This window comes from Sphingobium sp. Leaf26 (assembly GCF_001421665.1).
Taxonomy (GTDB): domain Bacteria; phylum Pseudomonadota; class Alphaproteobacteria; order Sphingomonadales; family Sphingomonadaceae; genus Sphingobium.
This window is the reverse complement of the sequence record NZ_LMKV01000028.1, coordinates 223,520-281,047: the sequence shown is the minus strand read 5'-3', so window position 1 is coordinate 281,047 and position 57,528 is coordinate 223,520. Positions and strand designations below refer to the sequence as shown.

The window sequence follows — 57,528 nt, the reverse complement described above, 5'->3', positions numbered from 1 at the left end:
CGCGGATGTACGGCCGCCATGTCGCAAACGTTGATCCAGCTTGCTGGGCCGATGGCTGGCTCGCTGCCGGGACCGGCGCGGCGAACGCCAGAAGGGCCACGGCCCATCTCAGCGGCGCCACAGCAACCGTGCCTTCCCGATGAGATCGTTGCCTTCGGTCACCCCGAAATAGCGGCCGTCGAACGAGTCCGGGCTGTCCATCAGCAGCAACAGTTGCCGCCCCCGCAGCATGCGACAGCCATGCCATGAGGGCATGGCTCGCCTCGCGCCATCGGCCAGCCGTCGCCTCGCCGCCGGCCGGCCGTTGACGAAGACCTGGTCGCCAAGCGCACAGATTTCATCGCCCGCCTCGGCTACGACGCGCTTAACGAGCGGGACATTGCCAGGGAGATAACGCCGGGCGGCGGCGAGCGCCCGGACAGGTTCGGGCAAGCGTGCCACCACCATGTCGCCGGGAGCCACGGTCGCATGCGGATTGATCCAGTAGAGCCCGACCGGGGCACTGGCGCTGACGTTCCAGACAAGGCGCGGCGTTGGCGGAAGCATGGCCGAGCCAAGGACCATGCCGAGCCCCAGTCCAACGGCGAAGAAGCGCCGGCTGCGGCGACGCTGCACCTCCTTGCGCAGGCGAAGCGCCTCACCCCAGGCGAGAAGCGACGCATCGCGCCCACTTTCGCGACGGCCGCTCACTTCGACAGCCCACGCGCACTATGCTCGCGCGACCAGGCATCGAGATCATCGATATGATATTGGACGAAGCGGCTGTGGCGGCGGAAGATCGGTCCCGTGCCGCCGCGCCGCATGCGCCGCAGCAGCAGGGCGGAAATCTTCAGATAGGCTGCCGCCTGCTCGGTGTTGAGGAAGGGCGAGCCGCGCTTGGCGCGGGTCGCCCGGGCGATCTGGTCGTCGTCGTCCATGATGAGCCATCCTTCGAATAGAGCGACCCGAGACAATGCGGTCGCGACATCGAGGATGGCTGGCGGGATACCGGGGCGGGAGTGTCGGAACCGCGAGGCGCGTTTTCGACACAGCAGGGCCGGGCCCCGCGCCGGTTTCGGCGCGGGGCTCGTGCTCCTCAGCGGGACCAGATGAGCTTGTGCTCGCCATTGTCGCCCTGGGTCAGCGTCGCGTAGATCGGTGCGGGAAGCGAGGGATCGTCGAGCTTGAGGCTGAGATATTCGGCGCCGGTCTCGCGAGCGGCCTTGGTCCAGCCCGCGCCGAACTCGACGCCACCGGCGCTGACACGATGGTCCGGGGCCTTGTCGTGCTCCCGGTCGACGGGCCGGATGGTGGCCTTGACGCGAAGCGTGAGGGTGCGGATTTCCCCGTTGTAGACGCCGTCCTCGTTGCGAGTGAAGCTGCCGATCTGTGCCATGATATATCTCCTTCTCGATTGCCCGAATGCCGCCCGATGCGGCCTCGATGGCGGTCGATCGGGCGGTGTCGTGCCGCCGTGCACCGGGACGGCCGCAGCGCCAGCGAAGGACGGCGAGAGCGCCTGTTTCTTGGTCCGCGAGGAGCCCGTCAGGGCGGGGAAGAAAGAGGCGCGAAGCCGTTGCATGGACAAGGCGCGCACGCCGCCAGACCAGCCTTCAAGAGAGGCCAGGGTCGGCATGAGCGATCCAAAAGTGGAGACGTTTGTTCGCACGATATGGCTACGGAGCCCTGGGCAAGGACAGGCTACGAGGAGGCCGCAACGCTCGGGTGCGCGCACAAACGCCCCCCCGCGTCCTAGCGCTCGGCAAGCTCCCGGCGCAACGGGAGGACCGTGGCGCAGGCGGGGCTGCCATCCTCGCCGGTTCCACAGACAGTGGTGACGATAATTCCGCCTCGACCCGCGCGATCCAGCAGCACAGGGTCGATATCATGAATGTCGACCTTCATCCGGCGGATCCAGGGGGAGGCATGATCACCGGCCGCTTGGCCCACGCGAACATAGACGAACCGGCGGATGGGGCCCTCGGGCCGAACCTGGTCGCCGAAGAATTTCGGACCGGGCCCGACGCGGACGGCGAAATCGAAAGCAAGCGGTTCGCCGTCGCGGGAGCGCTGCGGATCGAGTGGCTTGCCGTCCCTGGATTGCAGGCTGTGGAGTACGTGCGCTACGGGCTGATCGATGACGATCCGCATTTTGATGTCGGTCGTGTCCGTGCGCTTCATCGACGCTCCCGCATTTCTCCGCCCAGGTTCCATGACCAGTTTGCCCATCATAATGCGCCATGCTTGTCTGTTCCAGCACCCATCCAGGCACGACAAAGCCGCGCGGCCGAGCCCATAGGGCGAGGCCGCGCGGCGCAATTTTCCCAGCAGGCCAAAGCCGGGCGGGATGGCTCCCGCCCGCGCCGACTTACGCCGCTTGGGGCAGCGGCTGCCTCTCTTCCTCCTCCCGTTCCGCATTGCATTTGCCACTGGCCGTCTGGCGCATAGCGATGACCTCGGCATGGGCGGCCACGGTGCCGACGCCGCCCCTTTCGGTGTACGCAGAGGGCGGGAACTGCATCCAGCGGGGCACCCAGCGCTCGACCTTGTCCCTGCCTTCGGCGCCGCCGAGATGGTCAGCGATGATCCGCTTCAAGGTCTTCGTCTTCTCGCCCGCATTGGCATTGGCGACCGTTTCGCCCGCCACTTCGGCCGTCATCCGGCCTAGGACTTCACGGTCGCGCAGCAATGCGAAGAGCGCTTCATCGGCCTGCCACCAGTCTGCCATGGCGACCCCGACCTCCTCCCCGACCGCCTCGACGGCAGCCGAGCCTGCCGCCAAGGTCTCGCCGATGACGACGGCGATGGCTCGCATCACGGCCTCGTCAGGCAAGGCGACAAGACGCAGGAACAGCCCGGCCACGCCATGGTCGTCGCCATGGCCGCCGGTAACGGTAGGCTCTTCGGCGGCGAAGCCGAGCGTATCGAGCACCGTCCGACGTTCCGCGTCGAAGACCGCTTCGCCCCGGCATGTCTCGATGCTCTCACGCACGTCGTCGTTGCGGGTCGCGTGCGGCTCGACAAGCACGGTCCATAAGGGCGAGCCGACGATGGCGTGTGCGAGCATGAGACGCAGGGCGAGCGCGGGCTGGCCGATGAGCGCGCCCCGCACGGCCGCATGGCGATGCAGGTCCACATAGGTCTGGAGCGTGGACGTAAGCTCCGGGCGCTGCGCCTTGGGCCGCGAGGCGGTGTCTCCGCGCTCGATCCGGCGCGCCTCGGCGCGCGTGACATAGCCTTCGTGAAATATGACCTCGCCTGTGCCGCGCACATCGATATAGACGCGCCCGCCCTTGCGCTTCGCGGCCTTTTCGAATTCCCATGACTGGAAGTGCTCGGCAGGCGGGACCACGACGACATCGCTCCAGCCTTGTTCGAGATAGGCGGCACGCGCCGTCTCGATCGCTGCATTCTGCGCCGTCCAGAAGGCGTCAGGATCAGCGAAATAGCGGTCCTCGCCGAACAGGTCGGCGACCGTCGCGCCCCCGAAACCATCGATGTCGAAGAGGGCGAAGCGGGCCGGGATCGACTGGCCGCCAAAGAGCCACAGCTTCAACTGATGGCCTGTGGGGACATAGGCGTCGGCGTCGTCGAACAGGGCCAGCCATGCCTTTTGCTGGCTCTTGCTCGCCAGCGTAAGGTGACGAACCGTGGCCCGGTCGATCCGCTCGGCACGATAGAGATCGCGGATACGCGGCAGCAGGTTGCCTAGCGCGAGGACGCGCCGGATGGATAGTTCGGGAAGGCCGAAAGTCATGGCGATCTCCTCGACCCCGCGTCCCTCCCTCACCAGCCGGGTGAAGCTCTCCCATTGGCGCACTTCATCGGCGTCAAGCCGGGCCATGTTCTCGATCATCGAGGCCTCGATGGCGGCGGCATCATCGCCTTCCTCCATGATGCCGCAGGGCAAGAGCAGCGCCTCGGGATCGATGTCGCCCGCCTCCCGGCGTTCGTCGGCGACAATGCGGCAGGCATGGAAGCGGCGGCTTCCCGCGACTATGCCGAAGCGCCCTTCGGCATCGGGGGGACGGACCAGCAACGTCTGGATGACGCCGCGCGCGCGGACGGTCGGCAGGATGTCCGACACATCCGGGGCCTTGCGGCCAAAGCGCATGTTTGTCTTGTCGACATAGAGCCTGTCGAGCGGAATATGATCGAGTTTCATGGGTCATTTGCCTTTCTTCAAAAGGTGCCGGTCGCGCTGGTTGCGATGTTCGTGGCTTGACCGGCACTTACATGGCAGCGTGGCGCGCCGCCTCGCGTCATCCGCCGTCAGGACGGTGGAATGTCGGGGTCCGCAGGTGCGTCGGGGGAAGCCGGACCGTGTCGGCGGAGCATCGTCTGCGCCCAGAGAATCGAGCCGGAACGGCGCGACCATGCGGCCCAGACGGAAAGCGGGTGAGCCGTCTCGAAGGCCAGATCGCGCTCGATGCCCATGCCATAAGGCAGCCGGACAGCGCCGATTTCCGAGAAGCTGAACGTGCCCATTTCCGGGCATCCAAAGCCAAGATCGGCAAGACCGAACAGGGTGTCGCCATCCTCGGCAAGCTCGGTCGCCAGCCATGTGGCCGCGCCCAGCGGATTGAAGAGCTTGAGGAGGGGCACGAAGTCCGGTTCGGCAAGGCCGCTGCGCATGGCGATGCCATGGCGGATCGCATTCGCGCGCAGTGTCTCGCGCAGGTCATCGGGAAGCAGGATCATGCTGCGATCCTTTCTTCGGCTCGGGCATTCTCAGCCTCGCGATGGCGGGCAAGCAGCCAGTCGGCGGCCTTCGAAGCCGCGCTGGCGGCACGGAAGATTGCGCGGTTATCCTCGCGCAGCACATCGAGCCATGCGCCGAGGTAATCGGCATGACGGACTGTCGGGACGATGCCGAGCGCCGCGCAGAGGAAGGCAGAGCCCATCTCCGCGACCAGTTCCTCGCGGGCATAGTCCTTGCTGCCGAAGGAATTGGCAAGATCGCGGCCCAGCCGCTTGGCGTGGCCAGTCGCGTGGCAAAGTTCGTGAAATGCCGTCCGGTGCCAGTTCACCGGCTCGAAGAAGGCGGCCTGCGGCGGCACGGCGACGAAGTCGGCACCGGGTGCATAGAAGGCTTTGTCCCCGCCCACGCGAAACTCGACGCCCGAGGCGGCGATCACCTCCTTGGCAACCGGCTCGATCTCGCATTCGGGTAGCGGCACCGGATCGCCGCCAAGCTCAGCCGATAGGCCATCACATTGGGCGATGTTGAAGACGGTGAAGCGCTTGAGGAAGGGAACGGCACGAGTCTCGTCGCCGTCGCGTGTGGCCCGCTCGGCCTCGCCCTTGGGTGTGAAGCGATCGGCATAGACCACGGTCACGCCGCGCTCGCCCTTTCGCACGCACCCTCCTGCCTCTCGGGCTTGGCGGAAGGTCAACCAGCCTTGCGATGACCAGCCGCTTTCGATGACGGCGCACCACAGAATCAGGATGTTGACGCCCGAATAAGGCCGGGCCGTCACCGCGTTGCGCGGCAGGCCGGGGCCAATGCCCTGCCCCTTTCCCCATGGCTGCACCCACGGGAAGCGCCCCGCCTCCAGTTCGGCGAAGATGCGCAGGGTGACCTCGTCATAGAGGCTGGGACGCTCGCCACTGACTTCCTCACACCCCATCCGGGCAGCACTGCGGCTTGATGATCTCGACATGACCTGTCCTTCCCGCCACCCTAAAAAGGCACAAAGCCTCCCCGCAAAGGCGGGGGTGGGCGGCGAAACGCGATCAAGAGGCCCGGCTCCAGCGGACAAGGACACCGCAAGGGCGAAACGGATGTGGAGCACCCCGCAGGAGCGCAGCGAGCGGGGTTGTCCCTGGCCGCGACGGGCCTAGCCGGGAGCGCCGGCCACACCCGCCACGCCGGGAGAGGCAAACAGGAAACGCCGCCGCGCGCACAGCGCGGCGACCGCCCTTGCGCAAGCGATCGTTACCGACAGGACGAGACCCATAGGGGCTCGGGGGTGAGTGTAGCGACCCCTAGAGCGCGGTCGCGGCTATGCCGCGGTGCGCCAAGCACTTCCTTCAGTGCGAATGAGTAAACGTCGACATGGCGGCATCCAGACCATCGGAGACAATCCAGCGTGCTCGCCTCAGGTGTGATGCCCAGCAGCCTCTTGCGCCAGGGTCATTCGGATTGAGGCCCATCAGAATTTCAGACATCTCTATCCACGTCTGTCCAGCAGCATCAGCATCAAGGAGCGCAGCGTACAGGGCCAAGTGCATCTGATCGTACGGGACCGCGACAGGGTCGTTCGGCGCTTCCGGCGATAAATTAAATGAGCTTGGCATACGGCCAACAAGTCCTTTGAATGATCTGTGGAGTATACTCCGTGGATCATCGCTCTACAATCGCGACGATGCCGACCCATGTCGAGCCGAGCGCATTTGGCGCGAAATCTGAGATCGCTTCGGTCTGCCTGCGGGTTGTCTCAGGAGGCCCTAGCGGATGCCGCAGGCATTGACCGAACCTACGTAAGTGCGTTGGAGCGCCAGAAGTACAGCGTCAGCATCGATAGGCTGGACCGGCTTGCGGCTTCCCTGGGGGTCAAGCCTTACACTCTTCTTATGGATGAATTGCCCGACACGGTTGCCGACGAACAAGAGTAGGCCTGCCGCCAAAATTCGTCCGCCCCACTCGCAAGCCAGCGACCGCCAGCCTCGATCAGCCGACGCGCCTGCGACTTAAGATGCTAACCATTGCCGGGCAAGTCACTCTCACTCAGACCACAACGGCAACCTCGCGCAGGCATGGGCCCACAGCTAGAAACCCGCAGAAACCTGTAGCGTTCGGGCGGCGATGATGATTCACCATAGGAGCTGACATAGCGGTCCACGACGTTTTGGAACAACGCCTCTTTCGACGTGAAAGCCGCATAGAAGCTGGCCGACGATAGCCCTACCATGTTGGACCTAAGCTCAACCTACGGTGTCGACTCAAAACGTTGGACCAGAACAGCGTCATGGCCGCCTATTTCAGTCTTCATTAAGCCGCCGGTCGTCCGCCCGGTGTTGTCGATTTGAAGGATGGGTTTCAAGGTCACGCCAGCAGGACCGGCGACTGCGGACCGGATACCCACGCCAACACTTGGCACATGCGGTCGTATCCGCGCGTCAGAGCGAGTTGTTTCGCGCGATAGTGCCAAGTATGTTAGAGCTTGGCTTGGGCGTCCGTCGAAATGTCCGGCGGTCCAACTCATGTAGGCCGAATTTCGGTTTGTAACCAAAGCCCCATTCAAAATTGTCGATCAGCGACCAGTGGATATAGCCTTGAACCGGAACGCCGTGCGCAATCAGCTTGTGCAGTTCTGCAAGCGCCGCAGGGATGAGACGCTGGCGGACTTTGTCGTCCGGCGTATTCACGCCATGCTCGGTCACGATGATGGGCACATTAGCAACCGAATGGGCATATTGCGCAGCGCCCGCCAATGATGCCGGATAGACTTCGGCTCCAGCTGCATTTCGATCACCACCTACGGGCGGATCGATACGGCCCTTCGCATCCCACAACGTCCGCTCGTAATTTTGGACTCCTACGAAATCATCCTGTCGTGCCGCGCGCAACCACGGCGCGTAAAGACGTTCGCGGACGCCGTCACGCAGGCTGTTGCGACCCACGGCCTGATCGTCGACCATCGCCAGGCTGACACCGACGGGCAGATCGCTGCGCACGGATTTGATGGCGGCCCGCCCCAGAGCATGGGCTCTGAGCAGTTGCGCCTGCACTGCCGCCGGATCGGGATACCAGATATTATTGCCTGCCAGGAACAGCGGCACGCCATGAGCTTTGGCGATCGCCTCGCAGACCGCCTTGTCTGCGGGGAGCAGCCACTTGGCGATGTCCTGGGGTAACACGCTTGCCAGTTGGCCCGCCAGGTTTGGCTCGTTCAGGGTGGTGGCAAAGCCGATTCCCTCAGCGAGATGTCTCGCAGCAGTTAGGCAATAGCGCGCGAACAGGTCCGGCGCGTCGGCTTGGCTCCACCCTCCGCGCAACGCAAACCAGGCCGGTGTGGTAAAATGGTTGAAGGTTACGAACGGCTTTATTCCTCGCGAGCGACACCCTTCGATCATCCGCTTGTAATGGTCCAGCATGGCGATCGAAAACTCGCCAATCCGTGGTTCGATTCGTGCCCATTCCAGACTGAACCGGTATGTATTCAGCCCCATTGCCTTAACCAGATCCAGATCGACCGGCCATAGCTCAAAGCTGTTGGCCGCGTCACCGGCAGGTTCGGCATAATGGGTGTCAGGCGCGGCTTCGACCAGCCACAAATCCGAATTGAGATTATTACCCTCTACCTGATAGGCTGCGGTAGCAGCCCCCCACAGGAAGCCTGTGGGAAAGGTCCGACGCGGCGCGACTTTGCCTAGCGAAGGATTTGATACCAGCGCACTGCCTGCGATGGCCAGGCCCGCCGCAAATTGCCGTCGATCCATCATTGCACGTTCCTATTTTCGTTTGATGTTATGAGGGTTGCATGAAGTTTGAGGCATGTCCGTCATCAAGGCCGAGCATCCGGCGGTTCGTTGCCGTATCCGCCACTGATCCGGCGAAATCATCAAAGGCATGATCGGTCTTGCGGATCATGTGCGCGGCAATGAAAGGGGCGCCTTCGGCAGCGCCTTGCGCGGGATGTTTAAGCGCGCACTCCCATTCCAGCACGGCCCAGCCGTCATAGCCATATTGCGTGAATTTCGAGAAGATCGCCTTGAAGTCGATCTGTCCATCGCCGAGTGAACGGAAGCGCCCCGGCCGATCGACCCAGTCGGCATAGCCACCATAGATGCCCGCCCGGCCATTGGGGCGAAACTCCGCATCCTTGACGTGGAAGCATTTTATGCGCGTGTGGTAGATGTCGATGAAGGCGAGGTAGTCGAGTTGTTGCAGCAGAAAATGGCTGGGATCATAAAGAATTTTGGCGCGAGAATGATGATCGACCGCATCCAGGAAACGGTCGAACGTCAGGCCGTCATGCAAATCCTCGCCAGGATGTAGTTCATAGGCGACATCGACGCCATTTTCGTCGAAAATATCCAGCAACGGCCGCCAGCGCCGGGCCAGTTCCGCAAACCCCTCCGCAACCAGGCCAGCCGGTCGTTGTGGCCATGGATAGACGGTCTGCCATAACAGCGCCCCTGAAAAGGTGGCATGGGCGGTTAAGCCAAGGCGACGGCTGGCGCGCGCGGCCAGCTTTAGCTGTTCCATGGCCCATAGCGTGCGCGCCGTCGGATTGCCCCGGGCATGGGGGGCGGCAAAGCCATCGAACGGGGCATCATAAGCCGGATGCACGGCAACCAGTTGCCCCTGAAGATGCGTGGAGAGTTCCGTAATCTCGACACCGGCCTGCCTGCACAGCCCGATCACTTCGTCGCAGTAATCCTGACTTTCTGCCGCGCGAGCTAGATCGAACAAACGGCCGTCCCAACTGGGTATCTGGATGCCCTTATACCCCAGCCCTGCCGCCCAACGGACCATTGATTCCAGAGTGTTGAACGGTGCAGCGTCGCCAGCAAATTGCGCCAGGAAAATTGCGGGGCCTTTCATTGTGTTTCTCCAACCAGATCAACCCAGCTACTGTCCCGCGCGCTGCTATCATGCGCGGCCTGAATGAAGCGCATGCCAGCTATGCCGTTTTCCAGGCTGGCATAGGCAGGTTGGGCGGGCACGCGGCCCGCAACCGCTTCGGCAAAATCATGATAGATATTGGCAAAAGCCTCCAGATAGCCTTCGGGGTGGCCAGCGGGCAATCTGACCGCCGTCAGAGCGGACGGGTCCAGCCACGCGCCATCGGTCCCGGCCCGCCATATCTCCTCTGGACCGCATCGTCGCGCAACCCGTAGCCTGTCGGGCTGCTCCTGACGCCAGTGCAGCCCGGCCTCCTCACACCATAGCGATATCTCAAGCCCATTGGCATCGCCGGTGCAAATCTGGCTGGCGATCAATGTGCCGCGTCCGCCGCCCGCCAGATGGAACATCGCCGCACCGTCATCGTCCAGCAAGCGACCAGGCACAGCAGCGCGGATGTCCGCAGCGATACGCGTCATCCTCTCGCCGGTGATGAATTCAACCAGGTTGAAGGCGTGGCTGCCGATATCGCCGAACGCCCCGGCTAGGCCGGATCGGGCGGGATCAACCCGCCATTGCGCCTGCTTGCCTGTCGCGTCCTGCGCCGTGGCCAGCCATCCCTGCGTGTAACGGACCGCAACGCGCCGGACTTGACCAAGCCCGCCTTGCGCGATCATCGCTCGCGCCTGCCGCACCATCGCATAGCCGGTATAGGTGTGAGTGACGCCGAGCAGGCCGCCCGACCGCCGAGCGACGTCCTGCAAATTGAGCGCGGCAGCCATAGTGTCGGTCAATGGTTTGTCGACGAGCACAGGAAAGCCGGCCTCCAGCGCTGCGATGGCAGCGGGCGCATGGACGTGATTGGGGGTCACGATCGCGATGAACTGGGCGCGCACCTGTGGAGGCAGAGCGCGTTCGCGTGCAATCAGTTCGGCAAAACTGCCATAGCTGCGATCTGGGGCAATCCCCACCATCTCGCCGGATCGACGCGCCCGGCTGGCATCGCTGCTCAATGCACCGGCCACCAGGCGGCAATTGCCCGCGATAGCGGCGGCGGTGCGGTGGACCGGTCCGATGAACGCCCCTTCGCCACCGCCGATCATCGCATAACGAACCGGATCTACCATGATGCAAGAACCTTGGGGAAGAGCGAGGAAGAAACAGGCGCAGTCACCGTGCAGACCTTAGGCCCGTGCCTTGTAGGCGAAACGCCGGAACCGGACCGATCCGCCCCCGGTTGCGAATAGGGCGGGTCGCAGGCTCAGCAAGTCGTCCGTCGTGTTGGCGTTATAGCCCGATACTTCGTTGCGGACTCCGTGGCGGATCCATGCCTTTCCGTCCGTACCGTAGTAGAATGTCACGATCTGATGATCGTTAACAATCCTGAGGAAAAGGCGGCGCAGGGGTGGCGCGGGTTCCGCCCAATAGCTTGGCTTACCACCCCGATAAGTGACCATTTTCTGCCCATCGATGCCCATGCCTAGGAACAGTCGATCATTGAAGAACAGCAGAAGGCCGCCTGTCGCTGCGCCGACCAGTTCCACTTCGACGCTGACGTCGTAGGCCCGATCGCCCACCTGCTGGATGAGAGGAGAGCTGTCCTGCGGACCGGTCCCCTTCCCCGCCAGGGTCAGCGCGCCGCCGCCTAAGGACACGCGCCCGGCTTCGGCGGGGGCGCTGCCATGCAGGCTCCATCTTGTGCCCAGACCGGACTTGGCAAAATCGTCCGATCGTGCAAAACCATGAGTGCCGGCGCGCCCTGCGGGCTTTGGCAGCGGCCTGGATAGGTCGCCGCCTGTTGCCTTGAACCATCCCTCGGCCGTCCATTCGATCGGTTCCAGCAACGTCTGGCGACCCAGCGAGCGATACCCATTTTCAAACCCGTGATACATCATGTGCCAGCGCCCATCGGTCCCTTCGACGCAGGTCGCATGGCCCCGTGACCACCACATTTCCGCGTCGCTGCGCGTGCGCTGGATCGGATTATGCGGGCAATGTTCCCAGGGACCATGGATTGAGCGCGATCGCGACGCGATGATCATATGCCCGGTGGCAGGGCCGCCGGTCCCGCCGACTGCGCTGACCAGATAGAAATAATCACCGCGCCGAAACAGTTTCGGACCTTCGAGCGCATAGGCTTCGGTGATCCAGTCGTCCGGGTAGCGCCAGCCATCATAGACGGTTTCGACCGGACCATCGGTGCGAACGCCATCTGCAGACAGGCGCACCCGCTTGCCAGCGCTCAGGAACAGATAGCGATGTCCGTCCTCGCCCACCACATGGCCCGGATCGATCAATCCGCCGATACCCAGGTCGATGGGGTCGCTCCATGGGCCGTCGATCGACGCGGCGTGGATGACATATATGTTGGCAAAGCTTGCCAGCCCGGTGGACCAGGGTGCCCGCATGAACGGAATGTAGATGAAGTAGCGGTCGCCATGCTTGACCAGGTCTGGCGCGAACACTGTGCCCAGCGGTTCCCGCAGCGCCGGTCCTACAGGCGTCCAGTTCACCAGATCGCGCGAATGCCAGATCAACAAGCCCGGCGAGGCTTCGAACGAGGAATGGGTCATGTAATAATCATCCCCATCCTTCAGCACGGACGGATCGGGATAGTCCCCCGCAATAACCGGATTGCGATAAAAGCCGTTGCCCAGATCCGCCTTTCGCTGGCCTTCGATCCCCCCGGTCCATTTCGGCGCATCTGCGTGGCATGCTGCATTTGCCTCAGTTGCAGTTGCCAAGGCGAGGGCATTGGGCGGCAGGACTGCGGGTATCGCTGCGACCCCAGCAGCGAACTTCATGGCATCCCGGCGCGTTTTCATAATGCTCTCCTTCGACTGGCATTTTCTATCTTGAGCGGTTCAGGCTTGGGTGTCGCGGGCGTCCTGTGCGATCAATTCGGCGGCCCGCCACCCGATGACCATCGCTGGACCATTGGTGTTGCCCGCGGGCGGGACGGGCATGACCGAACAATCCACGACCCGCAAACCTTCTATGCCATGCACACGCAACCGACTGTCGACGACGCTGTCCCGCGCTGGCCCCATCCGGCACGTGCCGGTCGCATGAACGCCAGGGCTTGTCAGCCATTCGAGGGCCGCACCAATCTGATCGTCCGTTTCAACAGACGCGCCCGGCACCACTTCATCGCCGACAAAGCGTTTGAGCGCCGGCTGGGCCATATACCGCCGGACCAGGCGCACCATGTCGATCATGAAGGCCTTGTCATCAGGATCGCCCCACCAGTTGGCGTCGATGTCCACCATGTCAGCGACATCGCTCGACCGGATCGATACGCTGCCCCGGCTTTTGGGACGCAAGGCGATGGCGTTCACGGTGATGCCCGGCTTGTCTTCGAGCGCACCACGGCCCGGATCGGCCTTCATTTCTTCGGAAGATCGCATGGAAAATGGGCCGATGCCAAATTGCACATCGGGCCATTCGGGTGACGAGTGCATCGACAACAGCGCGGTCACCTCGGGCGATGTATAAGCCATCAGCCCCTTGCGCGTCAGATAATAGCGAACGACATGGGTCATCAAACGCCATCCGGAAAATTCGCGGTTGGCGCCGGGATCATTGTGCAGGCGGTAGGATATCGAAAACATCGCGTGATCGGCTAGATTCTGGCCAACCGCGGGAAGGTTGTGCAGCACCGGCACACCGGCCCGGTTGAGAATGTCCGCAGGACCCACGCCTGACAGCTGCAACAATTTGGGGGTCTGGATGGCGCCAGCGCTCAGGATCACTTCGCGACGTGCACCGAAAGTCTGGCCGCCGCTGTCGGTGCGGACATGCACGCCGGTCGCGCGCTTGCCCATGATCTCCACTTTTTCCACGACCGTATCGGTCAGCACGACCAGATTGGGCCGCCGCATTGCTGGCTTCAGGAACGCCTGATAGCTCGACGCGCGGCGTCCCCGGCGGTTCACTGTCGCCTGGGTGTAGCCAATCCCGGCTGTGCCCGGCGTGTTGATGTCCTCCAGCCGGGGCAGGCCCATTTCGACCCCCGCCTCGATTGTCGCGGCGATGGCCGGCGAGCGATAGGGTAGCTGCGTGATCTGCAGCGGACCGCTTCTGCCGCGCGACGGGTGACTGCCTGTGTTGCGGTAGCTCTCCATCGCCCGATAGCAGCGTTCGATTTCGCTCCAGCGCCATTCGCCATGTCCCGCCTGCGCCCAGCCATCAAAGTCGGCGGGCATGCCGCGCAGATACCATGTGCCGTTGGTCGAGCTGGAGCCGCCGAGGCCACGGCCATAGGGCCATATCTCGCCTTCCGGCCGCCCGGCCTGCGCCTTGACCGGGAAATGCCAGAAATGCGTTGGATTACCGAACATCTTCATGAAGGCGCGCGGCATGTTTACCAGTTCGGTTTCATTGCGACCGCCTGCCTCGATCAGCAGGACCCGGCTCTTGCCGTCCGCGCTTAGCCGGTCGGCCAGCACGCAACCCGACGAGCCTGCGCCAACGATGATATAGTCATATTCGGTATCGGCAGAGGTCATGAAAAGGCTCTTTTCAAGCGACAGTGGCGTCATGTCGGCGCCCCATGGAGAAGTGAACGAGCGCGGCAAAAATCAGGGCGATGGCGCCCATCGTCAGGATCGCGGGCGCAAGACCGCCAACCGACCTAGCAATGGCGGACAGGATGGGAGGACACAGGAAGGCGCCAGCGAAGAAGGATGTCGCCCATATTCCCATGCCCCGACCACGCTGGTCGAACGGCAGGCGTGCCTGGCCCCAGGCGAGCAATGCGGGAATGACCATGCCGCCGCCCAACTGCTGGACGGTGGCGCCTGCCACTGCGCCATGATAGCTGGTCGTCAGGCCGATCACGATCATCCCCGCGCCGATCAGCGCACCGGCAATGCCCAGCAACGCGCCGATGCTACGACCATGCAAGTGCCGATACAGGAAGGCGCCAGCGATGTAGGCAAGGCTGGTGGCAGCCTGGATCAGCCCGACTTGGGTGGATGACCCTGCGCCGCGATCCGCCAGGATGGTCGCGATGTTCAACGGCTCGACATAATAAATGATCGACGCGATCAGCGTGACCGACCCGATTGAAAAGGCCGCAGCCCAGGGAAAGCCCGCTGGTTTACCAGGCCGCTCGCCGCTATCGTCGGATACCGGTTCATCGATGAACGCAATGGCCATCAACAGCAGCGGGACGGCCAGCGCATAGATGGCAAAGGGTCCACGCCAACTGATATCGGCCAATATGCCCCCCGCGGCGATCAGCACCGTGCCGGCGATCGATGTCGCCGCTCCGGTCCAGGCGACCCAGCGATAGCGCTGATCGCCGAAATAATCGCCGATCAAAGCGCTGGAGATCGTGATCGCAAAGGCGTCGGCCAGACCCAGCACCGCCCGGCTGGCGACGATCAGGATCAGATCGTCCACCACCAGCGGTGTCAGACCCGCGACGACATATAGCGCAATGCCGCCGATAAAGGCTGGACGCCGACCAAAGCGGTCGGCGATCCATCCTGCCGCCGGCGCGAACAGCGCGGCACATAATGAGGGGATCGTGACAATCATCGGCACCAGCAGGCCCGCGTGCGGCCATCCACCGAAATGCGCAAATAGCTTGGGAATGGCGGGGAAAAGAGCGACGATCGCCATGACAGGCAGGACCTGCGCAAAGACAAGCGTTACACCCTTTGCCGTAGGGTGTCGCACCGGTCTGGCCTGCTGGAACGTCGCTCCCACGATCATACCCCTATGCCGCCACGGTCGGCGCCAGTGTCAGCGTTTTGCTGTCCTCCGCCACTAGCGGGAAGGGAAGATAGGATATGCGCAGCACTTCCTTGAGCGATAACTGGTGATCGCCCGCAGCAAGCGGTTGCGGATGTTTCACTATGATCGTCGCCTTGCTGCCAAATGGCCAGCGTCGGTCATAGGCCTGTTCCATGTCCGAAAGCGTGATGGGGCCTTTGCCTTCATCAAACCATATGGCGTCACGCGGGACGGCCTGGCCATCGACGCTGACCACCAAGTCTTCGATCATAGACAGGCCAAGGCCGCGATAATAGCCCAGCATGACATCGAAAGAAAAGCCGTCCGCCGCGTTGCGCAGGCTGCCGTCTACCAAAATATATTTGTCGAACATCGCGTCGATTGCCTTTCAAAATGCGGGAAACGGCCAGCGTTTGAGGATAGCGTCTGGGCCTTAGCCGACCGGCTAAGCTGCATCCCGCGCCTCGGCCTTGGCGATCAACCGATCGAACATGATGTGCTGACGTCGCACCTGTTCGCGGCTGTCGACCGGCTGCACATCCTGGACCCAGCGATTGCCTTCATATTCGCTCGACAGATAACCGTCCCAGCCGCCCGCGACGAGTTCGTTGATGACCTCCTCATAAGCATGGGTCGGATCGGTGCAGTCCGCATCCATTTCATAGAATTTCGCCTGGATATGGCGAAAATAGGGTATGTAATCACGAATACGCCTGGGGTTGGCATAGGGGTGATGACGCAGCGTTTCGACCATGGCCACTTCCGCCTTGTTGCCCCTCATCTTCACGGCGACTTCGTAGATGACATATTCCGCCATGATCTTCTGTTCATGCTGATCCAGAATGAACTGGACGACTTCAGGCCGAGCGCCCTGCCGGATGAAGCGGTCGCAGAAGACCGGCGGATAATGTTTCATGAAAATGCCCATGTCGGGCAGCAGGCCAAGATGCCGGGTGCCCAGCCGGTCTGCGACCTCTACCGTGCGCAGGATCCAGGCATGGTCCATATGCCAAGGGGCATGGACCTCCACGCCCATATGCACGTCCAGTTCTTCGGCGTAGGGAACGCATCGCTCCAATATGTCCGGTCGCACGAACACCAGCACCCGCATATTGCGAATGCCCAGTTTGTTGCAGAGCAGGAGATCCCGTCGGATCGACGCGACCTGCTCGTCATCGGTCATCAACCGGTCCTTGCGGGCCTTGGTGTCGAGAAACATGTCATAGCAGGTCAGTTCCGTGCCATGCCGCGCCATCATGTCATGCCATGCGGCTATGTCATGGTCCGATATATTCGGGAATGTCGGCATATTCTGTTCGGGCAGGATCTCGATCCCCTGAGCGCCGATGGACGCGGCAAAGGCGACGCAGTCGTCCACCGTCATTTGCCCGAGGAACATTTCCTCCTGAAAACTATAGAGGCTGACGCCGCGTTTGATCTTGGATGTCATCGGTAGTCAGCCTCCAGCAAGCGCACGAAAAACAGGGAATGTGATGTTTGTCCCGGCGGTCCAGCGACAGTCAGGATCGCCGGACCCGATTAGAACTCAAATCCAAAATTGACGCCGATCTGGCGGACGGAATTGAAGTTGGTCAGGAAACCCGTGCCCAATCGGCCGTTATTGGCCTCGCCCGGATCTACGCTCAGCGACGATGGCACGAACTTGTCGGAACAGTTCCGGCAAAAGAGCGACGCGCGCCAGCCGTTCAGGCTTTGCAGCCCGATGCTCGCACCCAGCGTCTCATACCCACCCAGCCGCGTGCCCGGCGCCTGGTTGATCGTGAACCATTGCGACGACCGATGCAGGATATTGCCTTCGACAAAGGCGTTGAGCGATGTGTTCAACGCCCACTCATATTGCACCTGCGCCGTGGCCACCAGTTTGGACGAAGCGGGGGTGCGCAAACCGCCGGCATTGAACTGACGGCCGGTCGCCACGTTGCAGGAGGCATCGGGCTGACCGCTATAGCATTCGGTGCCAGGGAAATCCTGGAACTTGGAGTCCAGCAAGGTCGCTGCCACATTGAACGTCAGGCCACGCTGCGGCCGGGCGTTGATCGACATCTCGAGGCCCTGGCTTTTGGCCGACGCGGCGTTCTGGACGACCGTCGATCCCAATTCCGGGTTGAAGGACGAAACCTGAAGATTTTTGAACTTCGACCGGAACGCCGTCAGGTTGAACACCAGTTTGCGATCCAGCAGGCTCGACTTCAGGCCAACTTCAATATTATTGTTGATCTCCGGCTGGACGACCGGCGACACGCCCAGACGCGGAACATTCTGCGAGAAACCCGGCCCCTTATACCCGCGCCCGAACGTGCCGTAGAGCATGATGTCGCGCGTGAAATTATATTGCGCACCAAGACGATAGCTGAAATTGGTGTTGGACACCTGGTCGGACGTCACGAGTGGAACGCCTAGCGTCACGAAATACTGGCCCTGATGTTGTGCCAGGTCACCGCTGAGCCTGTCGTGCGTGACACGGCCACCCGCGATGAGCTTCAGATTGTCGACCACCTCATAGGTAAACTGCCCGAATCCAGCGTAGCTTTTGCTGTCCAGATCGAACCTTCCGTCCTGCCCGATGAAAGCGGTGTTGCTGCGCCGACACTGGCCAGGACCGGTGCCAATATTCGTTGCACCGACGCAAAAGGGGAAGTTGGGCAGAGCAGCCGTAGGCAGGAAGTTGAAGCCATAAAGTGCACTGTCGTTCTTCGTATGGCCGCTGTAGAAAAACAGGCCGACCTGTCCGGTCAATCGATTGGCCGCGGGAAGCGCGACCCGCAATTCGTTCGTGAACTGATTATAGTCCGTCGCCGACCTATTGATGTCGACGCCGTTCACATTGGTATAATCGGTATCGAAATTCTGACGACGGCTCGCGGCCTTCCATGCTGCGATATTGCTGATTTCGACACCGGACGGAAGTTCATAGGAAAACTTCGCCTGGATGCCGCCACGCTTCACGTCGCGATAAAAGTCGCCCCCACCGCCGATCAGCAAAGTGTCCAGGCCCGGTTCGATGCCGATGGCGCGAAGCGAACCCAACGCCTGCGCATTGGGTGCCAGGCTGGCATAGGGGCGATCGAAATAGGTCGCGATGCCATGTTCTTCATTATAGTCGCCGATGATGTAGAGCGAGGCCGCGTCGCTGAATTCGATCAAATATTTCGCGCGCACGCCATATTGGGTCTGGCCGAAATCGCCCCTGCCGCTGCCGACGAACTTCACCACCGGATCCTGCGACGAATAGACGGCGTTGATGCGCAATGCCGATTTTTCGCCGATCGGCACGTTGATCGTGCCCTGCCCGATAAAGCCCGACCCATTGTTCGGCGTGGTCGGACGATGCACGCCTTCCAGCTGCAGATCGCCGCCGAACTCGCCCAGCTCCGGACGCCGCGTCACGATATTGAGCAGACCCGCCGACGCGTTCTTCCCGAACAACAGGCCTTGCGGTCCGCTCAATACTTCGACCTGCGCAACATCGTAAAATGTCCCCACTGCGCCGCCCAGGATCGAACTGACCAGATTGACCTCGTCCTGCGCGATGGCGACGCTTGATTCCAGCCCCTGCTGAAATGCCAGGGTCCCGACGCCGCGCACCGTGAAATTATTCTCGCCACTGACCTGAAGGCTGGGCGCCGCCTGGCTCAACTGGCTAAGATTGCTGATCCCGCGCGCTTCAAGCCCTTCGGCGGTTACTGCTGTGACGCTAACCGGCACGTCCTGCAACCGTTCGGCGCGCCGCTGGGCAGTCACCACGATGTCGGTCGAGCCGTCCATGGTGGCATCCAACTTAGCGGGCGGATTGGTCGCATCAGCCTGAGCGAGAGCCGGCGCGGCTGCTCCAAGAAACAGCATGAATATCAGCTTGCGCATTTTGCATCCCTCCTGAGGGGCTGGACCATCTGCACCCTATGACGATGCGGCAGTCAGCCTTTTTATTGGCGCTGACTCATGGTCGTTCGTTGCCGACCCTTCGTAGCCTGCAAACAATGCCATCGCGGGTGGCATCTGAAAAATTGTTTGTTTCAATGCTTTTCTACCGATATTTGACATGCTTCTGGATGGAGATCGCAATGCGTCTGAAAGGCCTGGATCTAAATTTGCTCGTAGCGCTGGACATTCTTTTGGAAGAACAGAATGTTACGCGCGCGGCTAACCGAATGCATGTCGGTCAGTCGGCGATGAGCGCAGCACTCGCGCGCCTGCGTCAGCATTTCGAAGATGAGCTTTTGATTGTGACAGGACGCCGGATGATGCCGACTGCACTAGCGGACTCGATGCGTCAGCCGTTGCGGGAAGCAATTCTAAGCATCACTGGGGTCGTCGAGATCGAGCGATCATTCATCGCCTCCACCTCTACACGCCGCTTTACGATCGAAATGCCTGACCATCTCGTGCCAGTCATCCTGCCCGCGTTGACACGGCGCCTCTCTTACCATGCGCCCCACCTGATGCTGGAAGTGCGTCCCCCTGTGGGTGATCCCTCGCCATTGTTGCACAAAGGCGAACTCGACCTTGTCCTGACCCCCAGTATCTATTCCGACCCGGAATACATCATAGAGCCGCTCGTTGCCAACGACTTGGTCTTGGTAGGCTGGCGGGGCAATCCTGCCCTGCAAGTCCAGCCGACGCTAGAAACAATATTGTCTCTGCCCCAGGCGATCGTGAAATTCGACCGTGTCAGGCTGGCGAGCATATTGTCCGACCAGCAGCTGTCCATTTATGGAGGCACGGGCCGCATTGCTCTGGTTGCACCAAATTTCAGTTGCATACCCCCATCCCTGATCGAGACAAATCTCATCGCGATCCTCAATAGCCGCCTCGTCAAGACTGCAGCGCGGAACCTACCTTTAGCAGTCTGGGACGTTCCCGTGTCGATGCCCACTATGATGGATGTCATGATGTTTCATCAAATGCGTAAACAGGATAGCGGTTTGGCTTGGCTGCGTGCTCAACTGCGTGAAACCGTCGCAGACATTGACGATCGGGATTAACATCAAAACCAAGTGCTAGCGGTCGGCCTATCAGGCTACCGTCGTGTCGGCCTCGTCATTTTTGTCCGCGGGTCAGAAAGCGTGACAACGGGGAAGCAACAAATGCCATCCCTCCTGTTTCCGGTCGGACGGTAATTTCAGTGCCCGAGCTTGCCTCCACTGGGGGTCACGAGCAGGAACGAGCGGCCGGGCCGCGATGCGGCTTTACAGGTTCGTACGAGAGCCAAAAGCGAGAATTGCGCCTTGCAAGCCACCACCAGTGAGCCATTCGGCACGTTTCGCATGAGACTGCCAACAGTCACATGCACCCGCATCAGACGGATTGAGACCCATGAGAGTTCGCGCGCCGTCTGCCCAGCCCCGTCCTCCATCTAACCAGTCGAGAATGGCGGCATAGAGCGCCAGTTGCGATCGATCGTAATCGGTTGGGCTGTGGCTCTGCGGTGCGAGAGCCATTAGCGGCTGCCCATCGATCATCGAACGCACACTCCAATCCCATCCCATGCGAGCAATTATTCATTATAGTGAATAACGAGCGCGCCGCAATTCCCCGACGGTTGAGCGATGGATATGCGCAGGGTCATCGGGGAGAACTTTACTCGTCTAAGGAAGCAGCAGGGTCTCACGCAGGAAGCTGTGGCTGAAAAGTCCGGGTTTTCTCAAAGCTATATCGGATGGCTCGAACGTGGGCAGCGAAATCCAACAGCCATCTCCATCTGGATGCTGGCGCAATCCGTGAACGCGATGCCGGCGGATCTTGTCCAGCCGATAGAGCCGAATTAGACGCGGTTTGAACCTTATCGCGTCAGACACCGCGCGTGAATTAGATCGCATTCAGCACGGCGCCAGGCCCTTGGCGCAGCAAACGCTTCCCAGCCTCGATCAGCCGACGGGCCTGCGACTTGCGATGCTCACCATCGCCGGGCCAGTCACCCTCGCCCAGAACCAAAATGGCAATCTCGCGCAGGCTCGCCCCTGAAGCTTGGGCATCGCAGGCAAGAAGGGACTGATGGTGTCGCATCAGCCGTAACGACACTTCCTCTCGCCGCGCGGGATGGCAGATGCGGCGAATTGCGCGCATCTGCCCGTCCATCCGGGTGTCCGCAGCCATTTCGAAAAGAAGGACGAAGCGGTCTCCTTCGCCAAGGCCACCCAGAATGTCGAGGCGTGCGATCTCTCCCCCGGCGGCGAAGGCCAGATGTTCGACATCCTGACCTTGGATTCGGAGGGCATGGCGTGACCTTAGGTCGAACCAGAGGGGGGCGGCAATTGCAGTCGGCGGCACGACGCGGGCCCGAAGCACGCACGGGTCCGCGGCCGCCGACCAGATCGGCAGGACCTTGGCGCAATCCGACGCCGGATCTTCAGCGAAAGTGCAGCCCCCAGTCTGCAGTGAAGCTGGCGGAAATGACGGCTCCCGTCGGCTGGTCTGCAAGGTCCAGGACCGCGCTACGATAGGCGGGGTCGCGCCGCCTGATTTCCCAGGCAAGCCCGGCACGCCCGCTTCGCGCAAGCGTGCTGAGCCTGTCGAGGCGGGCGCGGCCGGGCACGGTCATCACCCCATCTCACCCATCTGGCCACGTACGAAGAGGTTCGCGGCTTCGACCTGGTCCGACCGCAGGGCGTCGACCGCAGGCAGGTGGCGGGGCACCTCGTCGCTTAGAAGGATGGATGGGCACTGGCCCTCGACATTTCCAAGATTCGGGCGATGCTGCGCATAGCCGACCAAGGCGGCAAGGTCCGGAGAAAAGCCCCGGGCGACAGAGGGCGGGTAGACCAGCCACTGGAGTTCGAAGGGCTTGAGCCATCCGAGGCAGTAGCTGACGATGATCCCGCGGCGCGGAGCGGTGCTTGCGTTGCCGCCCCCGCCATGCAGCGTCGATCCGAGGAACATGAGTGCGTCACCCAAGCCGACATGCGGGACGACGGATTCCTCTTCCGGGAACAATGCGACATCCTGGTCGAGATGGCTGCCGGGCCAGAGCCGGGTGCCTCCGTTCTGACGCGTGAATGGCGTCAGGGGCCACATGACGTTGACGAGATATTCGACACTGCCCTTTGGGCCTTGCCACATGTCCTGGTCGCGATGCGGGAGTTGCGGCAGGGCGCCGGGCGTGATTTCGATCGCCTGGGTAAGATTAAGGGCGATACGCTCGCACCACGGCAGCAGCATTGCTTCGACGATAGCCAGGATCGCCGGATGCATGACGAGGCGCTCGGCCAGGGCCGAGCGGCCAAGCAGCGCGCCGAACCGCCGGGTGCGCTCGCCGTAGAACGGGCCCTGGCATAGAGGGGTCCTGGCAAAGGCGTCGGCAAGGTCCTTTTCGAGCGCCTGCAGATCGGTGGGGGGTAAGGCCCTTGGCAGGAGGGACCAGCCATCCCGATAGAGAGCGGCGGCAAAGCGATCGGCGCTGCTCATGCCACCACCGCCATGTCCGCATCGACATAGGTCTGTGTCCAGGACAGGCGGCGCGGCGTATCCGGATCGATGTGAACGAGAAAGGCACCGACCAGTCCGCCCTGCATGCGAACGGCAGGGCCGAGCGGCTCGGCTCTCCAACCCATGGCGAGCAGTTCCTTGCGGAACGGCTCGGGAAGAACACCGGTATAGCGCTTGATTCCGCGCTGGAGAGCGAGGTCGACGGCGGCGGAGAAGAGTTGGTTGCGCAACGCGCGTCGGCGCGCAGCGCCATGGCGGCGCGGCAGGCACAACCGCGTGCTTTCCCAGGTGCAGCCATCCTCGGGCACGCCGAGCGGGCATAGATCGGGAAAAATTGTGCGGAGCATGTGGGGGCGCTCCGTCGGCAGCAGACGCAGCGAGGCGGCATGGCTACCCTCCGCGTCTGCCACGATGACGTAGAGGGCATCGTCGGTGTCGAACTGGTCCATCTCGAAACGGCCGTCGAGAACCGGGATGTCCCAGCCGAAGAAATCAACGAACAGCGCCTTGCGGTCCACGAACATCGATTGGACGAGGGCATGGCGGGGACGGGAAGACTGATGGTCTAGAATGTGGATCATGCGAGCGCCTCCAATGGTTGGCAGGCGCAAGGAAGCAGGCTGGCGGCGGCGCAGATAGACCGAGCAATTGCTCGGGTTGACAGGTGATCCGGACAATGCGGTCCGGACCTCGCGGGAAAGGCGCCCATGATCTTACCGGCAAGCCTGAAGGCGCCTTTCCCGAAAACGCCCGTGTGAGCGGCGGCCGAGAGATCCTCTCCCCGACGTCAGGCAATCAGGCCTTGTGGAAGGTCACGGTGCGCATTCCCTGCAATGGTACAAACCATGTGAGCGCTGCTCCGCCTTGCGGGCGGGCGGCCCATTTGCGGACAGGGCCGCCATGGGAAATTGCATGCTTGAACTGGCCGCTGGCTTTACCGCGCCAATGCCGCAGGCTGCTGCATGGTACGATGCCAGTCCATGCGCTATGCCGAGCGGGCGCGCATCAGGTCGACGAGCGCCATGCCAAGGTCGCGAGCGTCGCGCGGACCGCAGTCACTGAATGAGTCGGCGGCCCGCCCGCGTCAGGCCAGTTCCTGCACGATCTGCTCTGCCAGGGCGATGGCATCCGGGAAGGACAAAGGCCATTCCGGCAACGGGCTGACTGCCGCGCCGACCACTTCTTCCGGGCGATAGCGTGAAGCGCCGATGTCCGCCCTCACCGCGTCGATATGTTCCTGGCTGGCGCGGCCTTCGAGCATGGCCAGGATCTGCTCGCCCCAGGCCTGGTCCTCCGGTCTGGGCTGCCAGTTGTCCATCACGACCGGATGCCCGTAGCCCGCCAGGACCGCGGCGATGAAGGTCGCGCAGGTCAAGCCCTTCCCGACGGGACCCCGCACGAAACGGCCATCTGGGGTGAATGCCGTGCCGCCAGCATCAAGGCCGTACGGTATCTGCGGATTACCAAGGAGGAGCTGGGACAGATGCGCGGCAAAGACGACCCGGCTGTCATCGGGCAAGCCCAGGTCCGCCCAGCGCAGGTCGGCCCCGAACCGAGCGCGTATCGTGGCATCCCATTGGTCTGCCTGGTCGTCGCGCAAGCTATGATGGAACGCGAGGTGGAGCACGCGAACGCTGCCGTCATCGCGACGATAGAGGAAACCGGCATGCCGGCCCATATCCGTCCCGTGGATGACGACGCCGGCATCCTGAACATCGGCAAATGGCCGTCCTTTTGGCTCCAGCATCTAGCCGAGCAGCCCCTTCAGCAACGCGGCCGCATCCAATCCCCGCGCTTCGAAGGCATCGCGAACGCGCAGGACGAAGGGTTGCCATCGGCTGAGCTTGATGCGGACAGGAAAGGATGAGCGTGCGACCGCGAGCAGCAGATGGCGGCTGGCGGTCGATGCAGGCATGCTGTCGAAAAAGGCGTCGAGGCGTGAATAGGCTTCGAGCGCGATGAGGCTGTTGATGCCCTGGATCGTGGGGACGAGCCGCGCACGCCCATTGGCATCGTCGGAGGCAATCGCATCGAACATCCAGCGGCTGTCGACTGCTGCCGAACCAGGCATCGCGGTGACCAGATGGAACCGATATCCGACTTTCCGACCATGGCCGCCCGCCACTGTCCGGGGCGGCGCGCGCAACTCACGGTCGTCGCGGATATTCAGGACCGGAACGCCGCCACTTAGCCAGTCGAACTCACTATTGTCGAGGTACGACAGGTCCCAGAGCGTCATGAAGCTGGTCTGAGATGAACCAGCGGAAGGCTCGTCCAGCCTCCTTGTTGAAGCTCGAGAGTATTCCAATAGCATCGTCGGTGCCCTTGACTGGATGTTCCTCGAAGAAGTCGCTGTCGATCGTAAATGTCAAGTCGCTGCCCTCCGAAGGGCGGGAGAAAGTCGTCCGGATCTGTGCCTTGCCCACGTCATCGAGCGAAAGCGCCGTCAGCGATGTAGATTCGAGCAACGCCTCGCCCTTGATCTCGTCCTCGCCGAACAGGCCCAGCGCAGACCTGCGAAAAAGATCCTTCCACAGGTAATCGCCCAGCCCCAGCTTCTCACGAGAAACGACGTCGATGTAGCGCAAGCCGATCCGCGTGAATATGGGCACCGCATAGCTGTCGGCAAGGGCGGTGAAGGCGGCCTCGACGTGCTGCACGAATTCCGACCATTGCTTATAATCGGCCGTCGAGATCGCTATGAACTCGCTTCCCAGCGCGATTGTGAAGCGTCGATCTTCCGTTGAGAAGAGATATTGAATCCGCTTGGCCGGCGTCAGCTCATTGGGCACGTTCATCGAAAAGCTGACGACCTCCCGCGTCTCGACAAACGGGTAGCTTGCCCCGAGCTTCTGCTGGAAGGTCGCCGGAATGCCCTCGTCAATCGCGAGAATCCGAGGGAACATGCACTGGCATACCACCTCGACGAGCGGATTGTTCGCGTAGATCACACGCTCGACTTCGGGGAATTTCATCTGCTCGGCTCCTGGACCGGACCTAGCAACAGCGGATCGTGCCGTCCAGTCCGGCCATCCGCCGTGGTTGGCCGTCTTGGCGCGGCGCCACCAAGTGTGCGAACCGTTCTTTTTTCAGGAAAGATGCCCAGAGCGCCCCGTCATCAGCCATGCATGAACCGAGCCGAGGCAAAAATGGGTTTTCGCTCCGTCACCCTTGGCAGGACAGCGGCTCCGCATTGGCCTTGGGGTCCGACCGACCCGCCGGAATACGGGCGGGGCGGCGCCATCCCGCGCCGCCCCGCTCATTTAGTAGTTCAGCGATACTGTCACACCATATGTCCGGGGGGGGGCAAGAAGGGCCACCGTCGGATTGAAGAGCGACTGGCCGACATAATAGGTGATGCGTTCGCTCTTCTCGACGTTCCTGATCCATCCCGTCACGCGATATTTGCTGGAGCGGTCGACCCAGGCAAGCGACAGGTCCGTGCGGGTATAGCTTTTCTGGATGGAGCCCGGCGCGTCGAAGAAATAGGCGTGCTGCCGGGAATAGAATTGCGTTCGCACTTCGGGCGTAAGGCTTCCAAGGTCGCCCAGATCGATCTTGTGCTGGATGCCGCCGGTGATCGTCCATTTCGGCGAGAAAGGCAGGCGGTTTCCGGAATAGTCCACCCCGTCGTTGGTGAATTCCTTGAACTTGGCGTCGAGGTAGCTGATGCTGGCATCGATGGTCGTCCCGCCCGGCAGGTACAGGCCGGTTTCGAACTCGGCGCCACTGATCCGCACTTTTTTTGCAGGTCGGGTGACACTGAGCTGCAGCGGCACCGTCGTACCAGGCGCCGCCGGATTATCGACGTTGATCGTACCGAAGAACTGAAACTGGTAGTTGGAATAATCATAGTGGAAAGCCGTGAGGTTGAGCTTCAATCGGCGGCCGAAGAAGCTGTTCCTGATGCCAGCCTCATATGCCGTGACGCTCTCGGCCGGGAAGGTGCTTGAAAACGTCCCCGGGTTGAAGCCCCCCGCCTTCGAGCCGGTGCTCACCGATCCGAACAGAAGTGAATTGCGGCTCAGATCCGCGTCCACCCCGACCTTCCATGTCACCTTCTTGAAGGTCAGATCATTATTGCCGTCGACAGGGATTTCGTTTCCATTGCTTTGGATCACCTGCGTGAACCCGCGGCTGCTTTGCTTGTCGCGCGTGTAGCGGAGGCCCCCGGTCACACGCACCGTGTCGATGATCGGATATGTAGCCTGGGCGAAGCCCGCGATGGATTTCGTCTGCAGGTTCTTTCGCTCACGCGAGAAGGCCCGCACGCCCTGGACCGCAGCGGGTCCGACCAAAGGCAAATTCGTCAGGGAGTCGCGATAGTCTTGCACCTTGTCGTCGAGATAGAAGGCCCCGACGAGCCATTTCAGGCGGGATTCTTCCGTCGAAGCGATGCGCAATTCGTGAGATTGTGCCTTGTTGAAATCGTCGAGCACCTTGATCCCGACATGCACATAGTCGCCGCCGGTGATCGCGAGGGGAATATTCGATGAGCCCAGGCTTTGGCTGCGCTGCGTCACATGCCGGTAGCCAGGAATGTAGGTCAGGGTTCCGAACGGCAGATCGACATTCAGCTCTGCTCGCACACCGAAGTTCGTCACATTGTTGAAATTCTGGTCCATGTGGGTGTCGCGTGGCGCGCCGGCCCATGGATCCCAAGACGTGTTGGCGCAATAGTTCGGGATGATGACGCCAGCCGGCGTAGCCAGGGCCGGGCCAGCATTTTGCGAGCCGGGCGGGCAAGAGGAGAACCCAGCCCCATTATTTTGCTGCTTGGTGAAGTCGCCGCCAATGAACAGGCGCACGCCGCCCCCGTCATACAAGGCACCGAGGCGCGCCGTCGTCGTATCCTGGTCGTTGAAGCCATCATCTGTATAGCCGCTATGGTAGATGCGTTCGACCGTACCGCGCACCGCCAGTTGCTGGCTCAGCGGCACGTTGAGCATCGCGGCAATGTTGACGCTGTCATAATTTCCGAAACTGCCAGTGATGGACGCGTCCATGGCCCGAGGATCAGGCTTCTTGGTGATGATATTGACAGCGCCGCCCGTAGAATTGCGACCGTAAAGCGTGCCTTGGGGGCCGCGCAATATCTCGATACGGTCTATGTCATAGAGCCCGCCGGGCTGGGAGATCGAATGGGTGATTGGAACGCCGTCGACATTATAGGAAATCGGTGCCTCGCCAACGATCTGGATATTATTGCTGGTGATGCCGCGGATCGACACGTTCATCGAGTTGTTCTGATTGTTCTGAAACTGGGTCGATGGCGCCAGACCCTGTAGATCGGCGACGTTGGCTGTGCCGGTCGACGTAAGATTCCTGCCTGTTATCGCGCTGATTGCAAGCGGCGTATTTTGCAGGGTTTCCGACCTGCGCTGGGCCGTCACGATGATTTCGGGGACACCCACGTCGCTTCTGCTGGGGGTACTTCCCTGAGCCGCCTGATCCTGAGCCCATGCCGGACTGTGCAGCAACGCTCCCATGATGGCAACCGATGCAAATTTTGCCCCTCTCATCCTTCTCTCCCTTAGTTTGCCCATCGTCTTCGACGGAAATGCGGCATCTGGGCCACCTCTCGCACCCGGGTCTCCGGTCTGCTTAGATACGAGTACATATTTTTGATCACTATTACAACCGTCGATAGTCACCATGGGCAATTTCTACCGGCGTGCGACCGACCTGAAGCACAAGCTCGGCTGTGTGCGAATGCACTATATCATGCGGTTGCCAACGGCCCTGCCGCTGTGCCGACCGTTAGCGGAGCGGATCCATGTCCGCCACCAGTGTCAGATATGCAGCCCGAGACGCTGTTGTCCTTGAAGAGGGTGTGAGCGAGAGGAGCGCACATATGGGTTCAATCCGTCCAGCCCGTTCTGCAAGCCTGCCGCCTCGGTGGCTTCTCGGTCTGGTACACCTGCATGGCCCAGGCTCCGTCGCCCTTTCCTGCCGGGAGGCCCCAGTCGCCGTCGCCTCGCGCGCCCTGCTACCTGTCCCGCAGCTGCTACCGAACGGACCGGACAATCCGACGCCCCCCCCCCCGCGGGTCAAACCCCGGTGCCGGAGGAGCCATCTTCCCTTGCCGATGCGCGGCGTACGGGGAGATCATGGCTCTTTGCCATGGCGCAGCTTGCGCGTGACATGGCGAAGGGCGTTCTCCAGATCATCGACATATGTGAACACGACAGGCACGACCAGGAGGCTGAGCGCTGTCGATGTCAACAGACCCCCGATCACCACCACCGCCATCGGTTGCCGGAAACTGGGATCCGAACCTATGCCCAGGGCGGTCGGAAGCATCCCGGCACCCATGGCTATGGTCGTCATCAAGATCGGACGCGCCCGCTTATGGCAGGCGTCCACGATGGCTTCATAGCGTGACATCCCGTGGGTCCGGCGCGCCATGATCGCATATTCGACCAGAAGGATGGAGTTCTTCGTGACAATGCCCATGAGCATCAACAACCCGATAACGGCCGGGAGAGAGAAAGCCATGTGGCAGGCCAGGAGAGCCAGAAGTGCACCGCCCAGCGAAAGCGGGAGCGCAGAAAGGATGGTGGCAGGCTGGACGAAGTCGTGAAAGAGAAGCACGAGCACCGCATAGATGCAGAAAATGCCGACGCCGATTGCGACGGTGAAGCTCTCAAACATTTCGCTGGTCCGCTGGAGTTCGCCTTGCTCCACGAGCCGCACACCTGGCGGAAGCAGCCGCAGCGTCGGCAAGGACCTGGCCTCGCGCATGACCTCGCTCACTGCGCGACCGTTGAGTTCGATCGATAATGTTACATTGCGGCTGCGATCGATCCGATCGATCTGGGCGGGGCCACTGCCGAAGGCGATGTCGCCCAGCGATGCAAGCGCGACCTGTCCCTTTGCTCCCGGCACCCGCAAATTCCCGATCGCATCAAGGTTCGTACGGACAGACGGTGCCATCCGGACACGAATGTCGATCTGGCGTTCGGGAAGGTTCATCTTGGGCAACGAGGCAGAATAATCGCCATAGGTCGCGATGCGCATCACATCGCCGATCGCCTGGCTGGTGATGCCCAAGGATGCTGCCCGTGCATAGTCTGGCCGGATCTGGATCTCCGGTCGCTGGAGCGCGGCACTTGACGTGACATTGCCGATCCCCCGAATGACAGAGCGAATTTCGCGCTCGAGCGATGCGGCCGTGCGGCCCAGCAGCGCTCCATCGTCCGAAGCCAGGACGATATCGAGCTTCTGCCCGCTGCCACTGCCCCCCACGCCGACGCGAACGCCTGGCAGGGCGCGCAATGCCTCCCGCAGCTTGGCCTCGACCGCCGATTGTTTGAGAGGGCGCTCGTCACGCGCCACGAGGTCGACCGTGAGCGACGCGCTGGCAAGGTCCGGTGCAGACGTGGCGCCGCTCATGCTGGCTTGCGTGGCACTGCCGACGGCTGCGAGGACGTGCCGGACTTCAGGAAGACGAGCTATGATCATCTCGGCATCGCGGGAGGCAGCGGCTGTTTCCTCGAGCGTGCTGCCTGGAGGCAGTGTCAGATTGACGATGGTTTGCGCATCATCCTGCGCAGGTATGAAGCCCGACGGCAGCAGGGGGATGAGCGCACATGACCCAACGAGAAAAAGCGCTGCCAGCGTAGCGGTGGTGCGACGACGGGCCAAGGCCTTGGCGACCCACTCCAGATAGCGCTTCATCACCGCACCATCTTCTTCACCTTCGACACCAGGCCTTAGAAAGTAAGCCGCCATCATCGGCGTGAGCAAGCGGGCAACCAGTAGTGACACGAGGACCGCGACGGAGGCGGTGATGCCGAACTCACGAAACAGTTTTCCCGGAATGCCCCCCATGAACGCAGTTGGCAGGAACACGGCCACGAGTGTGAACGTCGTCGCGATCACCGCCAGGCCGATCTCGTCGGCCGCCTCCATCGCCGCCTCATAGGGCGTCTTCCCCATGCGTAGATGACGCTCGATATTCTCGATTTCGACAATGGCGTCGTCGACAAGTATCCCTATGACCAGGGCGATCGACAGGAGGGAGACCACGTTGAGCGAAAAGCCGCACAGATAGATCACTCCAAAGGTCGGGACGATCGACAGAGGCAGGGCCGTTGCAGAGATGATGGTGGCGCGCGCATCGCGCAGGAACCACCAGACGACGATGACCGCCAGGATGGCACCCTCGAAAAGCAGGTGCAGCGAGCTCTCATAATTTTCCTCGATCGGACGAACGGTATCGCTGATTTCCTCGATACGGATTTGCGGATGAGCGCTTTTGAAAGTGTCGATGGCCTGACGCACGCGTGAAGCGACGGCCACATCGCCGAAGCCGAGTGACCGGGTGACCGTAAAAGCCATGATGGGCTTGCCGTCTCTGAAGGCAAGCGTGCTGCGCTGCGCATGACCATCCCGGATCACGGCGACCTGCTCGAGCCTGATCATCCGACCATCCGCCGTAGGGATGCTGATTTGCGACAGCGCGCGCGGGACATGCAGGGCAGCCTGGGTCCTGAACGACTGCCGCTGCCTGCCTATATCAGCCTGCCCACCGGATTCATCCGATTGCATCGCCTTGAGCTTCGCGCTGACATCCGACACGCTTACGCCCAGCCCAGCCATGAGCGCAGGATCCAGATCGATCTCGACCTCGCGGGTCACACCGCCGATCCGCTTGACGCCAGCCACCCCCCTGACGGATTGCAGCGCCTTGGTAATGTCGTTGTCAACAAACCAGGACAGCGCCTCCTCCCCCATGCGACCACCCGAGACCAGATAGGTGAGGGTTGCCGAGCCATTGGCGGTAACCCTCGATACGGTGGGCGTTTGCACGGCTGACGGCAGGGATTGCCGCGCACTGTCTACCGCGTTCCTGACCTCCTGGACCGCTTCGTTGGGGTCCTTGTCGATCTTGAACAGCACTTGGATCGAAACATTCCCTTCGGTGATCGTCGTCGAAACATGGTCGAGATACCGCAGGGAGGTCAGCTTATCTTCGATCTTGCGCGCCACCTCCGTTTCCAGCTGCTCCGGCGCAGCGCCTTCGAGCGAGGCCGTGATCGTCACGGTCGGCTGGTCCATGTCGGGGAACTGTTGCACCTCAAGCTGGCTGAAGCCGAAAATGCCGAAGATCGACAGGAGGACAAACAGGAGGATCGCGGGGACCGGATGCCGGATCGAGAGTGCGGAAATATTCATCGCCCCGCGTTCCCGATGGCGGTCGTGCGCACATGCACACCGTCGCTCAGGAAGGCGGCACCGCTCTCCACGACAAGGACTCTGCCGCTGATGCCGGTGACGGCAACGCGGCCGTCCCGCCTTGCTCCAGGGATGACTTCGCGTTGGCGGACACGCCCGTGCTTCTCGACCGAAAAGACAAAAGCCCGCCCATCGCGCAGGACGAGCGCACAATCTGGCACAGTCATTACGCGCACCAGACCGGTCATCAGCGTCCCGCTCGCGAAGACACCCGATCGCACGCTCGCGTTTGGCGGCAGGGCAACAAACACCAGGCCGCGGCTGGTGTCGCCGTCCACGGTCGGAGCAAGCAGGCGGACGCGCCCATCTACCGTGCCACCCCCAGCCAGGCTGATATGGGCTGGCGCGCCCGGCTGAAGCTGGAGCAGCTGACGCGCATCGAGCTCCGCCTGCCATTCGAGACGCCCCTTCCGGATGATGCGGAACAGTTCGTCACCGGCATTGACGACTTTGCCAAGCAACGCTGTTCGAGACGCGATGATCCCGGCGTCCGGGGCGACGATGCTCGTCTGCGACAATTCGATTTTCGCAGCTTCGAGTTGGGCCTTGGCTGACGCGAGCGTGGCTTGAGCCGTCAGACGGGCAACCTCATATTTTTCGATCTGCTGGCTGGAAAGTGCCCCCCCTGCGCCGATTAGCGAGGCACGGCGAACATCGGAGGCGGCTTGCCCCAGATTGGCGCGTGCTTCTGCTACTTGCGCTTTCAGGCGGGCGACATTGGCCTCCACGCTTTGTGACGCCAGCCGGGCCAGCACGTCGCCGCGCTGGACGCTGGCGCCCACGTCGCGCTCGACCGCGGCAATCCGATAGGGACCCGTTTCCGCGCTTACGACGGCTTCCTGCCAAGGCTTGATCGCACCGCTCGCCGAGACGGTCGATGGCCAGTCGGCCTGCTGCGGAAAAACCGTCCGGACGGTCAGGCTGCTGGCCGCCTGCTTTTCAGAGGTGCCGTTCGAGCCATGGCAGGCAGAAAGAGCCGCCAGGCAGCCGAACGCGGACAGCTTGCAGGCATGGCCCAAGGAACGGTAGATCATGGTGCAGGAGATCTCGATGCGGGAAGGGAGCTTTCGGGGCCGGCGTTCTCGCTCCAGCCCCCGCCGGCCGCTTTGTAGAGTGCAATCCAGTAACGGACGCTCATGGTCCGCAGAGACGCGAGGCTGATCTGGGCGTCGAGCGCGTTGCGGCGGGCCGTCTCGCGATCAAGCATGTTCGTGCTTCCCGCCTCGAACTGGCGGATGGCGGCTTGGAAATTGGCGGCATAGCCTGCCGCTGCCCGCGCGGCGTCTTGCTCTCGGTCCCGCGCAACTGCCAGCCGGACCAATGCCTGCTCCACGTCCAGCACCGCTTCGCGAACAGTCTGGCGGTAGGTCGCGAGCTGCAGGTCGAAGGCCGCATGCGCGCTGCGGAGATTGGCCCGCCGACGACCGGCGTCGAACAAGGGAAGAGACAGCGAGGGCCCGAATGACCATTGTCGAATAGCGTCGCTCGCCGACACGGAGCCGGATAGCGAAAGACTGGGATACAAGTCGGCGACCGCGACGCCGATCCCGGCACTCGCGGCAGCCAGTTCGCGTTCCTGGGAGACGATGTCGGGACGTCGACGCAAAAGGTCGGCTGGAACCTTGGCCAAGTCCATGAGCCCGGGACGCGGAAGCTGCCGCGTGCGCCCGCGCAGCAACCGACGCAATTCAGGCTCGCCGCTGGCTGTGAGCGAAACAAGGCTCTTCAACAGCACGTCGCATTGGCCCTGCTGGTCGAGAAGCGACGATCGCATGCTGGCGGCGGCCGCATCGGCCAGATCGGCTTCGGCCGGCGCAGTGAAACCGGCGGACGCGCTTGCGCGTGTGAACCTAGCGGTATCCTGCTGCGAACGCGCCTGACCCACATAGATTTCTTCGAGGATCTCGCATCCTCGATACTGTATGTAGAGATCGGCAACTTCCGCCGTGAGCGATAGATGGGCGTCGGCGAGGTCCGCAGCCCTGGCTTCCACCTTCGCTTTCGCGCCCTGCACCGTGCGGCGATACTTGCCGAAGAGGTCGACCTCCCAACTCGCGTCCAGGCTCCCCTGCTTACCCCCGGTCGCCGTCTGCGCGCCGAAAACAGAGCCGGCGACCGTCTGTCCCGCTTGCGAATAGGCGATCGCGCCGTTGAGCGCGGGAGCCATTGACGATCGATCCGACGAGAGCGTCGCACGCGCCTGCAATATCCGGGCGACGGCCTGATCGACGCTTGGACTGTTCCTTGCCGCGCGTGACTGCAGTTCCAGCAAAATCGGATCGTGCAGACTTTCCCAGCCCACCTTCAAGCCGACAGCGACAGCCTGCCCCGGGACCTGCGCGATCCATCGATTTTCCAAGCGATCGGTCGGATGCTGGTACTGCGGACCGAGCGTGCAGGCGGCGCTGGCCGCTATAAGGCTCAAGGGGATAAGGCGTCGGACTGGCACTTTTTGGATTCCATCGCGGGCGAGCGGCGCCCGCAGACCACCTATCCGCAAAAGATGTTCACTTGTGTGCCGCCGAGGTAAAGTTGCGCAAAACCCACGTTAAGAAATGTAAATGTTGGCGCAGGGAGGCAAGGATGCTGTCATCGTCGGATCAAGGAGCGCCTGTAAGATCATGTCGACCGTCCTGCTGATCGACGACGATCGGGAACTCTCGGCCATGCTGTGCGAGTATCTGGCGCGGGAGGGCTTGGTGGCGAGCGCTGTCCATGATGGCGAAAACGGCGCCAAAGAGGCGCTTTCGAGCACTTATGACATCATCATCCTCGACGTGATGATGCCCCGGCTCTCTGGAATCGAGGTTCTGCGGCGTATCCGGCGCACCAGCGAGGTGCCCATTCTTCTTCTCACGGCCCGAGGGGACGATATCGACCGAATCGCGGGCCTCGACCTTGGTGCGGACGATTATGTTCCCAAGCCATGTTCGCCAGGGGAACTAGTGGCCCGGATCCGCGCCATATTGCGACGTACCAGCCGAGACAGGCGACAAGACAACCCCGCCCAGGCCATCGAAAGCGGCGACCTGTGCCTCTGGCCGGGAAGCCGCAGGGCGGAATGGCGGGGCGAACCGCTGGACCTGACGGGAATAGAATTTAATTTGCTCGAGGAGCTCGCTCGCCACGCCGGACAGTTGGTCGCCAAGGATCAGCTGTCGCTGAATGCGCTTGGCCGTCCCCTCACTGCCTATGATCGCCGCATTGACGTGCACTTGAGCAGCATTAGGCAGAAGCTCGGGCAGCGATCCGATGGCCAGTCCTGGATATTGAGCGTGCGCGGCAAAGGCTATCAGCTGGCGTGTACATGATCTCGAGTCGACTTTTTCGAAAGCTCTTCTTCAGTTTTTTCCTGGCAACGATCGCCTCGTTCGCAATCGGCGCGGCGATCGTAGGTTCGAACCAGCGTGGGATGCATGGGCCGTCGGGGATTGCCGACCATGCGTTGTTCGAGGCCACCCGGCAGATCCTGCGTAGCGACGGGCTAGATGCCGTTTTGCCATTGCTACGACAGCAATCCGCTCGGACTGGCGTCCTGGCGCTATATGACAGGCGAGGCCACTGGATCGCAGGCAATCGGGAGCTGACCGACGACACTTCCACGGTCCTCGTTCGTTCGGGAGACCAAGTCTATCGGCTTGTTGGCACGGCCCACAGGCCATTCCAATTCTTCCTGGGGGTGCCGTTTCTGGCCGGCGCGGTTGTCAGCCTCCTGTTCAGCCTCGCCATAGCCTGGCGACTGGCTCGACCGCTTACGCGCCTGAGCGAGGGCTTCCGATCTCTTGGCGAAGGTAAGTTGGGCACGCGGCTGTATCTGGCATCGCGGGGACCGCCAGATGAGATTCATCGGCTCGCCGCAGATTTTGACAAGATGGCCGAGCAGCTGCAGCGCCTGGCAGATACGCATCAGCGCTTCTTTCACGACATTTCGCACGAGCTGCGCTCGCCATTGGCTCGGCTCGAGGTGGTCGTAGGCCTGCTGCGCCAGTCACCCGAGAGCCTCGGCTCGATGCTGCCGCGGATCACCCACGAGATCGGGCGACTGGATTGCCTCATCGAGGAACTGCTAACCTTGGCGCGACTCAGGTCGGGCGTCATGGGCGCGCCTGCCGAGCGGCTCGATGTGGTGGACTTGCTCGGCGCCATCGTAGAGGACGCCCATTTCGAAGCTCAATCCATCGGTTGTGCCGTTCGATTGCTCGCCGACAGTCCCTATGTCATGAAAGTCCATGGCGAGCTTCTATACCGTGCCTTCGAAAATGTGATCCGCAACGCCGTCCGGCATGCGCCCGCCGGCAGCGTCGTCACGGTGCATTCACGCACGGATGCAAATGGGCTGGAAATCGCTGTTGTCGACCAGGGTCCAGGGGTTCCTGCCGATACGATCGAGATGATCTTCGAGCCGTTCAGGAGAATTGAGGAAATCGAGCAATCCAGCCGGGGCTTTGGGCTGGGACTGGCAATCGCCAAGCACGCCGTCGAAGCGCATGAGGGTACGATCCGCGCGTCTGTCGGCGATCATGTGCCGGGGTTGACCGTCACGATCAATCTGCCCAGGCTCCCTTCCGCCGCTTGCGCTTTCGAGTAGCGGCAAGGGATATGAGGCAGTGCCCCACAGGACAGCGTAACGGCGATGGCATCGCAAACGATCGGCCTGAACGCAGACCCCGCCCTGGCGGAAAAGCCGGGATTTTCTTGAACATGGCCTGACGACGAGAGCCACCGTTCGCCTTTGACGACGGCAGAAACGGCGAAGGATCGCATATGTGTCGAGGGCGCTTATGGACGACGGCGTGCGACGCTTGCAGCGCTAGGACCGACACCCCCACCCATTTGGTACACTCCGCATTGAAACCGATTGATATGTACTCGTATCAAAGTTAGACCGTCTCGTCTGCAACGTCGCAGGCCCCGACATCGGCCTGCCGCTGTAGCCACGCAGGCGCCCTTGTGCCGGCATGGGGCCGCACGGGCGACAGCGGCCCGGCGCAGCGATGCCGGCAAAATCTTGAACGAATGGACGAGGATCATGCTGCTAAGCTTTCCAAGCAATATTGACGCTGCGGTTGCTGCGGGCGAATTGCAAATGACCATTGATGGCGAGCCCGTTGGCGCCGCCCCCGCGCTTGTCGTCATCAATCCGGCCACTGGCGAACCGGCCGGCCGCGCACCTGACGCTGGGACGGCCGATCTCGACCGGGCTGTTGCAGCAGCACGGGCGGCACTCCCTCGCTGGAGCGGCATGACCCACGCGGCGCGGGCGGAAAGACTCGGCGCGTTTGCCGACGCCATTCAGCGGCGCGCGCACGACGTTGCCGCAGTACTCACGCTCGAGCAAGGGAAGGAACTGGCAAGCGCCACTTTCGAAATCTTCGGGACCGTTGCTTGGATGAAGCAATTTTCGACCATCGAGATCCCGGAGGCGGTCATCCGACCGGTGGGCCGCGACGGCCTCGTCGTGAGGCACCGACCCGTCGGGGTCGTTGGCGCCATCGCCCCCTGGAACGTGCCCGTTTTCCTGGGCTTCATGAAAGTCGCGCAGGCGCTCATTGCCGGCTGCACGATTGTTCTCAAACCCTCCCCCTTCACCCCCCTCAGCACCTTGCTTGTAGGTGCGCTTTCGCGGGGCATTCTTCCGCCCGGCGTGTTGAACGTCGTGAGCGGTGGAGACGCACTCGGGCAGGCGATGACCGATCACGAGGGCATCGACAAGATCAGCTTCACCGGCTCGACCGAGACAGGCAAGCGTGTCGTGGAAAGCGCGTCGCGGACAATGAAGCGGGTGACACTTGAACTGGGCGGCAACGATCCCGCAATCATATTGCCTGATGCCGATCTCGATCGCATCGTGCCTGCGCTGATGATCGGCGCTTTCGGCAATGCAGGACAGGTCTGCATGGCGATCAAGCGTCTTTTCGTGCATGAGGACATTCATGACGAGGTCGCAGCGCGACTGGCCGTCCTCGCCCGCGACCATGTGGTCGGGTCGGGCTTCGAGCCGGGGACGGCGATGGGACCCATTCAGAACCGCGCTCAGTTCGACCGAGTGATCGAACTCGTCGAAGACGCAGGTCGAATGCCTGGCGCCCAAATCCTGGCCGGTGGCAAACCATTGGATGGGCCTGGCTTCTTCTACCCCCCGACGCTGGTTGTCGGACTGGACGACGATGCCAGGCTTGTTCGCGAAGAGCAGTTCGGCCCGGCCCTGCCCATCCTGTCGTGGCGGACCGAAGACGAAGTCATCGCGCGCGCCAATGCGACAAGGTTCGGCTTGTCGGCCTCGATATGGACCCGCGATCTCGAGAAGGCGCAAGATATGAGCAAGCGGCTGGATGTCGGGACCGTCTGGATCAACGCGCACGGCCTTCCAGATCCGGCTGCACCTTTTGGCGGCACAAAGGAATCCGGGCTTGGTCGGAGCTTCGGCCCGATGGGTGTGGAAGCCTATATGGAAGCGCAGACCCTCAGCATCGAACCTTCGCTGCCGATGTAGTGAGGCGTACCCGCGGCGGACGTCCGGTCCGCCGCGGCCGCGATGGGTGCGCGTGTTTACAGACGCGTGGGGCACGTCTCTTCGTGCAGGGACCATGGCCGCCGTTGCGGCGACAGCCTGTGTGAACCCCATGATAGCATCGCAATCGTAACCGCATTGGCGCAGCGCGGCCATTTCAATCGCTTGATGCCTGATGACCGGGCGCGTCCGCCTTCTCGCTGCACCGATGAAACCGACCGTCATCGTCCATGTTTCACGCGCCGGCGCTAGAGATCGAGGACGAGGCGTGGAGTGCGCGCGCGCGAACAACAGGGGGTGAAGCACCGGCTGCGCTCCTCGTCTGTCAGAATATAGTCGTTATGCTCGGGTGTTCCGGAGATCACCCCCGTGACGCATGCACCACAAATGCCTTGCCCGCACGATAGGTCTACGCCGATGCCGTGGCGCGCCAACGCATCGGCGACGCTCTCATCACGGCCAACAGTGATGATCCTTCCTGTACTGGCGATCTGGACCTCGAACGGTTCCACAGCCGATCTTGCCGGGGGACTTGCGGCGAACGCCTCCCAATGAAGCGATGCCTCGGCCCAGCCCGCGCCGCGGGCGGCATCCAGGACGGCGTTGTTCAGTCCCGATGGACCGCAAACATAGAGATGGCGTGCGCCGCTTCGAACCAAGACGGTTTCGAGCGAAAGACGTTGCCCGTCCGCCCCATCGTCAAAATGAAGATGCACATGATCGGCCCACGGCGCTCGTTCCAGGCGATCGAGAAACGCCGCTGCAGATCGAGATCGCGCACAATAGTGCAGCTCGAAACTGCGACCTTCATCGAAAAGGGTGCCAGCCATCGCGAGCAAGGGTGTGATACCGATGCCGCCGCCAATCAATAGCGACCGACCGGTATCTTGGGCGAGCGGAAACAGATTCCTGGGGCCTGAAATGCGCAAAAGATCGCCGACACAGGCTTGATGCATGAAGGCCGAACCGCCGCGTGAACCTTCATCCAGGAGCACGCCGATCTCATATCCATCGATGCCCGACGGACGGGTCAGCGAATATTGACGCACATGACCACCGGCATGGACGTCGATGTGCGCACCTGCGGTATAGGCAGGCAACGCTTGGCCTTCTGCATGTTCAAGACCAATGATCCTGACGCGGTCGCCGTCGGCGGTGATCCGCGCGACACGAGCGGTGATCCATTCAGTCATGAGCGGAACCACGATTCGGCCTGACGCCCTGTACCGCTTCGGCGGGGCATTCATGCGCGCTCCGAACAGCCCGCTTCCGGACATGTTGCGACCTTTTCGAGCCGATGATGCTCACAATGGCTCTCTCCTTTCGACCTCAATTCCGACCAGCGCTTCGCTAAGCGCTTGCCTATTATAAATATGTACTCTTATTATAAACGCAAGGATCGATGGAACAGGAGTCGGGACATGACCATATCCAGGCCGAGCGCCGAGATGTTGGCTGCGGAAGATCGGGTACGCGAGATTGCAGGATCGCTGGGCGGTCCACCAGCCGACCCGGCTGCAATGCGCGACTTCCTGAGATCAGCGGGCGCTTGGTGGAACGAAGGCGGACCCGCAACCGTGACGGAGCAGGACATCCAAGTAGAGGCTGATGGACACGTCCTGGCGGCCAGACTGTACCGTCCGCAAGGCGGTGAGGATGGGCCAGTATGGATTTATTGCCACGGGGGCGGATTTCGATTCGGCGGAATCGAGACGAATGGCCGACAGTTACGGGAAATTGCGTCGCTGTGGGGCGGCAATATCCTGTCGCTCGATTATCCTCACTTGCCCGGCGCGGCCTTTCCGGTCGCGGTCGAAACCATTGCGAAGGCCTTTGAGCAACTTCGTCGACAAGGTGAGCGCATCGGTGTGGACGGCGCACGCATGGCATGGGGCGGCGCTTCGGCCGGAGCGAGCATCGCTGCGGGCGCAGCGGTCGAAGCGGAAGCCAATGGCCTGCGGCTGGCGGCCGGCGTGCTGATATGCCCGGTGGTCAACGGGGACTTAGGCACGGCCTCAATGACATCGCATGGTGAGGGCCCCTGGTTCCCGAGCCGTGCCATGGCCGCCGAGACATGGCTGGCCTACACCGGCACGTCCGATGTCGGCGCCGATCCGCGCTGCAACCTGCTCAAGACCGACCCCAGGCTCCTGCCGCCGATCCTGATCGCCGCCGCAGAAATCGACATCTTCCAAAGCGGCGCGGAGGCGTTTGCCCGTCACCTCTCCCTCTCCGGCCAGCCAGTCCGACACCTTGTTTATCCTGGCGTAACGCATCTCTTCTTCAATTACTCCCGGACGCTTTCGGCGGCACGTCAGTGCACAGCGGATATCGCGCGATTCCTCACCGAGCAGCTGCCCGTAGCCAAAACAGCCGACAATCTTACCAAAGGAGAACGACCATGGAGTTGAATCCCGGACCTGCGGGGCCGAGCCCCCTCCTTTCGCTTGCCGAACGCGATCGCCGATATGGGCGGACGCGCAGCCTGCTTGATGAGATGGGCCTGGATGCCGTGCTGGTCTTTGGTCAGCGCGGGCGCGAACGATACGAAGGCTATCTTTCGAATGAAGCCATAGAAGGCGTCGTGGTCTTTTCCCGCAGCGCCAAGCCCATCTACGTATCGTGGACCCACCACCGGCTGACGCGGCGATTTGCGGCCAATATGCGTGACACGCAGTTCTGGATCGACGATGTTCGCATCGGCCCGACCGGCCCGACCCTTGTCGCGATCCTGGACCGACTTGGTCTGGCCGGTGGCCGCATCGGCGTCGTAGGACTTGACAGCAAGGGTCCCGGCGAAATGCACGGCATCGTCCCCTATCGGACGTGGGAGGCCGTCCTGGCCGGCTTGCCCCGGGCTGAATTCGTCGACATTTCGACGGAATTCTCGATGATGATGCTGGTCAAAAGTGACGAGGAGATCACGCTTTTCCGCTATGCGGCTACCCTTGGCGAGCGTGCCTGCGAAGCCATGCTCGAGGCTGTCCGGCCCGGTGTGCGCGAGCGCGATGTCTACGCGGCGATCATGGATGTCATTTATCGCGGCGGAGCGGTCTCAGTACCCCCGCAATTGATCATCAGCGTCGGCACCGACGATGTGGGATGGGCCCCGCCCTACTGGAATTATGCCGGTGGCGAATCCCGCATCATCCAGGAAGGAGACCTGGTTCAGGCCGAGATATTTCCGTCCTACGGCGGCATGGAAACCCAGATGCAGATGTCGGTGGCGCTCGAGCCTGTACCTGCGATCATTCGGGAACTGTCAGGCCTCGCCCGCACGTCTTACGAGATCGGGCTGCGCCACGCCCGCGTGGGAAACCAGTTCCAGGACCTTGCGAAGGAAATGGAGGCGCCAATTTCGGCCCATGCCGAAAACTGGACGGTCACGCCGATGGTTCACAGCGTCAGTCCGATTGCAGTCGCGAGCAGGATCGGCATCAATATCGAACGCTCGCCCTTCTTCCCGCGCATGCCTGAGGCGCGCACCATAGCGGGCCTGAACGATATCGTTTTAACCCGAAACATGGTGCTCGCTTTCGAACCGAATGTCTGCCGCGGACCGCATCGCGTTAATATCGGCGGCACGGTTCTGGTCACTGATCAGGGTGGGGAAGAGCTGAACCAGTTGCCTACGCGCATGCAGATCAAGGGCTAGGGCAGCTAGGGCAGCTAGGGCGTCTCGCACCAGCCAGATATCGTCGAATAGACTTGCTAAAATATGAGTACATATTTATAGCGTTTCCAGCGTCAAGAACAGATCGAGAGAGAATGAAAGGGTAGGTATTCCCATGGCCTATGGCGTGGACGTTCTGACAAAAGTGGGCCCAGGCACAGCAATGGGCAAGTTTATGAGGGAGTTCTGGTTCCCGGTCGCCAAGGCGAGCGAGTTGGAGCCGGACGGACCACCACTGCGGCTTCTCATTCTCGGCGAAAAGCTCATCGCCTTTCGCGACACGGCGGGGCAGGTCGGTGTCCTCGATCATCGGTGTCCCCATAGATGCGCTTCACTGTTCTTCGGGCTTAACGAGGAAGGCGGCATTCGCTGCAGCTATCATGGCTGGAAGTTCGACGTCGACGGCAACTGCACGGACATGCCGAACGTGCTGTCCGAGCAGGAGTTCTCGCGCAGGGTGAAGGCAAAGGCCTATAAAGCCCGTGAACGCAACGGCATGATTTGGCTCTACATGGGTGAACGAGACGTTCCGCCGCCCCTGCCCAACATCGGCATCGTCAATGACGAACCGCATGACCTGATCATTGATATGACCGCCAGAGACTGTAACTGGCTGCAGGCTCTCGAGGGCGACATCGACCCCTCGCACCTGGGTTTCCTGCACCATGGCAAGCACAAGGCCGAGGATGTCGAGGGGCATTTCGTAGGCGAATGGCTCATCAGCGATGCGCGCGTCCGCACCAATGTGGTGGAGACCGGTTGGGGTACGATGGAGGCGCATGTGCGACCCAATGGGATAGCGCCCAATTACTGGCATTATTCCCAGCATCTCTTTCCCACCTGGACGATGCCAGGCCAGGACGAGATGGATCGGGAGCATCCGGTAGTTCGTTTCTGGCTGCCGATGGACGACGAGCACAGCATGAACATCCAGTTCATGCTGCCCAGTGGGTTCGCGGAAGGCGGCCAGCCACAATTTTTCGCCAACAAGCTTGCGCAGCTGCCTGGAGTAAGAAAGCGGTCGCGTGACTTCCTCGTCCCCAATACGACCGACTGGCTTGGTCGATGGAACATCTCGCCGGCCCTGGCGAACGACTTTTTCATGGACCGCGACGTCCAGCGGCATGACAGCTTCACCGGGATCGAAGGTGTTCAGGTGCAGGACAAGGCCATTACCGAAAGCATGGGTCCCGTCGTCGACCGCTCGTTCGAGACCTTGACGCCCGCAGATCTGATGATCGCTACGGTCCGGCGTCGGCTGATAGAGGCCGTGCGCGATCTGGAGGAGGGCAAGGTGCCGGAGGTGCTCGACAATCCTCACATCTATCTGGGTGCCTTCGCCGGCGGTGTTCGAGGGGAAAGCCCGTCCGATGACTGGCTGAACCTTTATCGCGACGCCATCAAGAGACTGGGCCTTCCAGAGCCGAAGATCGAGGGAAGGCGCCTGGGTCCCGGGCCAAGGACGTCCCAAAAGCTACCAGCCTGAGCAGTCAACGACTGCCCTGCACAGCTCGGTAGCACCGGCGCGCCGCGATCACACAATTTTCATCAGTTCACAGGGGGAGAAAAAAACCCATGAGCGAGACGCAAACGAAATTCTTCGGGCACGACGCCCGTCTCAAGGACATCATTTCTGTCAAAGACAAGCTGAGCCAGGAATATCATGACGAAGTCATGGAGAAAATATTCGCGCGCAGTTGGTTCTTGCTTGCGAACGTCAATGATATTCCCGTCGATGGGTACATCGCCTATGATGTGCCCACGTTCAAGACCTCCGTCATCCTGACCCGAGGCAAGGACGGATCCGTGCGGGCCTTCCACAATGTCTGCCGGCACCGTGGGAAAAAGGTGGTCAGCACGAAGTGCGGTTGGGGTAGCGGGCAAGGTAGCCGACTGACCTGCTGGTTCCATGGCTGGACCTACGGACAGGACGGGCGTCTGTTGGTGGTTCCGGACGAGCGCGCCTTCGTCGATCTGGACAAGGCCAAGCTCGGCCTCGTTCCGGTTCGCAGCGAAATATGGTCGAACCTCATCTTCGTCAACTTCTCGGAAGACGAGCCCCAGCCGTTGCGGGAGTGGCTCGGCGAACTTTCGGAGGGCTTCGAGGGCTATTATTCCGAGATGGAGAAGATCGGCACGTTCGTTGCCGATGTCGACGCCAACTGGAACTTTGCGATGGACGGCTTCTCGGAAGGCTATCACACCGTGTTCCTGCACCGTAACACACAACCCGAACTGGCCGGCAAAGACAATCCGATGCGCCACCAGCCCGTGGTCGATATCTACGAAAAACATGTCCGCTCCAGCAATGCAGCCAACCCCGATTATCTGGGGCCACCGGCGGAGCGACTGCTGTACGCCCAGGGGCGCAAGCTGTCGCCGGCCGTGGAAACGGATCTGTCTTCCCTCCCGCAGGGCGTGAACCGCACGCGAAGCCAGCCCTGGTTCTTCGATGTGATCTGGCTGTTCCCGAACATGGCGATCCTCAACGGCCCGCATTGGGTAAGCACGCTAACCATCTGGCCGATCGCCAAGGACCGCACGAGGCTCGTCACCGACCATTATGCCAAGAAGGCACGGCATGCGGGGGATCGCCTCGCGCAGGCCTACACGCGCGGTCTCCTCGTATCCGTGACGCGAGAAGATCTGGCCGCGCTCGAGGAGGTGCAGGCCGGACTGGAGTCGGGCGCTATCGACGACCTCTATGTCTCGCGACAGGAATTCGTCATCCAGAAGCGCTACGCCCTGATCAACTCGATGCTGGAGAAAGCATGATGACCACCACCCAGCTTCCGTCCGAGTTCACCGATCTGCAACCCTATGTGGACGAGTGGGCGCTTCGCGGCCAAACCGCGCGCTATGACCAGATGCTGCGTGCGGGCATCGACCAGCTGCGTACGTTCTACGACGCGATGATGCCCCGCATGGATGCCGTCATCGCCCATCTCAATCGATACGATATCGACGCCATGCCGCCAGCAGAACAAACGCTGTTCAATCTGGCGGCAACGTTCGCGGAAACCGCGCATCCGATCGATTTCAAATGGAAAAAGGTGCAGTTCGATGAGGTTCATCCGATCGAACGGATCAAATTGATAGGCGTCTCGGAGGCCTGGTAGCGCCATTTCGGGGGTGGACTGATGCACGCTTGCAGTTTGCATCGCCGCTTCCAGCCCCGGGACGCCGGCTCGGCCGAAGGCTTGCGAGGGTTGCGAGACTGATCGCCAATCCTGGTCCGGCCGAGCCATAACCCATCACTGCCATCGGGAGACGTGCGTCGTGGATCGAAGCCTCTTCAAGACCGACCGGCCAAGCGACACGCTGACCGCGACATTGCATCATCTGGCTCTGGGAACGCCCGATCCGACGACCCTGGCGGCCTTCTACCAAGACGCATTGGGGTATGACATCGCTGCGACCGAGGGTATCCTGGGCGGCACCGCACAGGATCGCGCGCTGCTATTCGTGGAGGGCAAAGCCAAGACGCTCGCCTGGGCAGGTTACGCCGTGCCCGACGCCGACGAGCTTGCACGGCTTCGCGCCCGGATCGATGCTGCGGGTTGGCCGCGCAACGATGGCCCGCGGCCGCATTTCACAGACTGCGTCACGGTCTGCGACCCGGACGGCAACGAATTTCGGTTCGGTATCGTCGCAGACGCCGATCCGCCGCGCACAAAGGATGCCTCGCGACCTGCGCGGATTCAACATGTGGTCATGGGCAGTCAGAATCCGCGCCGCATTCTTTCCTTTTTCCTCGACGTGCTTGGCTTCACCCTCTCCGACAACGTGCTGGCACCAGATGGCGATGTGCGCACCTCCTTCCTGCGCTGCAGCAGGGAGCATCACAGCTTCGCCCTGTTCAAGGCACCCGACAACCGACTGGATCATCACTGCTATGAAGCTACGGACTGGAACGCGATCCGCGACTGGTCGGACCATCTGGCGGAACGCCATATTCGCCTGCAGTGGGGACCTGGTCGGCATGGACCAGGGAATAACCTTTTCATTTTCATTCATGATCCCGACGGCAACTGGGTAGAAATCTCAGCCGAACTCGAGGTCGTGACCCATGACCGGCCGGTCGGTGAGTGGCCGCATGCGGAGCGGACACTCAACAGTTGGGGACAGGGGCTGCTGCGCAGCTGATTGCTGGATCACAAAGGAAATCTCATGAAATTCGTCACCTTTGCATATCGCGGCCGCCGCAGTTGGGGGCTGGTCGCGGAAGACCGGGTCCTCGACTTGGGCGCAGGTCCCGGCGGCTTTGCCGACCTCCGGTCGGCGATCGCCAGCGGTCGTCTTGAAGCATTGGCAGCCAGCGCTGAAGATGCGCCGGCTGTGCCGCTCGCCGATATCCTCTACCTGCCGGTGATCCCAGATCCCGGCAAGATTCTGTGCGTCGGGCATAATTACGAGAGTCACCGACAGGAGACTCAGCGAGACCCGACCGACCATCCGTCTATTTTCTGTCGTTTCGCAGACAGCCAGATAGGGCATCGCAGCGATCTGATCCGGCCGCGCGTGTCCACGATGCTGGACTATGAAGGCGAGCTTGCCGTCATCATCGGTCGTGGCGGGCGCGACATCCCCGAGGCTGACGCATTCGATCATGTGGTGGGCTATAGCTGCTACATGGATGCCTCGGTCCGCGACTGGCAATGGCATACGCGGCAGTTCCTACCCGGCAAAACCTTCCCGGGCACCGGGGGCTTTGGCCCCTATCTGGTGACCAAGGACGAACTGCCCGATCCCTCCCATAGCTCGGTCACGACGCGACTGAACGGTGATATCGTCCAGTCGCAGCCGGTATCGGACATGCTTTTCCCCATCCCGGTGCTCATCCACTATATCTCCACTTTCACGCCGCTGTCTCCAGGCGACGTCATCGTCACCGGGACACCAGGAGGGGTCGGCGCCAAGCGTCAACCGCCGCTTTGGCTGAAAGCAGGCGACCAGGTCGAAGTCGACATCCCCGGTGTCGGTATCCTGATCAACCATGTCGCTGATCAAGGCTGACCCCGGGGGCGACATGTACGATTATGATGTGATAGTCGTCGGTGCGGGTCCTACCGGCCTCGCCACCGCCAATCTATTGGGTTGCTATGGGGTGCGCACGCTCATCGTCGAGCGCAACGCGGCTACCGTCCACGAGCCCAGGGCCGTGTCGATCGACGATGAATCCCTGCGCACCATGCAGGCCATCGGCGCCGTCGATACCGTGCTGGAACGGGTCGTCGCAGGCTATGGCTCCAGATATCTTACACCAGGGGGCCACCCCTTCCTGCTGGTCGAGCCAACGGGCATTCCCTATGGCTATCCCCGTCGCAATGCCTTCCGACAACCCGTCCTCGAAGCACAGCTTCGACACCATCTTGATGGATGGCCAGATGTCGAGACGCTGTTCGGATGGACAGCGACGGGAGTCGTTCAGGAAGGTGATCATGTTGTTCTGAGCCTGGAAAGCACCGAAGGGGAAACCAGAAGCGTCAGTTGCCAATATGTCGTGGCGGCGGACGGTGCCAGCAGCCCCCTACGCTCGATGCTGGGCCTGTCCCTGGACGGGGAGACATTTGCCGAGAAATGGCTGATCGTAGACTTGGAGAACTCTCCTGCGCCGAGCCGGGAAACGCTCGTATTCTGCGATGTGCGCCGACCGTGCATCGCCCTTCCCGGCCCAGACCTCACCCGTCGCTTCGAATTCAAACTCATACCCACCGACGATCCTGCGACAATGACGCAGGATGCGGTGGTCGGCGAGTTGCTGAGCACCCATGGCGCTGCCCCGGACAGTCGCATCAGTCGCAAGACGATCTACACCTTCCATGCCCGATTGGCACAAACATGGTCCCTTGGGCGCGTCTTCCTTGCCGGCGATGCCTGCCATCTGACCCCTCCATTCGCGGGACAAGGGATGAATAGTGGCATCCGGGATGCACATAATATTGCGTGGAAGATCGCCGGTGTCGTGCAACTCGGGTTCGATCCCAAGATATTGGAGAGCTACGAGCAGGAGCGCCGAGGCCATGTTCGCGAGATGATCACCCTGGCTCGACGCATGGGTCGTATCATGGGACCGCGCAACTGGTTGACGGGGTTCCTGACCCAGACAGGCTTCCGCCTCCTGGGCTTTTGGCCCTCCGTGCGCGATTATTTCGGCCAGATGAAGTATAAGCCGAAACCGCGTTTTTCCCAGGGACTTCTCATTCCCGATGGTCGCCCCGCGAGACGTACATCCGTTGGACGCCTGCTTCCTCAACCAGATGTACGAACGACAGCGGTGGCGTGCAAACTCGACTATGTCCTTGGCGAGGGCTTCGGCCTGTTAGGCTTTACCGACACGCTTGAAACATTCATGCGCGCTACCAGCAATCCCCTGTTCGGATTGATCGAGGCGCGCCGCGTCCATGTCACGCGCGAGGCCGGTCGAGAGGGGCGTGGTGACTGTGTACAGGTGGTCGATCACACCGGCGCATTGCATGCCGGACTGGATCGGCCGGATGGCCGTATCTTCGTCATACGTCCTGATCGATACGTGCTGGGTTCCTTCCATCCCGAGGAGGCGGACGCCTTCGCAGCGACCTTGTGCGCTCTTCTGGGAGATCCTGTGCACAGTCCCGATCCGGCGGCGACCAAGCCCGCAACCGCCCATGTGCCTGCGCATCCCGTTGGCGGCGAGCCCAAACTCTAGGACTTGGATGTTCGATGTACACCATCTCCTGCGACAAGGACGTCCGCTGCCTGCGGATTCATTTGCGTGACTTTTGGACAGAAGCGACTGCGCACGCATTTCGTACGGATTTGCGCAACGCTTGCTCATGTTCGAACGAGTTCGACGGCGCCATCATCGATGCACGGGCGATGCTGGTACAGACAGCCCGCGTGGTCGCCATGCTGCAGGATGCACTCGACGATATTGACGCCCCGCACCGTGCCGCGTTGATCATGCCGACAGGCCTGGCACGACTTCAGGGTCTGCGCGCCTTTCCAGACAGCGATACCTGCAGGGCATTCCAAACGGAGGCAGACGCACTGCAATGGGTGCTCGGCGGTTGAGCCTCGCCGGTCGAAGCATCCTTTATCGATGACCAATGCCCAGGCCTTCGCTTCTCCACCTACACTGTCGATCCTAAACTGATCCTCCCTCGAGCAGCGTGATGATATCTGCTGTCGATCGAACATCTGCGAACACGTCGCGCATCGAATCCAGGCTGGCATTATGCTCCGCATCGCTCATGGCGGCGGTCGCATCGCTCGCAACGATGACGCGGTAGTTCCTCTGCATGGCATCCCGCGCCGTGGCCTCGCAACAGCAATTGGTAAGCGTTCCGGTCACGATGAGTGTATCTATCCCACGGGTACGCAGGATGCCGTCGAGATCACAGGTGCCGGGTACAAATGCACTAAAGCGCCGTTTGTCGACGATGGTGTCGATTGGCTCAACGACGTCGAGAGCTGGCCATAATCTCCAGGGCATCGCGCCGGGTGCGAACGCTTCCCGGTGCGCAGCTCCCGCACCATTGGGGAAGGTCTCGTAGAAGGTCGACCACTCGCGCACGTCGGTGAAGGAGGTGGCGAAGCGAATGAAGACATTGAGCGCACCATTCTCGCGGACGGTCGCGCTGATGGCGTTCACATTGGGAATGATATCGCGTGCTTCAGGGATTTCCAGGAGGGCCCCAGGCGCGAGGAAGCCGTTTTGCAGGTCTATGACGATATGCGCCGTTCGCCGGGCATCAATTCGCTCGAAGCGAAACAGGCGCCCTTCGCCTCGATCGAGCAAACGTGCCTCGACAGCAGCGCTCAAGCGGACCTTGTGCATTATCTCTCCTCTTCTTGCTGCTCACGCGCATCGTATGCGCCAGGCGTCCGCCAGACAGTGCGACAAAACGATCTTAATCTAGGCTTCGCTCAAAGCCGGCGAAGCGCCGCCGACGCTGTCAGGCGCACGGGAAGGCTTGGCGAAGCCGAGCGCGGGAACCGCAATAGCTGCCAGCAATGCGGTGGCCCAGAACACAAGCGTGTATCCGCCAAGGATCGTTTCAAAATGACCGGCGGCTACGGGAACGAGAGCACCTACCAACGTCTGAAGCAGGAGGATGAGCGCGATCAGCGGAGCGAACGCCTTGACGCCGAAATGATTGAGGAGGACGGCACTTTGCAGGACGATAGCCCCACCAAAACCCAGTCCGAACATGATGGCATAGGCGACCAGCCCGACCGTAGAGGACGCATAAGGCATCGCGCTCAGCCCCCCGACCATCAAAAGGCTCGCCAACATCCACAGCTTGCGCGGTTCAACCCTGTCCCCCATTGCACCGAGCAGCATCTTGCCGACCAGCGTGCTGGCGGAAAGCAGCGATACCCCCAGCGCGGCTTCGTAACTGCTATGGCCCAGACTTCGCAGGCTTGCCACGCCATGGGACAAAACCAGGGACAGGGCGGCGCAGTTCGTGATCGAGGCCACCCCAATCATCCAGAAACTGAATGTCCGGATGGCCTGGCCGGCGGTAAATTGATGGTTGGTGATGTGGACGCGCGCCGCCGGCAGCGCAACACCGGCGGGATCCCCATCGGGAGCCTGTCCCAGTTGTGCCGGAGATTCGCGCATCACGATCGCGGCGATAACCCCAACGACAAGACTGGATGCAGCGAGAATTTGCCAGCCCGACCGCCAACCACCCATTTCCTCGACCGCGTGGTTCAGCAAAGGTGCTGCGACAAGTCCCCCTACACCATTGGCTGAGAACATGATGGAGAGCGCGAGGGCGCGGCGCCTGACGAACCATCGGCCGATCGCCACCTGTCCTACCAATGTCCCGCCGAACGCAACACCTGACCCTAGAATGACCCCGAAGGCCAGGGCCGACCCAATCGGCGTCTTAACGATCGTTGCCATGCTCAGTGCACCTGTAAAAACTAGGGCCGTGCCGATAAGGATGACCGACCGCAGGCCCAGGCGTCCGATGCACCAGGCGACCAACGGGGCGGGAAGTCCCAGGAAGAGCAAAAAGGCGGAAAAGGAGAGTCCTAGGCTCCTGCCATCGAACAACATCGACTCCGCCATGGCGGTATTAAGGATCCCTGACCCGTAGGTCGTAAAGCCCAGGTTGACGAACAAAAGGAGCCAGAGGACCGCGACGACCCTCCAGCCATAAAAGACCGGTCGGATCGTCTCTCCAGATATCGCGGCAGGCTGGCGCATTTTTCTCTCCCACGGGCTTGGGCTTGAAGTTGGCGAAGTGCGGCGAGCATGCCGCAGGAAAGGCGACGCTAATATTCCATATAGTTTGCGGTGAGACTGGTCTGACCGCGGATGGTCCATTCCATGCTTTCTCTTCTGTCATCGCATTGGCAATGACACCGACCGTGAGCATGAAGTGGCTGGCTTGGGGTGATGCTGGTCCACCGTTCCGTGGCACGCGTCGCTCTTGCGCCTTTGTCCCCGGGAGATGCTGACCAGTCATCCAAGTTCATGCTTGGCGTGGAAGGGCTGTGGACCAAGGTCACCACAGAAGGCGCGGGAACCCAGGCCATTTCAATGCTCTGGACTTTCTATGGAAAGCCAACGCCGGTTTGCCGGCATCCCTTACGTTGTTCGCTGCAAAGCAAGCGATAACATCCTCCCCTGTCTTTCAAGAGGGCTTCCACGCGCCCGCAAAATTCTCATAGTATGTATTCATATTAATGGGAATGACGGTAGATGCAAGAGTGCCCAAGCACATCGCGCTTAACGCACCGTAAATGAATGACAGCGCCAAGGGCTGTCTTCATCCACGTCACCATGGCATTCAGGGCCATGCTTCGGTGCGGCCGGCGTGCTGCAGCATTGCACTATGGGTTCACCGGCGCATAGAAGCCCTCGGGCTCTCCACTTAGATTGGTCACGACGGGAAGAGAATATGGGGAAAAAGAAGGACGCCACAGCCAATCTGCAGACTGCCGGTCCGCCCGTCAGGGAGGATGTGGTGCGCCGCCGCATGATGCCGATCTACAACTCGATTGGTTATCTCACCCGACGCCTGGAGCAGCGCATCACCCAGGAATTCGAGATCGATACAGGCGGAACCAAACTCACGCGCGCCCAATTCGTCGTTCTTACCGTGGCCACTCTCATACCGGATTTGGAGCAGGCCGAGTTGGCCCAGATCGTTGGCTACGACCGCGCGACCGCAGGGGTCGTGATCGGTAAGCTGGAGGCCATAGGCTATATAACCCGATCCCGCAGCAGCCGCTCACGGCGTGGCTACCTCGTGACCGCCACCCCGCTTGGCAAGGAAATTGCCGAAGGGCAGTTGATTGTCCTTGAACAATTGCAGTCGAAAATCCTGGTCGCGCTCGACGACGAGGAACGCCTGACTCTCCTTCGCTTGCTCAGCAAGCTGCTTGGCGTGCGTAACAGCTACAACATGGGTTGAGGGACCTCGGAAAAGGGCCAGAATTGTGAGGAGCGATGCCGCCGGCTCTTTCAAATGTCCGATCCAGGGAGATATCCGTCAGCAGGGCTCGTTGTCGCAGGCTGGGCTGGCCGCTGCAAGCGCAGCGCGGTAACCGCAATCCTCGACAAGGTGGATGGACAGCTCGCTTTGATCCGCTTCTCGATCCCACGAGATGCATAGCTGTCGGCGTGAACTTACGCCTGCTGCCTTCGCGCAGGACAGTGCCTGGGCGGTTGGGATCGAGCGGGCCACACCCGCTTCGCGCTGTTACGTTACCGTTTCTTACGCTCAAGCGCATCGGTGCCCCGTCCGGTCATGGCCATCATGGATCTGCATGGGCTGCCGGCGTGCCCGCACTACCGGCTTGCCTGTCGGTGATCAGGCCACAGGTCCCGCGCGCGCTCAGACTAAACGAGGGTGCGATGGTCTTGGTCGGATACCATGCCATTCGCCGCGTGACGCGCACGCCTCTTGTCAAAGACGGTAGTGTGGGGCTCATTCTTGGCCAGGCTTCCGTGCCCTGGGAGGCGGGAACCCGGAACGATCGCGCCTCAACTCATGGAGCCCCACCTCGCCTGCCAGGACGGCGCTGACGACCAGTTCCGTTCGATCGTGCGCATCGAAAAGGCGGCGCGCCTCCGTGAGATAACCATCGACCGTACGCGGTGCGAGATGCAGGCAGCGAGCGATCTCCTTGTTGGAATAGCCGCGCCCAGCCAGCACCACACAATCCCTCGGACGAGGATGCAATCGCGCAGGGGGCATCACGAGGCGTTGAGGGTAGCCCAGCACGCGCCGGGCCGCCTGAAACGCAAATACACCGATCATCTGGACTGCGCCCAGCAGCCGATGGGCATCTTCGGCCCGCCGTATGCCGGCAAAGGTGCATGAGCCCAGGCTCTCGCCCAGACGGGAACAGGGAACCGTGATCCCTTCATTCAGGCCCTCGCTGGCACCGAATGCGAAAGCGGCGCGATCCTTACCGTCGAGGGTGATGATGGAACCGAGCTCCGACCATAAGAAGGCCGAATCCGCAAAGATGCATCCGCGCAGGACAGGATCGCGCCGGCACGCCTGACGGCCGCTGAGATAGTCGATCACGGCTGGGGGATATCGTATGAGGCGCGGGTCATAGTGATCGGGCAACCGGTCATGATGAACCAGCGCATAGTAGCGGCACCCCATGACAGTCGCCACTTCGCTCATGAGTGACTGTAGACCACCGACCGTATCGACCGCTCGTACAGCGTCGATGAAGGACCTCGTCATGTCGACCGGAAGTGACATCGGGACGCTCGCGACTATGGTCGCTGCGGCGTCGGCTCAGGTAACCCAATTCTCTTACCAACGTGCATTCGCAGCGAATAACTGACTTTTGCCGGTCCCGGCGCCGTCCCCCGAGGCACTGGAACCGGCAAGCGGGCGGTGGTAAAGCTGCACTTGTCCTGGTCCCGTCGTACAGCGACGAGAGACGACGCTACGGACCTGACCAAGCGCAACTTTACGAAGCCGCCAGCCGTACGATCGCGGCGGTCATCAAACCTGCACCGAACTATGCAGCGACGACCTCTGCCTCGACCGTGTTTTCGATAGCCCCGAGCTTTTCGATCTCGACCCGCACGACCTGCCCTGGCTTCAACCAATTTTCATCGACCGCGGCCACGCCCGATGGCGTGCCGGTCGCGATGACGTCGCCCGGGTAAAGGGTCATGACCGTTGTCAGATAAGCGATCTGCTCGGCGATACCGTAGATAAGATCATTCGTGCGCGCTTGTTGGCGCTCCACCCCATCGACAGTCAGGCGTATCGACAGATCCTGCGCATCGGCGACTTCATCCGCAGTCGTGATCCAAGGCCCAATCGGACCATGGGTGTCGAACGACTTGCCCAACGTGTAGGTCGGCGAACGATGCTGCCAGTCACGTACCGAAACATCGTTCGCGACCATATATCCCGCAACCACGTCAAGCGCATCCTTGGCATCGACATGGCGGCAACGCTTGCCGATCACATAGGCCAGCTCGGCTTCATAGTCGAGCTTGTCCGAGACTTGAGGCCGGACGATGGCGTCGCTCGGACCGGCAATGCAGCTTACCTGCTTGTTGAACCAAAGCTGGCTTTTGGGCGTGGAAATTCCGGCGGCTGCCGCCTCCTCCGCATGGGCCTTGTAGTTCATGCCGATGGCAAGGAACTTCTGCGGGTCGGCGATCGGTGCTTCAAGGCGAACCGAGGCCAACGGCAGCGCGGGATCGGTGGCCCTCTCCAAACTATCACGAAGGCGAGGCAGGTCCTCGAGAAGTTGGCGCATCGAGCCGGTTACGCCGGGCACCTGCGACAGGTCCACGATCTGGTCATCGACCACCTTCCCGATACGCGTTGTCCCGTTGGCTGTAAATCGTGCAAGTTTCATGGCATTTTCCATTTCAAGATTAAGGTAAGATCAGGCGAGGTTGCCCCGCCGGCGCTCGATTTCTGCCTCGTCGATCGTATTGAGATCGATACGCTTGGGCACGGACAGGCCACGTTGGACCGCCGGACGCGCCGCGACGCGCGCTAGCCACGCCGCGAAATGATCGAGCCCCTGTGCTTCGACGCCGACGAAGCCATGGGTATGGGCCCAGCTCCAATGTGCGATATCCGCAACCGAATAGGCGTCGCCCACCAGCCATTCGCGGCTCGCCAGGCGACGGTCGAGAACCTCCAGCAGGCGCCGTGTCTCGCGTTGGTACCGGTCGATCGCAAAGGGAATCTTCTCCTTCGCGTAGCGCAGGAACACCCCCGCCTGGCCCATCATGGGTCCCAGCCCCGAAGCCTGGAACATGACCCATTGCAGCGCTTCGGATTGCCCTCGTGCGTCCAAGGGCAGGAGGCGCCCCGCCTTATGCGCAAGGTACATGAGGATCGCGCCGGATTCGAAAACAGCGAACGGTCCCCCTTCGGCATCTACATCCACGATGGCGGGAATGCGACCGTTGGGGTTGATGCGCAGATAGTCCGGTTGCTTCTGGTCGTTCGCCGATAGATCGAGCGCGTGGACCTCGTAAGGTAGCGCGAGTTCCTCAAGGGTGATGGCGACCTTCCAGCCATTTGGGGTCGAGGCGGTGTAGAATTCAATCATCATGATACCTCATGTCGGGCGGGGGATTCGACACGCTCGGTCCAGGCGGACCACAACGCCCCCGGCGTACCAGTGTCGAAAATGACGCGGTCGGGCCGCACGAGTACCGCGCCCGACGCCCTGTTTTGGTCGAACCATGCGCTCAAGTCGTCTGCGAACGGCGCGAGCGCCGGGTGATCGATGCCGATCTGGCCCACGCAGACTTTCGGTTCGCCGGTGCCGCGATGTTCGATCAGCCATGGCCCTTGGCCCAGGACATCATCGAGGCGGCTACCGTCGGGACCAATGAACTGGGGGAAATGCTGGCCGGCCGAATGACCACTGCCAAGGAGGGGGCTCTTTCCAAGCGGAGGCAACTGCAAGGCGGGCGGTGCGACGCCGTTCAGTCGATCCTGCCGTGCGCGTTCGTCGCGCGCCCGCGCCGCATCAAAGTCCAGCGTGCAGACGGCCCGCCCTGCAGCAATTGCCATCTCCACGATCCCGCGGGCATGCGGTGCGCGCTCCTGCTCATAGCTTTCGAGCAAGATGTCGAATGGACCCCCATTAAGGGCCGCGGCAATCTTCCAAGCCAGGTTGGCGGCGTCGCGGATGCCTGAGCACATCCCCTGCCCCGCGAAAGGCGGCATCTGATGCGCGGAATCACCAGCGAGTAGAACCCGCCCTCTGCGCCATTCGCGGGCAATCAACCCGTGAAAATGATAGACGGCACGGCGCTCGACGTGAAGGCCATCGAGGCCGCCCCATGGGGCCAGCAGCCGAGCGACCGCCGCCTCCTCCATCATTGCCTCGGGTGTTTCGTGAGGAAGGATCATGAATTCCCAGCGATTGCGTCCTGGTCCCATGGGGGTGTAGGTCACAGGCCGACGAGGATCGCAATATTGGTAGCATTGCGCCGGGACACGGCTGTCGTCATCGACCGCCACGTCAAGCACCAGCCAGGGCTCGTCGAACCCATAATCGTCCAGCTCGATGTTGACGAGCGAACGCACCAAGCTGGAAGCACCATCGCAACCGACCAGCAGTGCTGCATGCAAGCTCTCTTCGGCGCCGCCGGGACCATTGTAGGTCACGGTCACGCCGTCGCCGTCATCCATCAGGCCAGACAGGCGGGAGCCAAGCCGCAACTCGACATTAGGCAGCGCAGCGCAGCGTTGGCGCAGGGCCTTTTCGATGCCTGGCTGGTAGATCATATAATGGGTGAACCATCCGTCCGCACCCACTTCACCAGCCGGAACGTCGATCAATATGTCTGCATTCGCACTCACGAACTGATAGGCGGGGGCGGGCCGCACATGGGGCTCGACATCTTCGACAATCCCAAGTGCTTGGAACGTGCGCATGGTTTCGCCATCGATGTGCGCTGCGCGCGGGAGGGGGAAGGGGCCCTGATCGCGCTCCAGGACAACGACCGATCGCCCTTGCGCGCCGAGCAGTGCTGCCAGAACTGCGCCTACCGGACCAAATCCGGCAATGCAGACATCATAGGATTTTGGCTGGATTGCCACTATGCCCCCTTCCATCTCGTTTATCGACAACTTTTATTGTTGAATCATATTATCGATTAATTCAAAATTTTTCGCGCAGCAACGGAAAATGTGGCAGAACGGCCAAAATCTATAAGGAGTGACAATGGGCCGGCGGAATCTGGGTGACGAGGCAAACGGAAGGGCAACGCTTGCGTCCTCGATCTACGAGCAAATCCGCGACGAGATCGTCACCGGAGCTCTGGCTCCCGGTGAGAAATTGCGCATCGAACAGCTCAAGCAGCGCTATGATCTGGGAACATCACCGATTCGAGAGGCACTGAACCGT

Annotated in this window: 52 protein-coding genes (2 of these 52 only partly in view); 17 read left to right on the top strand and 35 right to left on the bottom strand. The window is 61.6% G+C overall.

What is annotated here, in order from left to right:
- From ASE85_RS17080 to ASE85_RS17045, 8 genes are all read right to left on the bottom strand, one after another.
- Positions 1–121, bottom strand: partial view of a lytic transglycosylase domain-containing protein gene (locus tag ASE85_RS17080; RefSeq protein ID WP_056691083.1) — the beginning only. Its footprint begins 515 nt before the window's first position; 121 of the gene's 636 nt are visible here — the first part of the coding sequence; the start codon lies at positions 119–121; the stop codon falls past the left edge of the window.
- Complete coding sequence (locus ASE85_RS17075; protein ID WP_056691081.1) at positions 109–690, bottom strand: S26 family signal peptidase; 582 nt, start codon at positions 688–690, stop codon at positions 109–111. The genes ASE85_RS17080 and ASE85_RS17075 overlap by 13 nt, the downstream gene beginning before the upstream one ends.
- Positions 687–917, bottom strand: a complete 231-nt coding sequence (locus ASE85_RS17070) for a helix-turn-helix domain-containing protein (protein ID WP_056691077.1) — start codon at positions 915–917, stop codon at positions 687–689. The genes ASE85_RS17075 and ASE85_RS17070 overlap by 4 nt, the downstream gene beginning before the upstream one ends.
- Positions 918–1,075: 158 nt before the next feature.
- Positions 1,076–1,375 (bottom strand): DUF736 domain-containing protein, encoded by a 300-nt coding sequence (locus ASE85_RS17065; RefSeq protein WP_056691074.1) that lies wholly within the window; start codon positions 1,373–1,375, stop codon positions 1,076–1,078.
- 356 nt (positions 1,376–1,731) lie between these two features.
- The gene (locus ASE85_RS17060) at positions 1,732–2,160 is read right to left on the bottom strand and encodes a DUF5990 family protein (RefSeq protein ID WP_056691072.1); all 429 of its coding nucleotides are present in this window, start codon (positions 2,158–2,160) and stop codon (positions 1,732–1,734) included.
- Between the two features lie 187 nt (positions 2,161–2,347).
- Entirely contained in the window at positions 2,348–4,144 is a 1,797-nt protein-coding gene (locus ASE85_RS17055; RefSeq protein ID WP_056691068.1) for a ParB/RepB/Spo0J family partition protein, read from the bottom strand.
- A gap of 107 nt (positions 4,145–4,251) precedes the next feature.
- The gene (locus ASE85_RS17050; RefSeq protein ID WP_056691065.1) at positions 4,252–4,680 is read right to left on the bottom strand and encodes a DUF2958 domain-containing protein; all 429 of its coding nucleotides are present in this window, start codon (positions 4,678–4,680) and stop codon (positions 4,252–4,254) included.
- On the bottom strand, positions 4,677–5,642 hold the full coding sequence (locus ASE85_RS17045) for an ArdC family protein (protein ID WP_056691062.1): 966 nt from the start codon (positions 5,640–5,642) through the stop codon (positions 4,677–4,679). The genes ASE85_RS17050 and ASE85_RS17045 overlap by 4 nt, the downstream gene beginning before the upstream one ends.
- Positions 5,643–6,357: 715 nt before the next feature.
- On the opposite strand from ASE85_RS17045, the gene ASE85_RS17040 reads away from it, so the two are divergent.
- Positions 6,358–6,597 carry a helix-turn-helix domain-containing protein gene (locus tag ASE85_RS17040; protein WP_056691059.1) on the top strand — a complete coding sequence of 80 codons (240 nt, stop codon included), beginning with the start codon at positions 6,358–6,360 and terminating at the stop codon, positions 6,595–6,597.
- 504 nt (positions 6,598–7,101) lie between these two features.
- Here ASE85_RS17040 and ASE85_RS17035 read toward each other — a convergent pair.
- From ASE85_RS17035 to ASE85_RS16995, 9 genes are all read right to left on the bottom strand, one after another.
- Positions 7,102–8,427, bottom strand: coding sequence for a family 1 glycosylhydrolase (locus tag ASE85_RS17035; protein ID WP_056691056.1), 1,326 nt, complete (start codon positions 8,425–8,427; stop codon positions 7,102–7,104).
- Between the two features lie 25 nt (positions 8,428–8,452).
- Positions 8,453–9,532 (bottom strand): sugar phosphate isomerase/epimerase family protein, encoded by a 1,080-nt coding sequence (locus tag ASE85_RS17030; RefSeq protein WP_056691053.1) that lies wholly within the window; start codon positions 9,530–9,532, stop codon positions 8,453–8,455.
- Positions 9,529–10,680, bottom strand: coding sequence for a Gfo/Idh/MocA family protein (locus ASE85_RS17025; protein ID WP_056691050.1), 1,152 nt, complete (start codon positions 10,678–10,680; stop codon positions 9,529–9,531). The genes ASE85_RS17030 and ASE85_RS17025 overlap by 4 nt, the downstream gene beginning before the upstream one ends.
- A gap of 57 nt (positions 10,681–10,737) precedes the next feature.
- A complete protein-coding gene (locus tag ASE85_RS17020) occupies positions 10,738–12,378 on the bottom strand; it encodes a family 43 glycosylhydrolase (protein WP_056691048.1) in 1,641 nt (546 codons plus the stop codon).
- Positions 12,379–12,417: 39 nt separating this feature from the next.
- Entirely contained in the window at positions 12,418–14,061 is a 1,644-nt protein-coding gene (locus ASE85_RS17015; RefSeq protein WP_056691325.1) for a GMC family oxidoreductase, read from the bottom strand.
- A 13-nt stretch (positions 14,062–14,074) separates the two neighbouring features.
- The gene (locus tag ASE85_RS17010; RefSeq protein ID WP_162237478.1) at positions 14,075–15,268 is read right to left on the bottom strand and encodes an MFS transporter; all 1,194 of its coding nucleotides are present in this window, start codon (positions 15,266–15,268) and stop codon (positions 14,075–14,077) included.
- A 10-nt stretch (positions 15,269–15,278) separates the two neighbouring features.
- A complete protein-coding gene (locus ASE85_RS17005) occupies positions 15,279–15,668 on the bottom strand; it encodes a C-glycoside deglycosidase beta subunit domain-containing protein (protein WP_056691042.1) in 390 nt (129 codons plus the stop codon).
- A gap of 72 nt (positions 15,669–15,740) precedes the next feature.
- Positions 15,741–16,745, bottom strand: coding sequence for a sugar phosphate isomerase/epimerase family protein (locus ASE85_RS17000; RefSeq protein ID WP_056691039.1), 1,005 nt, complete (start codon positions 16,743–16,745; stop codon positions 15,741–15,743).
- A gap of 89 nt (positions 16,746–16,834) precedes the next feature.
- Positions 16,835–19,177 carry a TonB-dependent receptor gene (locus tag ASE85_RS16995; protein WP_056691036.1) on the bottom strand — a complete coding sequence of 781 codons (2,343 nt, stop codon included), beginning with the start codon at positions 19,175–19,177 and terminating at the stop codon, positions 16,835–16,837.
- A 38-nt stretch (positions 19,178–19,215) separates the two neighbouring features.
- On the opposite strand from ASE85_RS16995, the gene ASE85_RS16990 reads away from it, so the two are divergent.
- Together ASE85_RS16990 and ASE85_RS16985 are read left to right on the top strand one after the other, a co-directional pair.
- Positions 19,216–20,298 carry a LysR family transcriptional regulator gene (locus ASE85_RS16990; RefSeq protein WP_082462890.1) on the top strand — a complete coding sequence of 361 codons (1,083 nt, stop codon included), beginning with the start codon at positions 19,216–19,218 and terminating at the stop codon, positions 20,296–20,298.
- Between the two features lie 564 nt (positions 20,299–20,862).
- The gene (locus tag ASE85_RS16985) at positions 20,863–21,081 is read left to right on the top strand and encodes a helix-turn-helix domain-containing protein (protein WP_056691030.1); all 219 of its coding nucleotides are present in this window, start codon (positions 20,863–20,865) and stop codon (positions 21,079–21,081) included.
- 40 nt (positions 21,082–21,121) lie between these two features.
- Here ASE85_RS16985 and ASE85_RS22620 read toward each other — a convergent pair whose 3' ends face one another.
- The 11 genes from ASE85_RS22620 to ASE85_RS16925 all read right to left on the bottom strand — a co-directional run bounded on the left by ASE85_RS22620 (position 21,122) and on the right by ASE85_RS16925 (position 34,403).
- Complete coding sequence (locus ASE85_RS22620) at positions 21,122–21,601, bottom strand: DNA -binding domain-containing protein (RefSeq protein ID WP_162237477.1); 480 nt, start codon at positions 21,599–21,601, stop codon at positions 21,122–21,124.
- Positions 21,602–21,662: 61 nt separating this feature from the next.
- Positions 21,663–21,854 (bottom strand): transcriptional regulator domain-containing protein, encoded by a 192-nt coding sequence (locus ASE85_RS23420; protein WP_056691021.1) that lies wholly within the window; start codon positions 21,852–21,854, stop codon positions 21,663–21,665.
- A complete protein-coding gene (locus tag ASE85_RS16965; RefSeq protein ID WP_056691018.1) occupies positions 21,854–22,717 on the bottom strand; it encodes a phytanoyl-CoA dioxygenase family protein in 864 nt (287 codons plus the stop codon). Before ASE85_RS16965 ends, ASE85_RS23420 begins: the two co-directional genes overlap by 1 nt.
- Positions 22,714–23,319 (bottom strand): acyl-homoserine-lactone synthase, encoded by a 606-nt coding sequence (locus ASE85_RS16960; protein ID WP_056691015.1) that lies wholly within the window; start codon positions 23,317–23,319, stop codon positions 22,714–22,716. The genes ASE85_RS16965 and ASE85_RS16960 overlap by 4 nt, the downstream gene beginning before the upstream one ends.
- A gap of 503 nt (positions 23,320–23,822) precedes the next feature.
- On the bottom strand, positions 23,823–24,416 hold the full coding sequence (locus ASE85_RS16955; RefSeq protein WP_156358399.1) for a hypothetical protein: 594 nt from the start codon (positions 24,414–24,416) through the stop codon (positions 23,823–23,825).
- Positions 24,417–24,485: 69 nt separating this feature from the next.
- Entirely contained in the window at positions 24,486–24,977 is a 492-nt protein-coding gene (locus ASE85_RS16950; RefSeq protein WP_056691006.1) for a hypothetical protein, read from the bottom strand.
- A complete protein-coding gene (locus ASE85_RS16945; protein WP_056691003.1) occupies positions 24,943–25,713 on the bottom strand; it encodes a TIGR04255 family protein in 771 nt (256 codons plus the stop codon). The genes ASE85_RS16950 and ASE85_RS16945 overlap by 35 nt, the downstream gene beginning before the upstream one ends.
- Before the next feature lie 288 nt (positions 25,714–26,001).
- Complete coding sequence (locus tag ASE85_RS16940) at positions 26,002–28,260, bottom strand: TonB-dependent receptor (protein WP_162237476.1); 2,259 nt, start codon at positions 28,258–28,260, stop codon at positions 26,002–26,004.
- Between the two features lie 586 nt (positions 28,261–28,846).
- On the bottom strand, positions 28,847–31,918 hold the full coding sequence (locus ASE85_RS16935; protein ID WP_056690996.1) for an efflux RND transporter permease subunit: 3,072 nt from the start codon (positions 31,916–31,918) through the stop codon (positions 28,847–28,849).
- The gene (locus ASE85_RS16930) at positions 31,915–32,997 is read right to left on the bottom strand and encodes an efflux RND transporter periplasmic adaptor subunit (RefSeq protein WP_162237475.1); all 1,083 of its coding nucleotides are present in this window, start codon (positions 32,995–32,997) and stop codon (positions 31,915–31,917) included. Before ASE85_RS16930 ends, ASE85_RS16935 begins: the two co-directional genes overlap by 4 nt.
- 11 nt (positions 32,998–33,008) lie before the next feature.
- Positions 33,009–34,403: an efflux transporter outer membrane subunit gene (locus tag ASE85_RS16925; RefSeq protein WP_235523590.1), complete on the bottom strand. Its 1,395-nt coding sequence runs from the start codon at positions 34,401–34,403 to the stop codon at positions 33,009–33,011.
- A gap of 196 nt (positions 34,404–34,599) precedes the next feature.
- Between ASE85_RS16925 and ASE85_RS16920 the strand changes: the two genes are divergently transcribed.
- From ASE85_RS16920 to ASE85_RS16910, 3 genes are all read left to right on the top strand, one after another.
- On the top strand, positions 34,600–35,289 hold the full coding sequence (locus tag ASE85_RS16920) for a response regulator (RefSeq protein WP_056691323.1): 690 nt from the start codon (positions 34,600–34,602) through the stop codon (positions 35,287–35,289).
- On the top strand, positions 35,286–36,566 hold the full coding sequence (locus ASE85_RS16915; RefSeq protein ID WP_056690988.1) for a HAMP domain-containing sensor histidine kinase: 1,281 nt from the start codon (positions 35,286–35,288) through the stop codon (positions 36,564–36,566). The genes ASE85_RS16920 and ASE85_RS16915 overlap by 4 nt, the downstream gene beginning before the upstream one ends.
- Before the next feature lie 420 nt (positions 36,567–36,986).
- On the top strand, positions 36,987–38,471 hold the full coding sequence (locus tag ASE85_RS16910) for an aldehyde dehydrogenase family protein (RefSeq protein ID WP_235523589.1): 1,485 nt from the start codon (positions 36,987–36,989) through the stop codon (positions 38,469–38,471).
- Positions 38,472–38,737: 266 nt separating this feature from the next.
- Here ASE85_RS16910 and ASE85_RS16905 read toward each other — a convergent pair whose 3' ends face one another.
- The gene (locus ASE85_RS16905) at positions 38,738–39,682 is read right to left on the bottom strand and encodes a PDR/VanB family oxidoreductase (RefSeq protein ID WP_056690985.1); all 945 of its coding nucleotides are present in this window, start codon (positions 39,680–39,682) and stop codon (positions 38,738–38,740) included.
- A gap of 228 nt (positions 39,683–39,910) precedes the next feature.
- On the opposite strand from ASE85_RS16905, the gene ASE85_RS16900 reads away from it, so the two are divergent.
- The 9 genes from ASE85_RS16900 to ASE85_RS16860 all read left to right on the top strand — a co-directional run bounded on the left by ASE85_RS16900 (position 39,911) and on the right by ASE85_RS16860 (position 49,215).
- Positions 39,911–40,900, top strand: coding sequence for an alpha/beta hydrolase fold domain-containing protein (locus ASE85_RS16900; RefSeq protein ID WP_056690983.1), 990 nt, complete (start codon positions 39,911–39,913; stop codon positions 40,898–40,900).
- Positions 40,891–42,144, top strand: coding sequence for a M24 family metallopeptidase (locus tag ASE85_RS16895; protein WP_082462886.1), 1,254 nt, complete (start codon positions 40,891–40,893; stop codon positions 42,142–42,144). Before ASE85_RS16900 ends, ASE85_RS16895 begins: the two co-directional genes overlap by 10 nt.
- Before the next feature lie 133 nt (positions 42,145–42,277).
- Positions 42,278–43,648: a Rieske 2Fe-2S domain-containing protein gene (locus ASE85_RS16890; RefSeq protein ID WP_056690979.1), complete on the top strand. Its 1,371-nt coding sequence runs from the start codon at positions 42,278–42,280 to the stop codon at positions 43,646–43,648.
- An 89-nt stretch (positions 43,649–43,737) separates the two neighbouring features.
- The gene (locus tag ASE85_RS16885) at positions 43,738–44,937 is read left to right on the top strand and encodes an aromatic ring-hydroxylating oxygenase subunit alpha (protein WP_056690976.1); all 1,200 of its coding nucleotides are present in this window, start codon (positions 43,738–43,740) and stop codon (positions 44,935–44,937) included.
- Entirely contained in the window at positions 44,934–45,281 is a 348-nt protein-coding gene (locus ASE85_RS16880) for a hypothetical protein (protein WP_056690972.1), read from the top strand. The genes ASE85_RS16885 and ASE85_RS16880 overlap by 4 nt, the downstream gene beginning before the upstream one ends.
- 214 nt (positions 45,282–45,495) lie before the next feature.
- Entirely contained in the window at positions 45,496–46,308 is an 813-nt protein-coding gene (locus ASE85_RS16875; RefSeq protein ID WP_235523588.1) for a VOC family protein, read from the top strand.
- 24 nt (positions 46,309–46,332) lie between these two features.
- A complete protein-coding gene (locus ASE85_RS16870; RefSeq protein ID WP_056690968.1) occupies positions 46,333–47,178 on the top strand; it encodes a fumarylacetoacetate hydrolase family protein in 846 nt (281 codons plus the stop codon).
- A complete protein-coding gene (locus tag ASE85_RS16865; RefSeq protein ID WP_082462885.1) occupies positions 47,159–48,850 on the top strand; it encodes a bifunctional 3-(3-hydroxy-phenyl)propionate/3-hydroxycinnamic acid hydroxylase in 1,692 nt (563 codons plus the stop codon). The genes ASE85_RS16870 and ASE85_RS16865 overlap by 20 nt, the downstream gene beginning before the upstream one ends.
- Before the next feature lie 14 nt (positions 48,851–48,864).
- Positions 48,865–49,215, top strand: coding sequence for a hypothetical protein (locus tag ASE85_RS16860; RefSeq protein WP_056690964.1), 351 nt, complete (start codon positions 48,865–48,867; stop codon positions 49,213–49,215).
- A gap of 73 nt (positions 49,216–49,288) precedes the next feature.
- Here ASE85_RS16860 and ASE85_RS16855 read toward each other — a convergent pair whose 3' ends face one another.
- Both ASE85_RS16855 and ASE85_RS16850 read right to left on the bottom strand, forming a co-directional pair.
- On the bottom strand, positions 49,289–49,981 hold the full coding sequence (locus ASE85_RS16855) for a cysteine hydrolase family protein (protein ID WP_056690960.1): 693 nt from the start codon (positions 49,979–49,981) through the stop codon (positions 49,289–49,291).
- A 78-nt stretch (positions 49,982–50,059) separates the two neighbouring features.
- Positions 50,060–51,364, bottom strand: a complete 1,305-nt coding sequence (locus ASE85_RS16850; RefSeq protein WP_056690957.1) for an MFS transporter — start codon at positions 51,362–51,364, stop codon at positions 50,060–50,062.
- Positions 51,365–52,061: 697 nt separating this feature from the next.
- Here ASE85_RS16850 and ASE85_RS16845 point away from each other — a divergent pair.
- The gene (locus tag ASE85_RS16845; protein WP_056690954.1) at positions 52,062–52,577 is read left to right on the top strand and encodes a MarR family winged helix-turn-helix transcriptional regulator; all 516 of its coding nucleotides are present in this window, start codon (positions 52,062–52,064) and stop codon (positions 52,575–52,577) included.
- A gap of 516 nt (positions 52,578–53,093) precedes the next feature.
- Here ASE85_RS16845 and ASE85_RS16840 read toward each other — a convergent pair.
- From ASE85_RS16840 to mhpA, 4 genes are all read right to left on the bottom strand, one after another.
- Positions 53,094–53,804 (bottom strand): helix-turn-helix transcriptional regulator, encoded by a 711-nt coding sequence (locus ASE85_RS16840; protein ID WP_082462882.1) that lies wholly within the window; start codon positions 53,802–53,804, stop codon positions 53,094–53,096.
- Between the two features lie 346 nt (positions 53,805–54,150).
- On the bottom strand, positions 54,151–55,008 hold the full coding sequence (locus ASE85_RS16835; RefSeq protein WP_056691312.1) for a fumarylacetoacetate hydrolase family protein: 858 nt from the start codon (positions 55,006–55,008) through the stop codon (positions 54,151–54,153).
- A 30-nt stretch (positions 55,009–55,038) separates the two neighbouring features.
- Positions 55,039–55,719 (bottom strand): glutathione S-transferase family protein, encoded by a 681-nt coding sequence (locus ASE85_RS16830; RefSeq protein WP_235523587.1) that lies wholly within the window; start codon positions 55,717–55,719, stop codon positions 55,039–55,041.
- Positions 55,716–57,221: a bifunctional 3-(3-hydroxy-phenyl)propionate/3-hydroxycinnamic acid hydroxylase MhpA gene (gene mhpA / locus ASE85_RS16825; protein WP_162237474.1), complete on the bottom strand. Its 1,506-nt coding sequence runs from the start codon at positions 57,219–57,221 to the stop codon at positions 55,716–55,718. Before mhpA ends, ASE85_RS16830 begins: the two co-directional genes overlap by 4 nt.
- A 124-nt stretch (positions 57,222–57,345) precedes the next feature.
- Here mhpA and ASE85_RS16815 point away from each other — a divergent pair, with 124 nt between their 5' ends.
- Positions 57,346–57,528 carry the 5' portion of a GntR family transcriptional regulator gene (locus ASE85_RS16815; RefSeq protein ID WP_056690946.1) on the top strand. It continues 534 nt past the right edge of the window, so 183 of the gene's 717 nt are visible here — the first part of the coding sequence; it begins with the start codon at positions 57,346–57,348; the stop codon falls past the right edge of the window.

Excerpts from the sequence above, each read along its gene's own strand:
- ASE85_RS16965 (WP_056691018.1), bottom strand. The coding sequence starts at position 22,717 with ATGAGCAGCGCCGATCGCTTTGCCGCCGCTCTCTATCGGGATGGCTGG.
- ASE85_RS16900 (WP_056690983.1), top strand. The coding sequence starts at position 39,911 with ATGACCATATCCAGGCCGAGCGCCGAGATGTTGGCTGCGGAAGATCGG.
- ASE85_RS16835 (WP_056691312.1), bottom strand. The coding sequence starts at position 55,008 with ATGAAACTTGCACGATTTACAGCCAACGGGACAACGCGTATCGGGAAG.
- ASE85_RS16850 (WP_056690957.1), bottom strand. The coding sequence starts at position 51,364 with ATGCGCCAGCCTGCCGCGATATCTGGAGAGACGATCCGACCGGTCTTT.
- ASE85_RS16895 (WP_082462886.1), top strand. The coding sequence starts at position 40,891 with ATGGAGTTGAATCCCGGACCTGCGGGGCCGAGCCCCCTCCTTTCGCTT.
- ASE85_RS16890 (WP_056690979.1), top strand. The coding sequence starts at position 42,278 with ATGGCCTATGGCGTGGACGTTCTGACAAAAGTGGGCCCAGGCACAGCA.
- ASE85_RS16840 (WP_082462882.1), bottom strand. The coding sequence starts at position 53,804 with ATGAGCGAAGTGGCGACTGTCATGGGGTGCCGCTACTATGCGCTGGTT.
- ASE85_RS16995 (WP_056691036.1), bottom strand. The coding sequence starts at position 19,177 with ATGCGCAAGCTGATATTCATGCTGTTTCTTGGAGCAGCCGCGCCGGCT.
- ASE85_RS16935 (WP_056690996.1), bottom strand. The coding sequence starts at position 31,918 with ATGAATATTTCCGCACTCTCGATCCGGCATCCGGTCCCCGCGATCCTC.
- ASE85_RS16880 (WP_056690972.1), top strand. The coding sequence starts at position 44,934 with ATGATGACCACCACCCAGCTTCCGTCCGAGTTCACCGATCTGCAACCC.
- ASE85_RS16950 (WP_056691006.1), bottom strand. The coding sequence starts at position 24,977 with ATGACGCTCTGGGACCTGTCGTACCTCGACAATAGTGAGTTCGACTGG.
- ASE85_RS16905 (WP_056690985.1), bottom strand. The coding sequence starts at position 39,682 with ATGACTGAATGGATCACCGCTCGTGTCGCGCGGATCACCGCCGACGGC.
- ASE85_RS16940 (WP_162237476.1), bottom strand. The coding sequence starts at position 28,260 with ATGAGAGGGGCAAAATTTGCATCGGTTGCCATCATGGGAGCGTTGCTG.
- ASE85_RS16860 (WP_056690964.1), top strand. The coding sequence starts at position 48,865 with ATGTACACCATCTCCTGCGACAAGGACGTCCGCTGCCTGCGGATTCAT.
- ASE85_RS17065 (WP_056691074.1), bottom strand. The coding sequence starts at position 1,375 with ATGGCACAGATCGGCAGCTTCACTCGCAACGAGGACGGCGTCTACAAC.
- ASE85_RS17020 (WP_056691048.1), bottom strand. The coding sequence starts at position 12,378 with ATGAAAACGCGCCGGGATGCCATGAAGTTCGCTGCTGGGGTCGCAGCG.
- ASE85_RS17050 (WP_056691065.1), bottom strand. The coding sequence starts at position 4,680 with ATGATCCTGCTTCCCGATGACCTGCGCGAGACACTGCGCGCGAATGCG.
- ASE85_RS17015 (WP_056691325.1), bottom strand. The coding sequence starts at position 14,061 with ATGACCTCTGCCGATACCGAATATGACTATATCATCGTTGGCGCAGGC.
- ASE85_RS17000 (WP_056691039.1), bottom strand. The coding sequence starts at position 16,745 with ATGACATCCAAGATCAAACGCGGCGTCAGCCTCTATAGTTTTCAGGAG.
- ASE85_RS16870 (WP_056690968.1), top strand. The coding sequence starts at position 46,333 with ATGAAATTCGTCACCTTTGCATATCGCGGCCGCCGCAGTTGGGGGCTG.
- ASE85_RS16845 (WP_056690954.1), top strand. The coding sequence starts at position 52,062 with ATGGGGAAAAAGAAGGACGCCACAGCCAATCTGCAGACTGCCGGTCCG.
- ASE85_RS17060 (WP_056691072.1), bottom strand. The coding sequence starts at position 2,160 with ATGAAGCGCACGGACACGACCGACATCAAAATGCGGATCGTCATCGAT.
- ASE85_RS16855 (WP_056690960.1), bottom strand. The coding sequence starts at position 49,981 with ATGCACAAGGTCCGCTTGAGCGCTGCTGTCGAGGCACGTTTGCTCGAT.
- ASE85_RS17035 (WP_056691056.1), bottom strand. The coding sequence starts at position 8,427 with ATGATGGATCGACGGCAATTTGCGGCGGGCCTGGCCATCGCAGGCAGT.
- ASE85_RS16915 (WP_056690988.1), top strand. The coding sequence starts at position 35,286 with ATGATCTCGAGTCGACTTTTTCGAAAGCTCTTCTTCAGTTTTTTCCTG.
- ASE85_RS17055 (WP_056691068.1), bottom strand. The coding sequence starts at position 4,144 with ATGAAACTCGATCATATTCCGCTCGACAGGCTCTATGTCGACAAGACA.
- ASE85_RS23420 (WP_056691021.1), bottom strand. The coding sequence starts at position 21,854 with ATGACCGTGCCCGGCCGCGCCCGCCTCGACAGGCTCAGCACGCTTGCG.
- ASE85_RS16945 (WP_056691003.1), bottom strand. The coding sequence starts at position 25,713 with ATGAAATTCCCCGAAGTCGAGCGTGTGATCTACGCGAACAATCCGCTC.
- ASE85_RS16990 (WP_082462890.1), top strand. The coding sequence starts at position 19,216 with ATGACGATGCGGCAGTCAGCCTTTTTATTGGCGCTGACTCATGGTCGT.
- ASE85_RS16960 (WP_056691015.1), bottom strand. The coding sequence starts at position 23,319 with ATGATCCACATTCTAGACCATCAGTCTTCCCGTCCCCGCCATGCCCTC.
- ASE85_RS16920 (WP_056691323.1), top strand. The coding sequence starts at position 34,600 with ATGTCGACCGTCCTGCTGATCGACGACGATCGGGAACTCTCGGCCATG.
- ASE85_RS17070 (WP_056691077.1), bottom strand. The coding sequence starts at position 917 with ATGGACGACGACGACCAGATCGCCCGGGCGACCCGCGCCAAGCGCGGC.
- ASE85_RS16985 (WP_056691030.1), top strand. The coding sequence starts at position 20,863 with ATGGATATGCGCAGGGTCATCGGGGAGAACTTTACTCGTCTAAGGAAG.
- ASE85_RS17025 (WP_056691050.1), bottom strand. The coding sequence starts at position 10,680 with ATGGTAGATCCGGTTCGTTATGCGATGATCGGCGGTGGCGAAGGGGCG.
- ASE85_RS16865 (WP_082462885.1), top strand. The coding sequence starts at position 47,159 with ATGTCGCTGATCAAGGCTGACCCCGGGGGCGACATGTACGATTATGAT.
- ASE85_RS17045 (WP_056691062.1), bottom strand. The coding sequence starts at position 5,642 with ATGTCGAGATCATCAAGCCGCAGTGCTGCCCGGATGGGGTGTGAGGAA.
- ASE85_RS17040 (WP_056691059.1), top strand. The coding sequence starts at position 6,358 with ATGTCGAGCCGAGCGCATTTGGCGCGAAATCTGAGATCGCTTCGGTCT.
- ASE85_RS16885 (WP_056690976.1), top strand. The coding sequence starts at position 43,738 with ATGAGCGAGACGCAAACGAAATTCTTCGGGCACGACGCCCGTCTCAAG.
- ASE85_RS17005 (WP_056691042.1), bottom strand. The coding sequence starts at position 15,668 with ATGTTCGACAAATATATTTTGGTAGACGGCAGCCTGCGCAACGCGGCG.
- ASE85_RS17030 (WP_056691053.1), bottom strand. The coding sequence starts at position 9,532 with ATGAAAGGCCCCGCAATTTTCCTGGCGCAATTTGCTGGCGACGCTGCA.
- ASE85_RS16830 (WP_235523587.1), bottom strand. The coding sequence starts at position 55,719 with ATGATGATTGAATTCTACACCGCCTCGACCCCAAATGGCTGGAAGGTC.
- ASE85_RS16955 (WP_156358399.1), bottom strand. The coding sequence starts at position 24,416 with ATGGGCCGGCATGCCGGTTTCCTCTATCGTCGCGATGACGGCAGCGTT.